This window comes from Leptospira venezuelensis, from assembly GCF_002150035.1.
In the GTDB taxonomy this organism is placed as follows: domain Bacteria; phylum Spirochaetota; class Leptospiria; order Leptospirales; family Leptospiraceae; genus Leptospira_B; species Leptospira_B venezuelensis.
In genome coordinates this window covers 461372-519042 of sequence record NZ_NETS01000010.1, presented here as the reverse complement: position 1 = coordinate 519042, position 57671 = coordinate 461372, and the positions used below count along the sequence as shown (strand labels likewise).

Sequence of the window (57671 nt, the reverse complement as noted above, 5' to 3'; positions counted from 1 at the left end):
TTCTTCCGGAAACCAATAGTATCTACTCTCATACCTGCGCTGGAAACCACAGTCTTTGTATCTGATCTTTTGTTTTAATTGGGAAAGTGCCATACATTCTCCTGGTTCCTTTTTTTCCCTAAGAGATAGACCTGAAAGAATTTTACCGTGTTTTGATTTGCTTTTTTACCATTCTTACCTATTCTTCTACCTACTTTTACGGATTTTAGGATGGGGTCATTTTTTCAAGATAAGGTTTTTTTAGTAACAGGGGCAAGTTCCGGGATAGGTAGAGCTCTAGCATCCGAGTTGGAAAAAGAAGGTGCTTTTGTCGGGGTAATCGCGAGAAGAAAAGAACCCCTTAAGGAGCTAAAACTTGCGGCTTCTCATCCGGATCGAATTTTCGTTTTTCAAGCGGATGTAATGTCCGAATCAGAATTGAAAAAAGTAGTAGAGGAATTTCGCAAAAAGTTCAAGAGAATCGATGGCTTCATTCATAACGCAGGAATTTCGATGAGAGGAACTGCTGCGGAGACGGATGTAAAAATTTTCAGGTCCATAATGGACACGAATTATTTTCCTTTAGTATTATTGTATCGTCTTTTGGAATCTGATCTTCGCCAAAGTGAAGGACATGTGGTGGCGATCTCTTCTATCCAGGGCAAGTTTGCGACACAATTGAGATCTGGATATGCAGCAAGCAAACATGCAATGCAAGGATTTATGGATAGTATCCGACTGGAAAATGTCAAAACGGGTATCCACGTTATGACTGTATGTCCTGGCTTTGTGAAAACTGAGATTTCAGTAAAGGCGTTAGAAGGAGATGGAACTCCTCATGGAATTATGGACGAGGGGCAGAAGAACGGATTAGAGCCGGAAGCCGTTGCTAAAAAGATCTTAAAAGGGATAGAGAAAAGAAAACGGGAAATCATTCCTTCTAAATTGAAGGAAAAATTCGGTTATTTCTTAAGCAGAGTTTCGCCCAAAACTTTGGATAAAATTCTTGTTAAAGTCAGGATTTCTTAGATAAATCTCAGTTCTTCACTTCTGTGATGAGTCTGAGACCTGCTTTTCTATCATTTAATAGATTCGGAATTCCTCCGAAATCTCTTGAATAAGCTTTAGCTTCTTCTTTGGTTCCAGAATAAGAGCCGCCTCGGATTACTTTCAAATGTTTTCCGAATCTTCCAGTGTTTGGTCTATGTCCAGGATAAGGGAGATAAGGAGAGCTAGTCCATTCCGCCACGTTACCGCACATTCCGATTGCACCGTAAGGGCTTTGACCTTTGGAAGGGAGTTCAAACACAGAGATTGTTCCTCTGCCTCCACTTTCTCTAGTATTACATAGTGCAGAATCGAATTCGTTTCCGAAAGGATAGTCTTGTGGTTGAGAGATAAATTCATAACTCTCGTCTTTCAATAATCTCCAAACAAGTCCTGTTCCCCTGGCTGCCTTCTCCCATTGCCATTCACTTGGGATCTTTTTTCCTGCCCATTTAGAATAAGCTTCTGCTTCTCTATAAGTTAAGTTGGTTACGGGGTGATATTCTTTTCCTCTGGGAAAAGTTCCATTTTCCCAATGAGGCGGAGGAGGGGTTCCAGTTTCTTTTAAGAATTTATTATATTCTTTATTTGTGACTTCGTATTTATCAATATAAAAAGAAGGAATTTCTTCCAAGCTGCTTCTGTCGGGAATTCCGAATTTAGGATTATAACTATCATCTCCAGGATCGGAGCCTTGTCCATATAGGAAATATCCCATATGCTCGTATAAGATCTTTCCATTGGATTCGTAACCGGTATGAACAAGTACCATTTCTTTTCCATCTTTAGGATGAAGAATGTTTTTAGCTAAATGATTTCGGACCACGTCTGTGGCATCAAATTTAGAAGGATCCTGATAGAATGTTTCTTCTCCATAGGCTCCGATTAAAAGTCCAGCGCTGATCAATCTTGCAGGTTTTCCTTCCGCTACTGAAAAACTTCCTCTCAGTTCGATGGAAACTGGTTTTGTGAGTTTTCCTACTTTTCCAAATTCTACTTCTATATTCTCAACTTGGAAGGAACCTATTTCTTCCATTTTAGGTTTTCTGAATAAAGGTAAGTTTGTTTTTTCGCTCAGAATTCCTCTAATCTCTTCTTCGGAACGTTCTGCAAAGTAGGAGTTCCTTCCAATTTTAATTTTTGCTTTTCCTTTGTTTCTATAAACGGAAAGAACTTCCCCAGTCCAAAGCACTGTTTTTCTAGTATCAGAAGAGGAAGAAGTAGTTTCTTTTTCTTCTTGGCTTGTCCCTGTTTCTGAAAATAGAAAAAGTAAACCGAATAAGATGAATATAATAGTTCTGGTTCTGGACATAGAAGAGTGAGGTCCTCTAGACTTATAGATCGGCAAAAATCGTATTTTTTGGATGGTTTTTTATAGTTTCAAACAGGCAGAAATCGGTGATAGAACTTAGGCTTTAGACTTAGGAAATAGAGTATTTCCCGCCTTTCTCATAACATGGACCAGCTCTTCGAATACAATTGGCTTGGAGATATAATCGTTCATCCCGGCTCTTAAGCATAGATCCCTGTCTCCTTGCATTGCGGCTGCGGTCATTGCAATGATATAAGGTTGAGATTCCAGAGGCCAAGTATTTCGGATGACTTGAGTCGCTTGTAGCCCATCCATCTCAGGCATGTGAACGTCCATAAAGATCAGATTGATCTTTCTTTCTCTTAGGGCGATCAAAGCTTCTTTTCCATTTGGAACAATAAGTGGCTCGAATCCTAATTTTTGGATTATCCTTTTTGCCAAAGTTTGGTTGATTTCATTATCTTCTGCCACCATGATTTTGAACGGAAATTGAGAGCTTAAAATTTCTTTTTGGCTGGCCAAATACGAAGATCTTGTATTTGCCTTTGCTTTAGTTCCACTTTCTCCTTCGGCTAAAATTTCAGTTACGATCCTTTCTATATCTTTTTTCTTAACTGGTTTACTTAATTCTCCGGAGAATAATTCTCCGGCGATCTCTCTGTCTTTTGGATCTAGGAAAGAAGAAGATAATAGTACCAATGGAAAATGAAAATTTCTTTTACGAATTTCCTGAGCAATTTCGATTCCCGTATTTCCTGGAAGATTATAATCTAAGATCCCTAAGTCCGGCATAATATCTAGATCAAGTAGATTTAATGCTTCTTCCTTTGATTTAGCGGAGAAAGTTATGAGGCCTAAAATTTGCAGCTGGTAGGCGAGGATACGTAAATTGGTAGAATTATCATCCAGTATAAGAACTTTCTTATTTTCTAATTCTGAGTTTGCTGCTTTTTCTTTGATCTTTGCCTGATTGTTTCCTTCTACCTGGATATAAAAGGAGAAGGTTGTACCGATATTTAATTCACTCTCTACCCAGATAACTCCACCCATCATTTCTATCAAACGAGAAGAGATAGAAAGCCCAAGTCCTGTTCCTCCATATCTTCTGGTGGAAGATGTGTCAACTTGGTAGAAGGGTTGGAATAGTTCCTTTTGTTTTTCGGCAGGAATTCCAATCCCTGTGTCCCTAATTGCAAATAGGATCGTATATAGATTACCTTCTAATTTAGAAACTTCTGCAGATAAAAAGATCTCGCCTTGTTCTGTGAATTTTAATGCGTTACCGATCAGATTAATAAAGATCTGTTTTAAACGTAGACTATCACATAAGATCCGATCAGGCACATTGGGATCAAGATAGTAGACCAGATCGATTTGTTTTTGGGCCGCACGAGATCTGAATAGGTCCAAAACTTCTTCGATGGTTTCGATGACCGAAAATTCTCTGATTTCGAGAGATAAAGTTCCGGATTCAATTTTAGAATAATCCAAAATATCATTGATGATATTGAGTAGACTTTCGCCACTTTTTTGAATGATCTCAGCGTATTCTTTTTGTTCCTTATTTAGATTGGAATCGATCAGTAGTTCAGTCATCCCAATTACTCCGTTCATCGGAGTCCTGATCTCATGGCTCATCATTGCCAAAAATTCCGACTTAGCGCGGTTTGCTTTTTCAGCTTCTTCTTTTGCTTTTTTGAGATCGTGTTCGTAGTTTTTACGAACAGAAATGTCTGTGAATAATCCACAGACAGAGTAAACTTCTCCTTCTAAATCCACCAAAGGCACGATTACACAATAGAATGTCTTTTCTTCGTCCGAAACTACTAAGTCCAATTCGAAATCTAAGGGACCTTGTTTTTCCAAAGATTTAGCGATAACGGTAGAAATGAACTGCGCCTTCTCTTCTCCGAAAAGATTTTCTAAGGCCATGTCTTGTCTTTTGTCTTTGCTTCCCAGAAATCGATTTGCAAATACTTGGTTATGGAATAGAGCTCTTCCTTCCAAGTCCATCATACAAAATGCAGATGGTAGATTGTCCAAAATGGAAAGTAGCCTGGATTCACTTTCGATCAATCTATCAGTGATCCTTCTCTTCTCTTTGATATCCTTTTTGACTGCGAAGGACCCATAACCTACTACAAGAAAAGAAACTATGACTAAAGTAAGCAGAGAATAAGCAACCCTGGTTCCTCTTAAAGAATTGGTAGCGTTTCTGCTATTCAGCAGCCTCAATTCTTCTTCCTGCATATTATTTAGAAGCTCTGCGATCTCTATCAGAATGATTCCTTTTTTAGATTTGAAAGAGATGGGTTGTTTTTCCGCTGTTGCGATTAGATTGTAAATTCCCAGTATCCGAACTTGCTGGATCTGGTTATCCTTGGTGAGATTTTGTAGGATCTTAATTTCACTCTTTAAATTGGAGAATAAGGATCTTGTATTATCAGATGCTACGTCTTCCGTATATGCGTGCGCGATCCCGATCTCTCTAGTGATACTTTTACATTGGTCTATCTCTTCGATGACTGTAAATGTATGTTCTATCAAAACTCCAGCGTCCTTTAGCTCTATCATTCCGTACAAACTGATCAAACTTGCGATGATCAATAGTAAGGTAAGAGAGAAAAAACCGATCAGCACTTTCCATTGCAAGAATTGAGATTTTTCTTTGATTTTTTCTAAAAAGGAAAATTTCATGAAGGACGTTCTAACACTTTTGAAACATTAAATTGATTTCAAAAAGGCTTCCAAATTTATTACACGTACATAGGTCTTTCAACAAGCTTTTTTCGGGATTTTGATAGCCCCATCTTGACTGGATCGGGCCAAAAATCATTCTGGTATTCTAATAAACGGTTTTTTCTGGATTATACTAGGGAAAGCCGGTAAAAATCTTGTACCTTGGAGAGCGATTCATTAGTATGAAATCCGTCGTTCATGAAATTTATCTCTCTGTTTCTGGAGAAGGAATTTCAACAGGTTTGCCTACGATTTTTGTCCGGTTCGCGGGATGTTCTCTCAGATGCGGAATGGATGGAAATCGCAAACTTTGGTGCGACACTCCGTACGCTCTTTCTCCGAATGCGGGGAAACAAATGGAGTTAGAAGATGTGATCTCAGAGATAGGATCCATTTCTTCTTCTCCAACACAAATACTTCTGACGGGCGGAGAACCATTAGAAAATTCGAATAGGATTTTCAGCCAAACATTGGCGGAAAAATTGAAACAGTCCAGACAAGTTTCGGGGATGTATACTAGGGTGAGGGTGGAAACAAATGGGGCGGAGCCGATCTCCAATTTGGAAAATATGGTTTTTACCCTGGATTACAAACTCCCCGGTTCCGGAATGGAAGACAAAATGATCACGGAGAATTTAGAATTTGTCCGGGACAGAAACGATAATTTGGATGAGATCAAATTCGTAATTAGAGATAGAAAGGATTTTGATAGAACTTTGGAAGTGATAGACGGTTTTAAATTAAAGGGAAATCTTCTGGCTTCTCCTGTATTCGGAGAGCTTGCTCCCGAAATCCTTGTAGATTGGATTAAAGAAAATAATAGAACGGATCTGCGTCTTTCTTTGCAGACCCATAAATATATTTGGGGAGAAAAAAGGGGAGTTTGATCTTGGACTCTACTTTGCAGCTCAGTCTAGATTTCGAATCCGATTCCTCCAGCGGGTTCAGAGGGGATTCCTGTTATCTCAAGGATGAACCTGAATTAGGAATTGGAAGGATAGAAAGTTCCGACTCTGGAAAATTCCAGATCTATTTTCCATCTTCCGATACCAGAAAGACCGTTTCTGAAAATTCGAACAGACTGAAAATTATAGGATCTTATCCAACCGCATTCACCGAATCTTTTGCTGATCCAGAATTGCTCGATCTAAGCTTACAAGCATTCGAGTTAAAACTTACTCATGCCTACGACAAACTTTCTGCATTATCCAATTCAAGGACTAGACTTCTTCCTCACCAGATAGAATCCACCTTCGTGGTTGTGAATTCTCTTCGACCTAGATTCATTTTGGCCGATGAGGTGGGATTAGGTAAAACGATAGAAGCTGCCTTGGTCATGAAAGAACTTATCTTTCGAAGAGGCTATAAAAAGGTTTTGGTCGTGGCTCCTTCTCCGCTACTTGTGCAATGGAAACAGGAATTAAAGAATAAATTTAACGAAGACTTTGAGATTGTTAAACGTAGGAACTTCTTAGCGAGCGGTGAGAAAAACTGGAAAAATTTCAAACATGTAATCACTTCTGTAGACTTTATCAAAAACCCTAAATATGCAGAAGAGATCCTAAAAACAAAATGGGATATTGTAGTTTTTGACGAGGCACATCGTTTAAGAAGGGATTATCATAAAGTCACTCGAGCCTATTTATTTGCAGAGAAGATCGCTAAAAAATGTGAATGTTTGCTTCTTCTTACCGCAACACCTTTTAGAGGAAAATTAGAAGAGCTGTATTATTTGGTTCACCTAGTAGATCCGAATTTGCTCGGGCCTTATCATACTTTTATAAACGATTATGTACTTGGAAATAAGAGTGGCTTAAAAGAGAAAATCTCCAAAGTACTTTTACGGCGTAGAAAAGTAGAAGTAGGTGGATTCACCAAAAGATTTGCCAAAACAGTTAAAATAGAATTATCCGATGTAGAAAGACAATTCTACAACGAGACAACGGAATATGTTCGTAGAGAATATAATCTCGCGATGAGAACCCAAAACAGGGCGATCGGATTTGTGATGATCGTATTCCAGAAATTATTAGATTCTTCTGTATTTGCACTTCTTTCTGCATTATCCAAACGTAAGTTTATGTTGGAAAATAGACTCCATCGTTTACAGGCAGTCGGCAATAAATTAGAAGAATGGGATTTGGACGAAACGGAAGGAGTCGAAGACTTCGTTTCCGATCTGGATGAATCTGCTCCTTCTGATCTTGCAAATCTTAGAAGAGAATTATTATCTTTAAACAGGCTGATCCTTTTAGGAAAGAAGATCAAAGAAGACCGCAAAAGTCAGAAATTAAAAGAGACGATTGCAAAGCTCAAGAAAGAAGGGCATCCAAAATTTATAATATTCACTCAGTTCAGAAGTACTCAGGACTTCTTGGCTTCTACTTTGTCAGAATATAAGGTCACATTATTTCACGGATCTTTAAGCGCGGATGCAAAGGAAGAAGCAATTTCCGAATTTAGAAAAACCTCTGAGATCTTGATCTGCACGGAAGCAGGCGGAGAAGGGCGTAACCTTCAATTTGCAAACGTACTATTCAATTATGATTTACCTTGGAGTCCTTTGAAGATTGAACAAAGGATTGGAAGGATCCATAGATTCGGCCAAAAGGATAATGTATTTATTTTTAACTTTGCTTCCAAGGACACAGTTGCAGAGAGAATTTTAGAAGTCCTATCCAATAAGATCAAACTTTTTGAAGAGTCTATCGGAGGCTCAGACGAGTTACTTGGGGCGATCGAAGACGAGTTGGATTTTCATTCCAGCTTCATGAGATTCGTTACTGGAAATAAAAAGTTAAAAGAAGTAGAAGAGGAAATCGATCAAAGGATCAAGATTGCCAAAAAAGGTTTCGAAAAACTGGGCTCATTGGTCACCCCTAAATTATTGGATTTCAATCTGGAAGATTATTATAAGACCACTCTACAAGAAAGATCTTTTACGAACCAACACTTAGAAACTTTCTTTGTTCGATATGCAAAGAAGTATTCTGATAGACTGAACTTCAAACTTAAGACCTTAAAACCTCAAGTCTATGAATTGGATGGAGTAAATTACAAAGGTAAGAAGGCAACATTCAATTCGGAACTCGCACTAGCAGATGATGGATTGGAATTTTTGGCATTCGGTCATCCTTTGATAGAGGAAGCAGTCCAATCCTTTTTGAAAGATAGGTCCGGTTGGAAAGTAGGATTTTATAGAGCTTCTGGTAACTTCATATATTTCGTATTTATCGTAGAGTTCAAATTTTCCTTAGATAGAAAAGAATTGTTCGTAGTGGAAGTGAACCGACGAAGTGGAAGCTCCAAGGTGTTAGAAAATCTTCCTGATACAGTTAGAGAGAATAGATTCAGATCTACTGAAACTGACCTACCTGATGATACCGAAAAATATTTTGTAATCGCATGTGAGACCTTGGAACTTGCATTAGAAGATCGAAAAAAAGAATTATACGAACAAACCAAAGATCTATTCCAAAAAGAAGAGTATAAGATCCGAAACAGCAACCAAAATACACTCCGTCAGTTAGAAGAAAAACTAATGAGACAAGAGGCTGCTTTCAAATGGGAAGGAAGACCCGAAAAAAAATCCGCAATGAATCGAACTAAAAACGAGATCCATAAAGTAAAAGAGGATTTCGAAGTAGAATTGAGAAAGGTAAAAGTGGGAAAAGAGATCCACCATCGTTTCGAACTTTTCCAAGCCTATCTTCCCAGTTCAGTCTGATCTAAATAAAGGGCCTACTCAAACCTTTTAGATCTCTGTTTTTACTGCTGGACACTAGCCCCCTCTATCCGCTTTTGTTAAACTACTCCGCCAGATATTCGGCCTTAGGAGACAGTTTACGTGAAATTATCCCTGGATTGGATTAACGATTTTACCCCTATCAAGGATGTGTCCCTCGAGGATGTCCTAAAAAAAATTGCAGCTTCCATATGTGAAGTGGATGGGGTAGAGGATTATTTTTCTCACTTAGAGAAGGTCGTTTTAGTTAAGATTGAATCCTTAGAAAAACATCCTCAGGCAGACAAACTCCAAGTCGCTCAGGTTTCTGACGGAAAAAATAAGATCCAGATCGTATCGGGTGCTCCTAATTTAAAAGTAGGAGACTTGGTCCCATTAGCTGTTCCAGGGGCAGAGTTAGGAGATAAAAAAATCCTAGAGTCAGAACTTCGTGGAGTAAAAAGTTCCGGTATGCTTTGTTCTGAAAAAGAGTTAGGTCTTTCAGAAGAGGATGTAGGTGTTATGATTCTGGATGATCCGGAAGCAAAACCTGGTCAGAACTTAAGAGAGTATTTCGGATTCAGAGATACTATTTTAGATATTGATAATAAATCAATTACACATCGCCCGGATCTATGGAGCCATTTCGGATTCGCAAGAGAACTTGCCGCCCAACTAAATCTACCGATCAAGTTGAATCCTTTCGAAACGAACTGGGAATTTTCCAAAGATGTAATATCTCCAAAGGTAAAAGAAACAGAATACGCGCATTCTTATTATTCTTCTTCGATTGAAGGAGTTCAGATCAAACCTTCTAACAAAACTGTTCGTTCTCGTTTAAAAAAATGCGGAGTGAGAGTGATCAATAATGTTGTCGATGTTTCCAATTACTTATTATTAGAAGCGGGGCAGCCTACTCACTTCTTTGATTCTGATAAATTATCCGCTCAAGGTGGGATTGAATTAGAGGTAGATTATGCGAAGAAGGACGAAAGTTTTCCTCTTTTAGACGAGACTGCTCCTAAACTCGATCCTGAAATATTGATCATTCGTAACTCTAAAAAAGGTGTGGCGATTGCAGGTGTGATGGGCGGAGCGGATACTGCAGTGGATTCAAATTCCAAAAAAGTAATTTTAGAATCTGCAGTTTTTCCAAGAGAATTTGTTCGTAAATCTATTCGTAAAACGGGAATTCGTTCCGAATCTTCTGTTCGATACGAAAAAGGTCTCGAAGCGACAACTACTCTTCCTATTATCAAAAGAGCATTAAATCTTTTAAAAGAAAATGGATGTCCTGATTTAAAGGCGAGCTTGCCTGCAGGATACATTCATACCGCTGATAAAAAAGTAGAGATAGAGGTCAGCCTTGGTTTCTTGAACAGAAAATTAGGCACAGAGATCGATCAAACTATATCTGATAAAATCCTTAAGCAACTTTCTTTTTCCACAGAATGGAAAGGAGATACTGTAAAGGTTCTGGTTCCTAAATACAGGCATAATTACGATATCACCATTCCAGAAGATATAGTAGAAGAGATAGGCCGTACTTTAGGATATGCATCTATTCCCGTTCGTCCTTTGGCCTCAGATGTAAAACCTCCTAATCGTAATTTCTCTCGTGAGCTGGAAAAACATCTAAAAAGGACCTTCTCGCAGAACCTAGGATATAACGAAGTATTCAATTATTCTTATGCTTCCTTTAAGGATAATTCTTTCGAAGAAGAAGTGAAAGATTCTATTAAGATCTTAAATGCAATGCCGGATGAGCAGGCATATCTAAGGACTTCCTTATATCCTTCTCTTTTGAAAAATATCAGACTCAATGGAGATCGATTCGAGAAATTGAAAATTTTCGAATTTGGTCGAACATATAAAAAAGCAGAAGAACCTTTTAATGAATCCAAATGGTTTGTTTGGGCAGTATCTTTCGGCAGGAAATCTAATGAGAAGGATCTAAATGTTTTAGAATCCGATTTCCTGGAAGTCAGGACGGGTGTCGAAAAAGTATTAAGGCATTTAAACCTAAGAGAGATCGAATGGAAGATAGAAGAAAAAGGATATTTCCACCCCAAGGCTTCTCTTTCCTTATTCGTTTCCGGCAAAAAAGTTGGAGAGTTGGGATACGCTCATCCTGCTGCTTTGGATTCTGCGGATATTAAAAAGAGAGTCATCTTAGGTAGATTCGAATTTGCTTCTTTGTTAGAAGTTTGGACCCAAGAACGTAATAAGAATTATTTTGTTCCTCCTTCTCATTTTCCTCAGACAGAGATCGATCTTTCTTTAGTGATGGATTTGAATGAATCTTCTTCAAAGTTCAGCGATGCTGCATTAAAAGAAAAATTCCCTGAATTGCAGGATGTAAAAGTTACCGTTGTGTTTACCGGCGGTAATCTTCCGGAAAACAAAAAGTCTGTTTCTTATAGATTCAAACTTTTAAGCCAGGATAAGAACTTAACTCAAGATAGGATCAAAGAGATCACGGATCGTTTGATACAGATCGCAAATTCTTCAGGTTATCCTCTTCGTTAGATTATGAAGATCCACGAAACTGCATTTATCCATCCAGCTGCGACTGCGTTTGGTATGCTGGAGATGGGACCTCTCTCTTCTCTCTGGCCTGGTGCTGTTGTTCGTGCAGATCTAAATGAGATCAAATTGGGAGAAGGGGTTAATATCCAGGATAATAGCACACTTCATACTGATTCTACCGGTAGCTTATTTATAGATGATTATACATTAGTAGGTCATAATACAATGCTTCACGGTTGTAAGATCGGTAAGGGATGTTTGATCGGAATAGGGGCCATCATTTTGGATGAAGCAGTGATTGGAGACGGTGCGATGATACTCGCCGGTTGTATGATCAGAGGTGGTAAAAAAATTCCTCCTAGAGCTATGGTCCTCCCTAAGAATGGTGACATTGTGATCTACGAAAAAAAAGCAAAACCTGAGATGAGTATCGCGGGTTGTTTGGAATACATACAATTAGCGAAAAGATTCAAAGAGAATGTATTCAAACCTTTTACAAAGGAAGAAGAAAGTTCTTTTGTAGAAGAAGCAAAATCTATCATTAAAAGATACGGTTTCTGATTTACTTTTTTACTACCTCTCCTCTTTGCATTTGATATAAATCAATTCCTTTAGTTCGATTTCTGATTCGTCCCGAACCTCACTCACGAATCCTTGTAACAGTTTTTCGTAAAACAGTTATAAGGATGATCTCATGTATGACGAAAGGGTTATAGAAAAAATCAGAGGCATTTGGAAGACATTCGATCTTTCTTTAGGAATTCCTGAAATAGATAAACAACATCTTTGGTTGATCGGAATTCTTGCTGATTTAGAAGATAAACTCGAGTCGGGAACCAGATCTGAATTAGAAACCACGTTTACAAATGCACTTTCTAAAACATTAGATTATGCAGCCGAACATTTTGCTTTGGAAGAAAAACTTTTGGAGAGTATCGGTTATACGAAACTAGGGCAGCATAGATTACAACATATGCGGTTTCTAACCGCTTTGAAGAACCGCGTTAGAAAGAATTTTGAAGGAAATTTCGAACATGCGGTTCTGGAATTATTAAAAAATCTGAAAAAGTGGTTATTCAGGCATATTCTTAGCGAAGACCGGCAATACGTTGATCTCGCAGATATTAATATCACTCAGGAAATTTCCTCCTTACTGAATGAAAGATTGAGATCTTCTCCTCATGCAAAGGAAATCGAAGATCTCTATGCTGCAGTAGTGTATTCCTCTAAACAAACTGTATCTAAAGAATTTAATGTTATAGGTGAAGATAACTTAAAACTGATCTCAGATCTTTGGTATCGTTATAGGCTTAAAACTGGGATTGCTATTGTGGATATCCAACATTTATGGCTTTTACAACTTTTGGTTAAGACGGATAAATTGTATAAACAGAAGTTAAAGCAGGAAATTGGTAGCAAGGATTTGAGTTTAGAACTTAAGAAAGCTATCCAAGAAACAATAGAATATATTAGAGAACATTTTAGTACGGAAGAAGCGATCATGCATAATTTTCGCTATATCGGAGAAAGGAATCATCAAAAGCAACATGAGAACTTTAATATACTCATTAGCGAAATGATAGAAAGAAGTGAAAAAGAGGAATTAGAGTCCTTGGCTATATTGATCCAAGATCTAAAAGATTGGTTAGTAAGTCATATTGCGATTGAGGATAAAAAATTATTCTATTTTTTCAGATCCAGGCTTCCGGAAGTCAATGAATATGTCAGAAATTTGAATCGAGAAGGAAAGATCCATATTTGGAAGGAAGCAGTGATGATCTATAAGCTCCTTGTTGAATACGAGGATATAACGAAGGAAAGAACTACTGTATAAATACTAAAACTGTTTCAAATTTTAATTCGAGTTCTCTTTCTTTTCAGTAAGAGTCTGGATTGTGTTTAGGATCTTTTTATACTTCTCAGAATATTCCGACTCGGGAATTGTTCCTGTAAAAATATAAACATTTCCTTCTTTGAAAAAGATCCATTGTAAGGTCCGGATTTGTTTTTTTTCTGCAGTATTTGGAAGAGCGAACTTGGATTCAAAAAAGATACATTTTTCTTTTCCGAAGCCGCATTTTTGAGGAACGGACAGTATTTCATATTCTTTATATATATTCGAATACAATCCACTGATGGACGCTACGTAATCCTCTAAGGTCGCTTTGGAATATTTTGCAGGAATAGGTTCAGATACAAAATTGATATTAGTCCTAATCTCCGAACCCTTGTTTTGCTCGGGTTCAAAAAGATAGAACATTACCTTTACTTGTTTATCGTTTTGGGGTTCTTTTTTGTTCTTAGAACGATTGGGGTCGGAGCTATCTCGATTTGGATTATATTCTTCATAGATCCAACCTTCGTAATTTAACACTAAACCTAGTTCAGGGATCTCGATTGTCTTTTTGATTTCAGGAACTTTTTCGATACAGGCAAAACATAAAATGATCCCTGGCAATAAGAAACCTAAGCTGTAACGTTTTAATAGGATCATGTTCAAGTTTCCAAATATTTAATACGGATTAACTTTTTCTTCTTCTGAAAAGTAAACCGGACCAAACCGAATCGATTGCGCAGACTTTAACGTCTACCAATCCTGTCTTCAAGCCTATTTCTCGGATTGTATCTTCTTTTAAGTCGGTTTTCACACCTGAACTTATCTTAGGCCAAGAAATCCAAACCATTCCTTTGTCCGCTAGAAAGTCCGGGAACTTAGAAAAGTTTTTCGAAAGTTCGTCTTTGCTCTTACAGAAAAAATGAATATAATCGAAACTTCCCACTAACTTCTTTTTAAATGTAATATTATGAGGAAGTTCTTCTAATAAGCCTTTGAATTCTTTCGGCTCATTGATGATGATTGCAAACTGGCCTTCTTTAAATCCTAACTTTTTGGCCAAGGGTGTGCCTGAGTATCCTGCTGCCATACTTCCTCTATTCGATTCGGATACGAAAGCTGAAAGGAAAACCTCAGGCTACAAAAAAACCGGCATTAAAGCCGGTTCTTTTGAAATACTCGAAAGTATTGTTATATTCTTAGTAAGGGAAGCCTGCGAAAATTTTCGCTCTTGTGTAGATGTCCGCTACAGAGAATCCAAAAAGAAGAAGTAAGAACAAGAAGCCAGATCCGAAGATCACTCTGTTCATTACATTATCATACTTAAGGTGCATGAAATAAGCTAATACTAAGGAAGCTTTGATGGTCGCTACAAGCATAGCGATCACAGTGTTCATAGCTCCGAAGTCTACTTGAGCTACTAATACAGTGATTACAGTTCCAACTATCAGTGCAGCAAATACAAGAGAGTAAGTTTGAACGGAGATCAGATGATGTCCGTCATGACCATGCTCTTCTGCATGAGAAACAACTGAACCGGGTGCTAATTTAGTCTTACCTGCCTCGACAGCTTTTAATAAAGCCTGACCGATCATAGTGGACTTATTCTTTTCGAGATAAGCCTTGAGTCTGTCCTCTTCTACGATTTGAGCCAACAAGTTAACGGCAAATCCAGCAACGGTAGCATTTACGATTGCTCCCGCTCCGACAACAAATCCAGTGAAGGGAATCAAGAATCCGATACTTACGATAATATACAGCGAGTAATTGAGAAACAGTTCCATCTCTTTTCCTGAAACCTGAGTAATATCTGCAGGCTATAGTTCCCCAAAGGGATTGGAACCAGTCTCGGAGGCAGGTAAAGAATCACAAGTACATTTCAGGGGCCTATAGCTCGGATACTGCTTTCCGAAACGATTTTAGCCTCTTCCCAGGGGGATTGGTTTTTTGAGGCAGGAAGACGGACCCAAATTAAGTTTTTCTGGTTAGGTCTTCTGTAAGGGGAGAAGAATGTAGAGAGCGGAAGAATTTCCCAGCCTGTTTCCTTCTCCCAAATCTTTAATCTGGAATATGGATCTGAGTTTTGGACTTTAGGCAAGAAAAGCAGAAGGTCGTTTCCCTTCTTAGGAAATCTACGTCGGAGTTCCAACAATAAATAGCCCATTGTCCATCTGAAATTTACTTCCGAAATTTCACGTAAAACCTGGGTTCCTTTAGATCTGTAAAAGAAAGAATCAACAGAACCGTATCCTTCGTAGTTTGGATGGAATTTGGAGACTTTAGAAAAACTTTCCGACATTCCAGAAAGGTAATTTTCGATTTCTGAAAATTCTCCCATCCAGGTTCCGGAGTATTTTCCCTTGTGATCGTTGAGTAGAATGGTGCCTTCTTCTATTCTATATTGTCCATTTTTTGCGGAAAATAATAAGCTAAAATCTTTGGTTCTATCTACCCAAGTCTCGATCAGAAAAGGTTCTCTCTTTACCTTTAAGAATAAATAGGCAAGTTCTTTGAGGCCCGCAACATCTCTAAATTTCTGAGCGCCTGCAAATCCGAACTCAGTTTTAAAAACGAATTTTTGATCCGGAGAAAAGTGATCTTCTTCCTTCTTTAGAAAATTCTCCCAGTCCTCATTACTACGGATCGAATAAGAAAAAAAATCAGGATTGGATTCATGGTTCCAATCATTTTGATTCAGCTTAGATCCATACGTTTTTGCGGAATCAGCAGACGTTTGATCTATCTCCAGATTTCCGATATGGGAATTCCAACGGGAAATCTTTCCCCATTCTTCCAGTTGGATCTCTTTTTCTTTTTGCAGAGATTGTTTTATATTTCTTAGAAGGATAGGTTTTGGGATCTGTATTTCCTTCTCATTCCAATATTTGATCCAATTTTCTTCAGGAGGAGAATGAGCTAAAACCTTTGCAGAGCCAGGAAATGAATTCAGGACTAGAAATGAGGATTCTAAAATAGAATTTCTTGCCTCTAATTCCCTCGGAAATAATTTTCCTAGTCGGAGTTCTTCTTCGAAATAGGCGTTCGGGCGGAAGATTCGAGGCATAATCAGGAAAGAACCCTTGAAAAAATCCTTTTTAGGATCAAGAATGGGGTATAGTCTTTTCGATATTTAGAAGGAAGGCATCTAATGAAAACCCTTATCTTTCTCATAATTTCTCTTTTGGCCGTATTCATACAAATAGATGCGGCACCTAAAATCCTCACTATGGAAGAAAGAGAAATAGAACGTCAGATCGAAGCCATCCGCAAGGCAGGGTTTTCTGATATCGAGATAGATAATTTGCATGCTTCTATCTCTCAGAATATCCATCAGATCAATAAGATCCTTCAGATGGACACAACCAAAAAAGCATTAAGATATATCGGTGACGAACCTCAGGAATTGCCTCAGTTCTTAAAAACGGATAGGGATAATAAACCGTATCTTGAGTTGGATATGGGTTCCGGAGAATCCTTCTGGGACTTTCCTAAAACTTATCTTTATAATGCACGTATTTTTATCTATCCAGGAAATAATCCTGAAAAACTAGAAAAGATCATTATGCAATTCAAACGTACGAACTCTAATGGAGAAATTTTCGTAAGAGAGATGCGTAGAGTGATCAATATAGATCCTAAGGGACCTCAGATCGGAACTGAAGGAAAAAGAACTCCGAATAATAATAAAGAGATTAAATTAGAATACTATTCTAGCCATGACACTGAATTGATCTGGCCAGATACTCCTGTTCAATCCATACCACCTAGTGTGGAGACCAAACTACATGAGGAAACTAATCCTTTACCTTATAATAAACAAAAACAGATTATTGTAACATATAAAAAATATTTGCGCAGGGTCGACAAGAATGTTCGCCATAAGCTACGCGACCTGGAACTCAATCAAAAGAGATTAGTCTCTAAAATGTTGGAATTCCAATAATAGAATTTTATAACTTTAGAATAAGGGAAAAGGCGGACCAAACGGTTCGCCTTTTTGTTATTGAGATATATCATAGTATACTATGCTTTCGAGTACAACCAGAAAAAGGAAAATCTGTGGCAAAACTAGCAGTATCTCTTGTCGTTTAAACTTCCAATACGTTTATCCTCTTACGCATGACGTTAGTTCCTACTCATTGGATAACAATTGTTATCTACCTAGCTAAAACAATAGATCCCATGAATAGGGAGAAGGTCGGTATTTTAAGAATATCCAATAGATAAGCAATCGAGCCAAATAATGTTTTCGGTTTCTCGCTTGCCTTTTCTTGGCGAAAAGGATTCTATTTACCGATGGCTATCCATTCCGTGTTCGGTAAATTACAATTCAAACCTGGCGAAGGGGAGATTTGTGTTTTATCTTCTCCTTATGAATTCGAACCTGCACTTTCCAGTTTAGGGGCTCCGGTTGATAGAGCGCTAAGGTCCGGAAAAAGATATAGACTCATACTTGCATTTGTTCAAACCGAAGTTGAGATCCGGAATATTGCTTCTATGGTGCCAACCACCTTGATAGATGACGGACTCTTATGGTTAGCCTATCCAAAAAAGACATCCCGTAAATACAATGTATCCATTCATAGAGATGCAGGTTGGGACCCTCTTGGAAAGATCAGTTTCGAAGGGGTAAGATTGATCTCCATAGACGATGATTGGTCTGCACTTAGATTCAGACATTCTTCTCATGTTAAAAATATGGAAAGAGACCCAAGCCTTACCAGTAGCGAAGAAGGTAAGAAAAAGACAGTAGCTAAGAAAAAACCTGCCAAGAAGAAGTCTGTTCCTAAAAAATCTTCTCCTAAGAAAAAAGCAGCCTCTAAGACTCCAAAGAAAAAGACCAAAAAGAAATAAGAAGGATTTGATTTTTTCAGATCCAGGAATTTTTCTTAGGTTCTCTTCCTTCTTTTTACAAAAAGAAGTCTTTCCTCATGTTTAATAGGATAGATTTTTAAAGATATTCCTTTGGAAAAAAAGCGGTATATTCGCATGTCAGAGAAGTTTTTAGGCTTAATATCCAAATATAGTTTTTATAATATAATATGCATATTACTGCTCTTTGCGTGTAGTCCTTCCATAGATAAGACGCCTTACAAAGAATTAAGGGAACTCGCATTCGAAACAGAATACGATGATATTGGCATTCAAAATCCGAATGGTAAAACAGTTGTTTATGGGATCATTATGGACTGGCCTACCCAAAGAGAGATAGTCACTTTAGTCACTTTTCTTTCTGGAGACGCAAGTATCTTCTTAACCTCTGGAGCTTCTTTTATAGGTGGTGGCGGAAGAGAAAGTATTAAAAAAAGTTCCGTCCGTTTAATCCACAAATACGCCTATCTCTGGAAACAAGGAAAGAAGGTTCGCTGGACCCCGAATCCGGACTTGGATCAGGTGAGATTTTTTTTCTTAACTACACAAGGCATTTATTATCTGGAAGATACTGTTAGCGAGATAGATTCGGATACTTCTACCCTAACTCCGATTTTTGATGAGGCCCAAGCTGTGATTTCTGAAATACGAATAGAAGCTGAAAAAGAAAAGGATGATGACGACGAATAATTAATTCGCGGAGTCTCTTCTTACGATCAGATCGCTAATCACTTTTTCTTCTGTTAGATATTTACGGTTCAAGTAAGAGATGGCATAGTTTAGAAATTTAGGAATTTCTTTACCAGCATCTAAAAGATCCAATTTTGTTTGAGTCAACTCGTCCATAGTCGCCAAAGCCAATTTTCTTTGGCTTTGGTGGGATTCGAACTCATCTTCTGTATTGAACTCAGTGCCGGCCACGATGTAAGTATAATCCAGAACTTTGGATTTTCAAGCAAAAGCTTAGTAGAAGGAGGACTAATGTCCTCCATTCCTTTCCCAATCCTTCGCTTTTTCAATCCCTCTCTTTTCGTTTACAAATGTATTAATGATCAAAGAGATAAAGAAGAATACAGCAACGACTAAGAATGCATTTCTTAGATCGAAAATTTTCTGTAATATACCGATTGCAAACACTCCAATTGCAGCTGCCAGTTTTCCCGAGAGGCCCCAAAGACCAAAAAATTCTCCGGACTTGGATTCAGGGGAAAAAATCCCAACAATCGCTCTACTTGCCGATTGTGTAGAACCAACTCCCGAACCTGCAAGGGTTCCAAAGATCACGAATACCCATTGTACAGAGATATCCACTCCTAGTCCGTTCACAAAGCCGGTGATCTCCCTTACAAAATAGATCCCGATCAGACAGAAGATCCAAAAGATTAATGTGATATTGAAAGTTTTTTTAGCTCCGATCCTATCTTGAACGAACCCGAAGAATATCGCACCGATCATGGCGAAAAATTGGAGCAAGATAAATAACGCAGTTTCTTGTCCTGATGTGATCTTGATCTCTTGGTTTCCATACAAGAAAGCAAATGCTATCACGATAGCAAGAGCAGCCATGGAGAAGAAAAGTGAGATCAAATATATAACTAAGTCTCTGAAGTAACCTATCGACTTTAAGGTTTCTATCAATTGTCCGAATCCGATCGAAATGTAACTTTTTCCTTCCGGTCTTTCCGCATGGGGTTGGTATTCTTTCAAGAGTAAGAATGTAGGAATTCCAGCCAGTAAAAAGAAAAGTGCAGTAAGAGGTCCTACAAATCGAAGTGAGCTGTAGATCGCAGGGTCAATTGACGGTGCCACAAAAGTCTGGACTAAGAATACGGAAAGAAGTCCTCCCATATATCCGACTCCCCAAGCATACCCAGAAATTTTTCCTAATTCCTCCTTAGGACCTAAATGAGGCAGGAAAGAAGACGCAAAGTTTTCTCCGGAAGCAAAGAAGAAGTTGGAGAGTATGATTAAAGCAAAACCTAACTCCCAAGAACCGGGAGTAGCAACTAACCAAAAAGCAGCGGTGCTGATTACGCAGCTAATATAACTCCAGAAAAGGAATGTTTTCTTTTTGGCTGAAAAGTCGGAGATAGCTCCGAATAACGGCCCAGTTACTACGACTAATAGATAGGAGAAAAATAAAGCTAGTCCAAATAAAAAATTCCCGTCCTCGTAAGGATTTGCCGGATTGGAGGAGATTGGAACGATTACTTCGGCGAAAACTCTGCAGTAGATGACTGTTATAATTACAGTGGTATAACTAGAATTGGCGAAATCGAACATGCACCATCCGAATATTTCCCTTAAGGGAGCGCGTTTGGTCACTTGCATTCTTTAAGTTTCCTTTATGGAATTTTCCGAATGAGGATGAGCTTGAAAGTCCGGCTGTCAACGAGAAATATCCTTTCTGGAATCTGTTATAAAAGCCTTTAGCTTCCCTGAAGCCCGCATGGCGACTTAGCGGAATTGGAAAAAAATTCTCTTGATCCTGACCTTCTTATGTTTAGCTTGAGTGATGGTTTTGCTTTCGGCGTCCAATAATTAGAAGGCCTAATGAATTCTTCCGACTTTAGTCAAATAGATCTGAACGCCCTGATGCGACCTAGAAAGGTTTGCGTATGCAACCAAGTATCCGAAGAGGATATTACAAATTCTATCCGCAGAGGGAATGATACTTTGGGTAAATTGATGAGAGACACAAGTTGTTGTACCGGATGTGGTACCTGCAGAGGAAGAGTTCTCAAATTGCTTTCCGAAACCCTTGCATCTAAACCTCAATGAACCGTCCTTTTTTGGCCGTGAATATGGCTATGACCTTGGATGGAAAGGTATGCCGTCCCGACGGAAAATGGTATGGTCTTTCTTCTCGAAATGATAAGAGAAGAATGGATCAGATCCGCTCCGAAGCAGATGCTCTCATCCTAGGGAAAAACAGTCTTCTTAACGACGATCCAGTCACTCATTTAAGATATGTCGAATCTAAGAAGGAGCCGAGGGCAATTCTACTTGTTAGAACTGGGACACTCCCTTCTGATAGAAAAGTATTCCATTTTTCTAAAATAAAACCTTTACTGTTCTGTACTTCTAAAAATGAATCCCAGGTAAAATCCGAATTATTAGAGTTTGCAGAGATAGTTCCATTAAAGGGAGAGGATCTGGATCCCGAGATCATACTGAAAGAATTGGAAAAAAGAGGGTATTCCAAAATACTTTTAGAAGGTGGACCAAGGCTGAATGATTCTTTTTTCAGAAAAGGACTCGTTGATAGACTCTATCTTACAATAGTTCCATTCTTTATAGGGCAATCCGGATTGCCTTCGATCACTGGAGGAGAATCCGCATATCATAATTTTGACCAAGCAGATTGGAAACTGATATCTTCCGAACAGTTAGAGCAGGAAGTATTTTTAATATACGATAAGCAGATCAAACCTGAAGTCCAATGAGAGAAGGAAATCATTTCTTCCATAAATGGTTTTTCTTTGGGATCAGAAGTATTCTGGTATTAGTATTCCTTCTTCTTATTTATTACCAAACCTTCCCTGAAAAAAGGATCTTGTTCAGAGAGAACAAATTAGTTTATCTACCAGAAAACTTAGAGTCTGTCCCACTCGAAAACGACTGGGTAAGATTAGAAGAATTACCACCTGGCAGTTTGGAATATTTGGTCGAGGTAGAAGACTATAGATTTTACAGGCATAGAGGATACTCATTAGCGGATATACAATCTTCTATCATACAAGCAGTCTTTTTCTTCAGAAGATTAAGAGGGGCAAGCACAATAGACCAACAGCTTGCCAGGACATTATTCTTATCCAGAGACAAAACATTAACACGCAAACTAAGAGAGATCCGAATTGCCCAAGCTCTTGATGAAGAATTGGGTAAGAGGGGAGTTTTAGAATATTATTTGAATTTAGTGTATTGGGGTCGTGGCTTAAACGGAATCTACAGATCTTCCAAATATTATTTTAATAAACATCCAGGAAAACTTCTCCCACGAGAATTTAAAGCATTGGTCCAAATATTAAAAAAACCGGATGCATATTCCAAAGAAGAAGTGAGAGCACTTTCTTTGGAATATTGAACCTTGGATCTGATTTGGAGGAGCTGGGAAATTTGGAAAAATCGGCTCCTTCTACTTCCAAAAACTTCTTCTTTTTCTTTGAAAAAAAGTAGACTTCCGAGGTCGGCCGGGAATACTGGTTATAGATTCTCGGTGATTATAGAGAGAGGGTCACACCCGTTCCCATCCCGAACACGGAAGTTAAGCCTCTCATCGCTAATGGTACTGCATGGTTCGCTGTGTGGGAGAGTAGGACGTTGCCGGGTTTCTACTGTAATCATATAAGGCCGGATTAACCTCCGGCCTTTTTTATTTCTTCCCGCATTTTCTCCTAAAACTTAAACTCAAATTCCTAACTTGGCCTTTTGATAGATTTCAGATCTGAGATAGGGGCTTATTGGTCCTGATTATTCTGCATCGACCAAAATCTGAACAATCAGTATAAAGTTTGGAATACGGCCGATCTATTTAAAGATCATTACAAATAGTGAATATGATCCTATAATACGATTCATGGAATATCGAGTGTTCGAAAAAAGATATTTCCAAATGAAATTTTTTTCCAAAATTTGCATCTTATTCATTTTGTGAGCTTGACGATTTGCAGACTCGATAGTAGAATGCGGACCGCTCTTAAGGTATGGACCCGGGGAGTTAATGTTAGATTAGATGGGCATTTTAAATCCTATATGCGGGTTCCAGTTGATGTACTATGGCGGTTGATTCCTGACTGTGTTTGGTCGGGAGGAATTCCCCTCCCGACCCACCTTTTTAAAACGATTCTAATATAATTTTTTTGAAATATAGGAATATTTCAGATCGCAAATTCTTTTTCGATATAGATCCTTGTCGAACCATTCGATTTAGGAGTCGATAGAATGTATCGTAAGCCGATATATCTTTTAAAATTCATAACTAGTATTCTATTTGCAGGTCTGCTTATTTTAAGTGGGACTTCTCTTTCTGCAGAATCCCAATGCCAGGGCTTATCTAAAGGTCAATGTGAATCTGATTCAGATTGTACTTGGGTTTCCGGTTATAGCAAACAAGACGGAACAAATGTAAACGCTTATTGCAGGGCTAAACCTGGAAAGGCTTCCGATTCTGAAGATTCTTCTAAAAAATCTAAGACTAAGAAATCTAAAGATAAAGACGAAGACGATGATAAAGACGAGCCTAAGAAAAAGAAAAAGGCTAAGAAAGATAAGGATGAGGATGACGATAAGGAATCCAAGAAATCCAAAAAAGATAAAGATGACGACGACTCTGATTCTAAGAAGTCCAAAAAATCCAAGAAGGATAAGGACGAAGACGATGATGGAGATTCCAAAAAATCTAAAAAGTCAAAGAAATCTAAAAAAGACAAAGATGATGACGACGACTCCAAGAAGTCTAAAAAATCTAAAAAGAAAAAGAAAGATGATTAATTTCTAATTTCGTTCTTTTTAAAATAAAAAGACCGGAGCGTTTGCCCCGGTCTTTTTTATTATCTTCTGATATTTAGAAAAAATTAGAGATACGAATCTAAAGGTAGGCAGGAACAAACTAGGTTCCTATCTCCATAAACGTTATCTATTCTTCCCACATAAGGCCAGAATTTATGTTCTTTGGTCCAAGGTGCAGGATAAGCGGCCTTCTCTCTGGAATAAGCATGGTCCCAATTGTCTGAGATTACCATCGCAGAAGTATGAGGTGCATTTTTCAGAGGATTGTCTTTAGGATCCGCTTTACCTTGCTCAATTTCTTGGATCTCTGTATGGATAGAGATCATTGCTTCACAGAAACGATCCAATTCTTCTTGGGACTCCGATTCAGTAGGTTCTATCATCAGAGTTCCAGGAACAGGAAAAGACATTGTAGGTGCGTGGAATCCGTAGTCCATCAGACGTTTTGCTATATCTTCTACTTCTACACCGCTTGTCTTTTTGAAAGGTCTTACATCCAAGATACATTCGTGAGCAACGAATCCGTTTTTACCTTTGTAAAGTACTGGGAAATAGTTTTCTAAACGTTTTGCGATATAATTAGCGTTTAGAATCGCAGCTTTGGTAGCTTGTTCCAAACCTTCTGTTCCTAAAAGTGCAATGTATACCCAAGAGATCAGAACAATACTCGCACTTCCCCAAGGAGCAGCTGAAACAGCACCGTGTTCGTTGCCTGTTCCGTTATCTACTAAAGGGTGACCAGGTAAGAATGGTTTCAGATGTTCAGCAACTCCGATTGGTCCCACTCCAGGTCCGCCACCACCATGAGGAATACAGAAGGTTTTGTGTAAGTTCAGATGGCAAACATCAGCGCCGATATTTGCAGGTCTTGTAATTCCTACCTGAGCGTTCATATTCGCTCCGTCCATATAAACCTGTCCCCCATTCTCATGAATGATGGAACAGATTTCTTTAATAGGCTCTTCATACACTCCATGTGTAGAAGGATATGTAATCATCAGTGCAGCCAGATCTTTAGAATGTTCTTTTGCTTTCGCTTTCAGATCTTCTAAGTCTACGTTTCCTTCTGAATCGCAAGCAACAACAACAACCTTGAATCCAACCATTGCGGCCGAAGCAGGGTTAGTTCCATGTGCAGATATTGGGATCAAACAAATATCTCTATCCTTATCCCCTCTGCTAATATGATAGTTTCGGATTGCGAGAAGTCCTGCATATTCTCCTTGAGAACCAGCGTTTGGTTGGAGAGAAATTCCAGGGAATCCAGTTACCTGAGAGAGCCAAGACTCCAATTGAGAGAATACAGTTCTGTATCCTTCTGTTTGGGAGGCAGGTGCAAATGGATGAATATCAGAGAACTCAGGCCAGGTGACCGGGAACATTTCCACAGTGGCGTTGAGTTTCATCGTACAAGAACCAAGAGGGATCATGGATGTTGTAAGAGAAAGATCTCTAGATTCCAATTTTCTAATGTATCTCAACATCTTCGTTTCAGTATGATGAGAGTTAAACACTGGATGCGTGAGATATTCGGAAGTCCTGATAAATTCGTTCGGGATAGAAATTCCTTCTAAAGAAAGATCAATCTTAGAGATTCCAAATACGGAAAGAATGTCTTCTAGATCGGAAACTTCTACAGTCTCGTCTAAAGCGATTGAAATTTTTCCGTTTCCTAAACTTCTGAAATTGATCTCTTTTTTAGAGGCTGCATCTATGTAAGTTTGAGCCTTAGATCCTAAATCTAAAACGATGGTATCGAAGAAGGTTTTGTTTTGGATAGCAAAGCCTCCCTTCTCCAAATTTTTAGACAATGTTTCAGTAAGTCTGTGAACTCTAAGGGCGATATCTTTTAAACCTTTAGGACCATGATACACAGCATACATAGAAGATAGAACCGCTAATAGAACTTGCGCTGTGCAGATATTAGAAGTAGCCTTATCTCTTCTGATATGTTGCTCTCTTGTTTGTAGAGAAAGTCTGAGTCCTGGATTTCCTTGGCTATCCTTGGAAACTCCTACGAGTCTTCCTGGCATATTTCTTTTGAATTCGTCCTTGGTTGCAAAGTAGCCTGCATGAGGTCCACCGAATCCATAAGGTAATCCGAATCTTTGAGAGCTTCCTACTGCGATATCCGCTCCGAATTCTCCGGGAGCTTTTAAAACGGTGAGTGAAAGTAGATCAGCTGCACAAATTGTTAGAGCTCCAACATTATGAGCTAATTGGAAGAAACTTTCGTAATTATAAACAGTTCCTTCTGTTCCAGGATACTGAACTAAAACTGCAAAATAATCTTCGTTTAGTTCTGCGTTTAAATGATTTCCAACTTTTACTTCGATCCCGAGTGGAAGTGCTCTTGTGCGAACCACATCAATTGTTTGAGGATGGCATAACTCGGAGATAAAAAGTAATTTGGATGTTTCGTTTTTACGAATTCCATACGCTAGGAATACGGCTTCTGCTGCAGCTGTAGCCTCATCCAAAAGCGAAGCATTTGAGATTTCCAAACCAGTTAGATCCATGATCATAGTTTGGAAGTTTAGAAGAGCCTCTAATCTTCCTTGGGAAATTTCCGCCTGGTATGGAGTATAAGCAGTATACCAACCCGGATTTTCCAAAATATTTCTTTGGATCACTCCAGGCATTACGCTCGCTTGGTAACCGGAACCGATATAAGAGCGATACAACTTGTTTTTAGAAGCGATCTTTTTCAGATCGTTTAAGATCTTTCTTTCGGTAGAGGCCTTAGGAAGATCCAAGGCTTTTTCCAAACGAATTCCTTCTGGAACTGCTTTTGCCACCAACTCTTCCAACCCGGATAATCCGAGTGTGGATAACATTTCTTTGATCTGATCATCATCAGGACCTATATGTCTTCTGGAAAAAGTATCCAAAGGATCGAGTGGATTCTTCATTTCAGTTTGTTTGCCTGATCCATTCCAAGTTGCCGTACTCATTCTATTTTCCTAATCCAGTTTGCTTACTAATTCTCTGTAAGATTCGGGATCTAATAATTTCTCCAATTCTGAAGAATTGATCCCTTTAACTCTGATCATCCAAGATCCGAAAGGATCTGAATTCACTGCAGCTGGGTTTTTGGAAAGGTTTCCATTAACTTCGACTACTTCTCCGCTGATTGGAGCGTATAAATCTTCTGCTGCTTTTACAGATTCTATCGTTCCGAATGTATCTAGTTGTTTGATAGATTTTCCTACTTTAGGAAGGTCCACAAAAACGATGTCTCCGAGTGCCGCTTGAGCATAGTCAGAGATCCCGATCAATGCGGTATCGCCTTCTACCTTTACCCATTCATGTTTTTCTGTGAACTTATAGCCCGGAGGTGCGTTAGTTACTGCCATTTGAAAATCCTTAGTTTAATTTTTCCGAATGCTTCCCGGAATGAAAGATTGGGTGAATATAATTGCGGACTTTGCCTGTCCTCTGATCTCGATTTGGATCGATTCTCCATGTTGGATCTTTTCTGAATCCACGAGAGCCAGCCCTATTCCTTTTTTTAAGGAAGGGGAGAAGGTACCAGAAGTTGTGATCCCGATATTTTTGCCGTTCGAATCTAATACAGGCATATTTTCTCTAGGAACTCCTGCTTCTTGCAGTTCGAAGGCCACGATCTTTCTTTTAGGCCCTTCTTTTTTTTCGGAGATAATTTGTTCGTATTTTGGATAAGGAGTTTTCTTTTCTTTTACGATCCAGCCTATCCCGGATTGATTTGGACTTCTGTTTTCGTCCAACTCATGACCATAAAGAGGATATTTTGCTTCGATCCTGAGTGTGTCTCTTGCACCTAAGCCTACAGGAAGAAGTCCTTGGTTTTTTCCAAACTCTAGTAGTTCCTTCCAAATTTTTACACCTGTGGTATTAGAGCTGTAAATTTCGAATCCGTCTTCTCCAGTATAACCAGTCCTGGAAAGAATGATCTCCTCTCCTGAAAAAGGGAATAACACGAATTTATAATATCCGATATGGCTTAGATCCGATTTAAAATAAGAAGAAAGAATAGAATCCGCTTTTGGACCTTGGATAGCAATTTGATGCCAAGAGGCACTTTGATTCTCTAATTTTACAGAACTTGGAACATATTTTTTAAGATACTCGTAAACTGAATCCACATTGGAAGCGTTCGCACAGATCATATATTTCTGATCGTTGAACTTATAGAGAGTGATATCGTCTACCAGTCCGCCATTCTCATTGATGATTGCGTTATACTGCACTTGTCCATTTGTTAAGGAAGAAACAGAATTGCAGGTAACTGATTCGAGGAAACCGAGTATGATATCTGCTTGGCCTTCGACAAAAATTTCTCCCATATGAGAAACATCGAATAGGCCGGCAGCCTCTCTGGTCGCAGTGTGCTCTGCGATGATTCCTGAATATTGAACAGGCATGTCCCAACCGCCGAAAGGGATCATCTTAGCACCTAAAAGTTTATGCTCCTCATGCAGAGGTGTGGTTTTCCATTGGGACATAAGCGTTTGGGGCCATCATTTCATCGTAGTCCCTAGGGAAAAACAATTTTAGGCCCCCTGAAAAAAGATTTAAAGGACTTTCTTTAGAATGATTCGAGACGAAGGTTCCAGGGGATGTAGGAACTCCAACAAAGTCCTTCTGACGAAATTTGGGCGGTAAACTTTCGGATCTTACTCTTTCAATTTTTTTCTGACATAGATTACTTTGTCTACTTCTGCCACAACCTTACCTGTTTTTACATCAACAACTTGAGCTGTGAAGGTAACGTCCATTTTTCTTTTGCGATCTGTTTCTTCTTTGATCTCTTGGATTTTTTCCTTAGGGATATGGAACTCTGCTCTTACGGTACCTTCTCCTGGTTTGATAAATCTTATCGTAGCTGCTTTGTCCCAAACCAAATATCCGGACCCTAGATGTTCCATTAGGATCAGCATATAAAATGGATCGCACATGGAGTAGAGAGATCCTCCGAATTGTGTTCCCACATAATTCTTATTAAAAGATGTGAGTTTCATTGTGGTGGAGAATAAGGTCCTGTCTTTGTTTAAAGCCCTCACCTTGATACCCGCTCCGAAGTAGGGTGGATAGAAATTGAAAAAATGAAATTTAAGTCTTTGTAAAAAGCCCGGTCGGGACATAGAAGATTTCCTATCTGCATTTCTTATTTTGTCTCAAACTAATAAGAGGGTCAAAAATCCGAGCTATTTTTGGGGAATATAATTGGTTTGTAAGACGGATTGATATCATAACTGTTATCCGAAAATTCTTGCTAAGAACTTACACTTCTGATAGCAAGTAGAGGCTAAAAAACCATAGAATTCCCGGAGGGGGAATGAACCCGAATCAAATTGTGAAGAAAATACAACCGTATCTAGTTTCGATCCTTCTGATCTTTTCCGCTTTATCTTGCGGAACCGTCGCTGAGTATAAGATCGCGTATAAAAAACCGGAAGTCGCTTCCAAAACCAGAGGTCTGGTTGCTGGAATTTCGAAAGTGGATTTAACTCCTCCTCCTGGTTTACCTCTAGCAGGTTATTCTAAAATGGCTGAAACCGAAAAAGGTTTCCGTACTCGTCTTTACGCTAGAATTTTCTATATTAAAAAAGATGCAAATGAACCTGTAGTTCTTATCCAAAGTGATCTTTTGTCCGGATCTCTTTTGATCCATCACTTGCTTGCAGAACGTTTGGCATCCAAGACGGATATTTCCTTTGGTGGGATCGTATTCGCTGGAACTCACACTCACTCGGCTCCTGCTAACTTCTACGATAATAATTTTTACAACGAGTTTGCTTCTAACAAACCTGGATTCGATAAGGGCTGGACTGATTTCGTATTGGATCGTTTGACTAGCGGAGTAGAAGAAGCTTACAAGTCCGCAAAACCTGCTAAGATCGCTTCAGGAAAAACTGCTATTTGGGGACTTACCAGAAACAGGTCCTTAGATGCATATCGTGCTAATAAAAACTCCGGATTCGAAGAATTAAAACCGGAAATCCAATACCAAGCAATCAATCCTGATCTAGTAATGATACGTATTGATGCACAAGACAAAGACGGAAGATACAAGCCTCTTGGAGCATTCTCTACATTCTCAGTTCACGGAACTACCGTACCTGATTCAAATGATGTAGCGAATGCAGACGTGTTTGCTTATCCAACTAGAATTTTAGAGAAGAAGATCCGTAAAGATTTTAAACCAAGCTGGGATCCGATCCATGCACTAAACAATTCCACTCACGGAGATAACTCTCCTGATTATCGTGAAGACATGCAAGGATTCATCGAATCCAGAAGGATTGGAGAAGCAATTGGAGCAGAAGCTGCAAGACTTTTCGATTCCCTGCAAAATTCTTTAAGCACGGATGCAAACCTTTCTTTTAATACAAGAGAAGTGGATCTCTATGAAAACCAAAAGATAGGTGATGCAGAAGTTTGCGATCGTCCTTATGTAGGAACTGCATTAACAGGTGGAGCAGAAGACGGACTTACTCCAGTTCTGAACTGGCTTCCATTCTTTGCAGAAGGTTGGCCTCGTTGGTTTTTGACAGGCGGTTGCCAAGGTCATAAAAGAATAGTAGGTTTTAAATATCTGCAACCTATCGTTCTTCCTAAATCCAAATTTCCTCATAAACTTCTTTTGCAATCTGTGAAAATCGCAGATACACTTCTTCTTCCGGTTCCTTTCGAAGTTACTAAAGAGTCCGGAAAAAGATTCGTGGACGAAGCATTAAAATCCAGTTCTCAACCGATCAAAAATGCATCCGTGATCAGTTGTGCAAATGGATACTTCGGTTATGTAACTACGCCTGAAGAATATACGCGCCAACATTATGAAGGTGGCCATACTCTTTATGGACCAGGTACCCAACCGTTCTTGCAGGCGCATCTTGCTGACCTGACCAAAAATCTTCCTGCTTCTGGAGGAAAAGAATCTTTCCCTGCATCTTGGAATTACGAATTGGATCGCTCCGATCGTTTTCCCGAAACTGAAAAATCAGAAGGTGTAAGAGAATTGGTAGATTCTCCCGAGCTAATCTTAGCAGAAGAAAACCTGGAAAAACATTGGGTCTTCCGTTATAAAGATGTAGGTCGTTCTGAAATTTCCCTACATGAATCTTTGGTTTCAATTGAATACAAAGAAGGCACTTCTGATTGGAAAGAATTAACACATGAAGGAGAGCCAGTAGACGATAAGGGAGTTGATATAGAAGTCAGAAAAACTTCTAACTCCGGAAAAGGAATGGCAGTTTACCAAGTTCGTTGGTATAACCCGGAACAAATCGCGAAACGCAAATATAGATTTGTGATCCGTCCTCGTGCCGGCCAAGCCAAGTTCGTTTCTCCAGAATTCTAAATTTAGAAATGTGGAAAGATCTGCTTTTTAATTGACAGATAGATTTTTTCGCTCCAAACTTTAAGGAGTTACCGAAGTCTTTCGGTAGCTCCTTTTTACAAAAAACAGTTTTGTTTTTTGTCCTACCTTCGCTTCAGTCTTGCATTCACCGGATCGGCCCAAGACAAAAATCCAAAATCTAATTCCTATATCCCTTTTTGAGAAATCAGAAAGTGCGTTTTTGCGTTTAAGGAGAATTCTTTTGAAAAGAAAACATTCAATATTTGTAAATCTATTCCCTAAGTTTTTGGCATTCTGCTTTTTATTCTTCGGGATTATTTTACCTTCCCAAGGCCAACCTTTAAGTTATGGACCTAATATTAATTTGGAACAGGCCAAAAAGGTCATCGCCGCTGCGGAAACTGAAGCAAAGAAAAACCAATGGAATATGGCGATCGCAGTCGTTGATACAGGAGGAAATTTGGTATTACTCCAAAGGATGGATAATACCCAAATAGGTTCCATTGATATCGCTAAGGGCAAAGCTGCAACGGCCAACAATTTTAAAAGACCAAGCCGCGCATTAGAAGAAGCGATTGAAAAAGGAGGAATTGGTCTCAGGCTTTTAGCTGTTCCAGGAGTCTTTCCATTAGAAGGAGGAGAGTTGATCCTTCTGGACGGAAAAATTATCGGAGCGATCGGAGTTTCAGGTGCTCAGTCCACTCAGGATGGACAAGTGGCTAGAGCAGGAGTCTCCGCTTTAAGTTCTAAGTGAAAAGGATCCGGGACTTTTTCCTTTCCTGGAGAATCGATTTTAAAAGAATATCTCTATGGATTGGAAAATCTCCAAGTTTAAATCTGGCAAACCTCTTAGATGGGAATTTTTAGTTCCTCCAGGTTCTGCCAGAGAAACGGAAACTTTACTTTCTCAAATCGTTTCCGATCCATTTCTTCCTAGAAACCATACTCCTGAGTTTAAGGTTTTTCCGGAGAAGTTTGTATTAGAAAAAACGAATTTTCGCCAAGCATTAGAAGTTTTGATCAGAATTCCTTGGATTAGAGATTTTCGTTTAAATCTGGGTAAGTTTCCTTTGGATGAAAAATTTCACTTCTCCGGTCTGATAGAATCTTTAAGACAGAACGAAATTTTACCGGAAGGTTGGGGGATAAACTTCCATCCTCAAGTGAGGGGAAGAAAAGAAATTTCCAGAGAAGAATTATATTCCTTTTGGGAAGAATCTTATTCTTCATCTGGCGATTCTGATTCTAAAAATACAGAACTGAACGCACTTGCTCTTGGAGATAATATCATTCTTTCTTTGAGTTTAGCAGGCGCTCCCATTTTTCAAAGGGGAAATTTTAAACCCCTATCTAAATCCGCTCCAGTCAGGGAAGATACTGCTGCTTTTCTTTTACATTTACTAAAGAAGAATATGCCGGAACCTGATGCGGTTTTTGTGCCTTTTGCTGGTTCAGGAACTTTCATTTGGGAGTCTGCTTCTTCACTTTTTAAATTGGGATTTCCTCATCTGGATCGGAACTATATGTTCCAAGAGATGAAAGAATTTCCAGCACCTAGTTGGGAATTTTTAAAGCGTAAGATCGGCCCGGAAGAAGAAGTTAGAAAATTCACATTCTGGTACAACGATTCAGAACCGGAAGTCTTCTCCTATCTAAACGAAAGAAGAGAGGAATATCAGAAATTCATAAAGCAATTTCCTCTGAGTCCCGAAAATCGGTTTATCGGGAAAGAAGGGGACTTCTTCTCTTTATCTCCTAAAGAAATCTGGGAATCCGCAGGCAAACCGAAAAAGATCTGGATGCCTCTCAATCCTCCTTATGGTTTACGGATCCAAAAAGGTTCAGACCTTGGATTATACAAACGTATCGCAGAAACTTTAAAGGTTTGGTGGGAACTTCCAGGAGAAGTATCCGGATTTGTTCTTTGTCCTGATGAGGAGACCTGGTCGTCTTTTTTGAAAGCAATTCATTCTAAATTACAAACTGTTCACATTACTCATGGTGGGCTAGATCTCAGAGTAGTTTATTTTTGATTCTAAGTTTTTTCGCTTTAAATTTCAGATCAGTCTAATATCAAATTTATTTTTCAAACGGGAATTCCCGAGGAATATAGAAGAATGAAAAAAATCATTTGGTTCAGTATAACGTTTCTTTTAGCGACGAATGTTTTATCTGCAAAGGTTAAATCAGAAATCGTAGAATACAAACAAGGTGACACAGTCTTAGAAGGTTTTGTTGCTTATCCGGAAGGAGCTAAAAAAGCTCCAGGTATCGTACTTGTCCATGACTGGATGGGCTTAGGAGAGAATACAAAAGCAAGAGCAGAACAACTCGCTGAGTTAGGTTACGTAGCCTTTGCAGCAGACATTTATGGTAAGGGAGTGCGCCCTAAATCTATGGAAGAAGCGTCCAAATTGGCTGCTTCCTTTAGAGAAGGAGATCGCAAACTTTTAAGAGCCCGAGGACTGGCAGCGTTAGACACATTGAAATCTCGATCCAGCGTAGACCAAAAAAGTCTCGCTATTTTGGGATATTGTTTTGGTGGGACCGCTGCTTTAGAATTAGCAAGAAGCGGAGCCCCTTTAAGAGGTACTATTAGCTTTCATGGAGGATTATCTACGCCTAAGGCCGACGATGCTAAAAATATTAAGGGCAAAGTGCTCGCGCTTCATGGAGCAGATGATCCTTTCGTAAAACCAGATGAAGTGGCAGCTTTCCAAGAAGAAATGAGAAGTGCTGGAGTAGATTGGCAGTTTGTTTCTTACGGCGGAGCTGTTCATTCTTTTACGATCAAAGAAGCAGGGAATGATAACTCTAAAGGCGCGGCTTATAATGAAAAAGCAGACAAACGTTCCTGGTTGGAGTTGAAAAACTTTTTGAAAGAAATTTTCCCTTCTAAGTAAAAGTGATACGATTGCGGGAGTAAAATTCTCCCGCTTATTCTCTGGCTAATCTTGAAATTTCAATTTTATGAACGAAGTCCTTTGATCCTAAAGATTCCCTAATATAAATCTCTCTAGGCATCGAAACACCATTTACTTCGGTTTCTCCTCTATATTCCAAAAATCCAATATAACTTTTAGAAACTTCTCTATATGTGAATTGGATGAATTTAATCCGTTTATCTTGCTTATCCAAATAAACTACGTATTGGTCGCTATTTTTTGAGGGCTGGTTTTCGCTTTCGGAAACGAATATTAAATCGTATTCTTGCTGATCTATTTTTTGAGTCCCTAAGTAGGAAAGAATAGGAAACTTAGAAATAATAAAAGGCAATCGAATATAAAGAGAGAATGATTCTAAATAAATAGACGTTAGCCCGGATGCCTGGATCTCTTTCCCATCATCAGTTATTTCGAAACTTATATTGTTCCTTTTTTTGAAAGTTTTGCTTTCTTTGCCCATGAGTTCTAGATCTAAGTCTCCCGTACTTAAATCCAACCAAGCTCGATACTTCTGATCATTTTCGGAGACTGGAGTAAATAAGCGAATGAAACTCGAGTCCCAAATATCTTTTCCCCTGATCGAGACTTTCGAATCCTTCGGGTTTTGAATTTCAGAGATAATGTCTTTTGCCTTCTTTTGGTTGGATTCTTGGATGGGGAAAGCAGGGTTCCTAAGATCCGACAAGTTACAATTCCAAACAAATAAACAAATAGAGATCATTAGTAGTTTTGTTTTTTGTAAGAGAAAAATCAGTTTCATACATTCTTTCAGACCTTAGACGATTTCTTTTCTTTCAGGAAAGAAATCTCAAAAAAAAACGTTTTTTCCTTTTAGGATGGGAATTAAAGGAGCAGAATGCCCACATGATTCGCTCCGTTTATAGAGTCGATACCAAGGGTTCTTTAGATTCTCTGGAAAGAAGAGAAGAGGAACTTCCCCCTCCACAAGACAATGAAGTCACAGTTGAGATTCGCGCAATTGGCCTGAATTTTGCGGATATTTTCGCTATCCAAGGCTTGTACAGTGCAACACCGAAGGGATCTTTTATTCCAGGTTTGGAATATTCCGGTAGGGTTATTGCAGTTGGGAAGAAGGTCAAAAACTTCAAAAAAAATGATAAGGTCATGGGAGTGACCCGCTTTGGAGCATACGCGGATTATATAAACATAGATTCTAGATATATTTTTCCACTCCCATCAAAATGGAGTTTTGAACAAGGAGCAGGATTTTTGGTCCAAGGACTTACTGCTTATTACGCTCTTCTTCCTTTAGGAGATTTACGAAAAGGCCAGAACGTTTTGATACATAGCGCTGCTGGGGGAGTAGGAATTTATGCCAATCGTATCGCTAAAAAATTCGGAGCCTGGACTCTAGGTTCTGTAGGAAATCATTCAAAAATTTCTCTATTGGAGAAAGAAGGTTACGATGCTTGGATCATTCGATCTTCTCGCTTTCCTGAAGAATTAAAAACTGCACTTGGCGGAAGAGAGTTACATTTGGTTTTAGAATGTATCGGTGGTAAAATTTTCAAAGCAAGCTACGATGCGCTTTCGCCGATGGGCCGGATGGTTGTTTATGGTTCCGCTTCTTTTATGAGCCAAGGTGATAAAGTTAATTGGCTGACTTTGGCTTGGAGATATTTGACCAGACCTAAAGTGGATACATTAGAAATAGTTTCTGAGAATAAAGCGGTCATGGGATTCAATCTGATCTGGTTATACGAAAAGATTGATGAACTAACTGTTCATCTAAAGGCATTATTAAAATTAAATTTGGAACCACCGCATATCGGTTCCGTATATCCTTTTGTGGATCTTCCAGAAGCAGTCCGGCATTTCCAAACTGGAAATACAACCGGTAAAGTGGTGATTACTGTCGAATCCGGAAAATGACAAATCGAACGGAAACAAACGAACTTTCTCAATTATTAAAACGTTCCAAAGATCGTTTCGAAAATTATTTAGAAAACGAAGCATACCCATTTTTTAAAAAAGAATCTGCTCCTGAACTTGCAGAAGCTATGGAATATAGCTTAAGAGCTGGCGGAAAAAGATTAAGGCCTATTCTAAGCTTTGCTTCTTTTGGAAAGATCAACAATGATTCCCTTTCAATAGGAGCAGCTTTAGAATTTATTCATACATACAGTTTAATCCATGATGATCTTCCTAGTATGGATGATGATGATTTCAGAAGAGGGAAACCTTCTCTTCATAAACAATTTTCAGAAGCAACAGCCATACTTGCGGGAGATGCTTTACAAGCTTACGCATTTGATTGGCTGACCCAGATCGATTCTTCCGATAAAAATTTGCATAAGGATTTGGTCAGGACTTTAGCAAAAGGTGCTGGTGCCGCGGGAATGGTCTCCGGACAAATGTTTGATTTATTATTGGAGAGAAATCCTTCTTCTTTAACTGGAACGAAAGAAGAATTACTTTCTAAAACTCATAAATTGAAAACCGGAGCATTGATCCAGGCTTCCTTTCTAATGGGAAATCGTTTGCGAGAAGATTTCCAAGAAAGAGAAGAAACGATTTCTATGTATGGTGCCAAACTTGGCTTATTATTTCAGATCACGGATGATATTTTAGATGTCGAAGGAACAAAGGAAGATCTTGGGAAAACTCCGGGTAAAGATGGAAAATCCGGAAAGATCACTTATCCTTCTTTATATGGAATGGAAACTTGCAAACAGATGGTTTCAGATCTAGTTTTCGAGTTGGAAGAATTAGGATCCGATCTGGATACTTCTTCTTCTAAAATAGAAGTTTCTGAATTTCCAGAATTTTTTAAGTCTCTTCCTTCTAACATTGGCAAAAGAAAAAATTAGACTAGATGACTTACTCTTGAAAAAGGGTTTGGCTGAAGATATTTCCAAGGCTCGAAGTCTGATCTTATCAGGTTCAGTTCTCGTGAACGACAGAATGTCCGACAAGGTTGGCACATTATTCGAAGAGTCAGCAGAGATCCGAATTAGAGAGATTATTCCCAAATACGTAAGTAGGGGAGCCTACAAACTTAAGGCTGCATTCGAAAAATGGAATATATCTGTTAAAGATAAACTCTGCATAGATTGGGGAGCTTCTACCGGAGGATTCACTCAGGTTCTTTTAGAAGAAGGAGCAGGTTTAGTTTTTGCCTTCGATGTTGGTTACGGACAGATGGCTTCCAAAGTTGCGATGAACCCAAAGGTGACCGTTAGAGATCGATTCCATATCAGAGATACTAGTTGGAAATTATTGTCTACTTTATGGGCTGAAAAAACAGAGAAGAAGTTTCCAGATGAGATCTTCCTAGTAATGGATTTGAGTTTTATTTCTCTTCGTATAGTTTTGCCTGTTCTTTCTGAACTCAAAATTAAAAATCCTCACGTTCGATGGAATGTAGTCAGTCTATTCAAACCTCAGTTTGAAACAGAATCTAGAAATTTAGATAAAGGAGTTTTGAGAGATCCTTGGATCCGATGGAAAACGATCCGCTCTTTTTTGAAGTTTCTGAAAAATGAGATTAAGGGGAGACGGATTGGTTTGGAAGATTCCCCGATCACCGGGAGAGATGGTAACCGGGAAATCTTGGTGTATTGGACTCTTTAGTTTAGTCGAATCGTTTAACCAAAGGTTGCATCTAAAACCATAGAAACTCTAGATCCTATCCCAGGTTTTTTTGCCTTTCCATCCGCACGAACAAATTCGTAATCTTTAGGACGAAGGAAGAATGTCCTGGCTTTAAATTCGAAAGTGAATCCTGGCCAAAGAGTTGTATTTCGACCAGAACTCGTATTATACCAGCTTACACATCCCCCAGTCAACCAGACTGATTTGCCTAGACGCTTTTGGATCTCTTCGTTATAACGATCCTGAACATCTTTGCGAACATCTATGAATTTTATGTTTTTATTAAGTAGATAGCGAATTCCTTGGAGGGCATATTGTACTTGGGATTCAATCATCAGGATCATAGAGCTATGGCCTAATCCTGTATTTGGGCCAACGATCATGAACATATTCGGAAAACCGGAAACTGTGGTTCCTAAATATGCCTCTGCTCCATCCTCCCAAACATCTGCTAAAAGTTTTCCACCTCTTCCTCTGATCTCAAAAGGAGACACTGCTTCTGCAGCTTGGAAACCTGTGGCAAAGATGATCGCATCTACCTTATGTTCTACTCCGTCTTTTGTTTTAACTCCGGAAGGAGTGATTTCCTCAATACTGTCAGTAATCAATTCGACATTTTCTCTGTTCAATGCTGGATAGTAGTCATTGGAAAGAAGGATTCGTTTACATCCGATCGTATAATTTGGAGTTAATTTTTTTCTAAGTTCTTCGTTATGGATGCTTTTATTGATAAAACTTTTAGCGAACTTTTCGAAAATTTTCATTAGCTTAGGATTGATCGCGAAAGCTAATACACCGATTTCATTAAGCCAATAGATCGCTTTTCTGAACAGCCATCTCAATGGAGGAATGAATTTAAAGATCCCTTTTACAGGACCAGAGATATTACTATCAGGTTTTGGGATGATCCAAGCAGGAGTTCTTTGGAAAAGTTTTAATGTTCCTACAATTGGAGCAATAGTCGGAACAATCTGGATCGCACTTGCCCCTGTTCCGATTACTGCTACCTTCTTCCCTTGGAGATTATAGGTATGATCCCATTTCGCAGAGTGAAATTTTGCACCCTTAAATGTATCTATCCCTTTGATATTTGGAAGAACTGGTCTGCTTAAACCGCCAGTGCCGCTAACTACAGATTTCGTTTTGTAGGACTTCCCACCAACTGTATTGATTTCCCATAGACCTGTTTTTTCATCAAAGATGGCACCACTCACTTCTGAGTTTGTGCGAATAAAAGAACGGATCCCAAAATTGTCTGTACATTGGTTCATATAATTTAGGATTTCTTCTTGAGGTCCGAAAAGTCTGGACCAGTCCGATTTAGGAGCAAAAGAGAAGGAGTATAAATGTGACTGAACATCGCAAGCAGCTCCAGGATAAGTATTGTCTCTCCAAGTTCCTCCAACCCCATTACCTTTTTCTAAAATAACAAAAGATTCTATTCCAGCTTGTTTCAATCGGATCCCCATACATAACCCAGCAAATCCAGTTCCTATGATGACTACATCATATACTTTTTCCGCTTGGGAGTTCTGGTTGAGGCTCGTTCTTTCTAACGTCTGAGCTACCATTCTTCTTCTCTCCTCTAAACATGATCCCGGATTTTCCCCGGTGTTTCGTGAGAATATAGAATACAATCTTTTTCAGAAAGGATCGTCCGAACTTAGGATTTGATACCGAGAAATGCTAATAAATTCCGGAATCAGTAAGGAATTTCATTCTGTTGTGTTTCTATTTTTCTTTTGGAATCAATATTCCGACACTGTTCACCTAAATCTTCTAAAAAATGTGAACCACTTTTCCTCTTTCAGACCCGTTCATCCAAAGCAAGACGCTTGAAAATCGAATATAGGATGAATTAAGTATGATAGAACCAATAGTATTAGTTCCCAAGGCACTTAGGAACAGTTTAGGCGAAGAAGGTGCTGAGGCTCTTGTCAGTCTTATAAATCAAGCCAATTGGGGAGGGAAAAAGTTTATGGAAGAATTCGTTTCGGAAAGATTTGAAAAAAGACTTATGGAAGAGACCGGCAAGCTTCGTTTAGAATTTAAAGAAGAAACCGCAAAGTTATGGATTGCAATTGCTGAACTAAGAGCAGAAATGCATGCAGGTTTTGCGGGCATCCAAGAACAATTCAAAGAAGTATATAAGGAAATCGCAAGTATTCACAAGACGATTGCTTCCCAAACAAGATGGATGGTTGGAGTGATTATTGCTTCCGTTCTCCCTATTTACTTGGGTCTTGCAAAACTGATCTTTCAATAATCTCATACATCATTCAGATATAAAAAAACCCCGGTTTTGAATGCCGGGGTTTTTTCCTACATTGAAATGAAAAGAGAGGATTATGGGCGAACCGAAATCACTTCGTCTTTGTTTATCAAAGCAACGATGTGTTTGTATTCCGGAGAATCCTTTCCATATTTCAGCTCGGTAGCGCGTAGAAGGTGGATGTTTTTCTTGTGACGGAATTTGAACATCTGGTCTTCGCTTGCTCCACCGTATTTCTTGATCATGTTTTCCTCGAAAGCGTAGCAGCTTGCAAGATACTTGTGAGCTGGGTATTCTTTCTCGTTTTCATTAACCTCGATGTAGAGTTCCAATATAGGAATACACTGAGGTAAGTTTTGTAGATCGTATTCAGTAACAATCCAAGATCTGTATACATCGGAAAGAAGTCTTTTGAACTCGGCACGTTCACGTAGATCCGGGTTCTTGATCTCATCCAAATGGTTGATTGCCTTGGTGAAATAATTCAATGCTTGTTGTTTTGCTTCCAACTTTTGGCGGGAAACGACACGATCCTCGCGAGCTTTACGGTCGACCTTTTGCCAGTACCATTTCTCGTCTAGACGTTTCTTCTCCGCTTCCTCTTTACGGTACTGCTCAACAGCTTCCCTCATCTTGAGGACGGTATTAACTCCGGATTGATAGCTAGTCAGGGCCAGGCGGAACTTGTTGTTCGCGAAAGCCTTAGAAAGCTGATGGAGTTCTTGGAAGTTCTTGTCGTAACCTTTGAAGTCAGGGTTCTTCCAGATCGCTTCCTGCTCCTGGATTTCTTTTTTACGTTTCTTAGCTTCTTCCGTTAGATTCTTGTCGTCGTCTTCCGGAACGAGCTCACCTTTCAGCAGTTCGTCGATCTTGTCAGCTGCCGCCTTGGCATCTGTCGTATCCTGCCCCCCTTGGTTCTGTGCGAACAAGGAGAGGTTGAGTCCGACCACGGCCAGAAGAACGAATATAGTCTTCATCACCTTCATAGTGCTCACACCTGTGCCTTCTCTTTCAAAGATAGGATTTAGAAAAAGGACGGCAAAGTCCTTTTCTTCTGTTTATCTATCGGTCAGGGACCTTTAGATATAAACCTGGATTAAAAAAAATTTCCCATTTTTCCTATACAAGGGACATAAACGAGGATCTTTTTACACTATCCATTAGCGAAATTCTATCATTTTTTGCTAATTTTGTTCTCCGAATCCGTTCAGAGACTCCTCCAGGATCTCGCTTAAAGCAGAACTTGTCAGCAGATTTTTAGGAATTCCTAGGAAATGATTGGTCCTTAGATTTCTTTCTTTCTATTACTTTCCTTTTTTTCAGTCTGGATCTAGACCATGAATTTAAACAATTTAACCCCGATTAGAGAAGGTTCTCCAAGCTGTAAATTCTGCGCTGGAGTCGGATTTCTTTTGGAGGAGAATGTAAAGAATTCTAGCTCCGGAGTTTTGTTACTCTGTTCCTGTGTGGGTGAGTCCTGCCCTTGCGGTGGTAAAGCTCCGTACATGGTCTACGATGAAAGCCAAAACAGAATGTTACCTTGTGTCTGTCATAACGCTAGAATGGAATTGGGCAAGGTAGAATACTTGGTGAAGAAGGCTGGGATTCCCGCAAGATACAAGTATAGGACCTTGGATCGAATGGATACAACGGAACTTTCTTTCTTAGCGGCTCATGACTGGGCAAATGATATTGTAGTAAAATGGAAAGAACGGGAAAGAATACAACAAGGTCTGTATCTTTGGGGCGGAACTGGTTCCGGAAAGACACTACTTGCTTGTGCTATTCTGAATGAACTGATTCTTCGCTACGGTTTGACATGCAAATATGCAAAGATCAATCGTGACTTTCTTTCTACCATTCGAGACAGTTATCAGAAAGAAAGTGAACTCCATGGAATGGAGCAAACTATTAAGAAACAATTTGCTGACGTCGAAGTTTTAGTCCTGGATGATTTCGGAGCGAATAAAGAATCCGATTGGGCTAACTCTCAATTATATGATCTGATTGATACGAGATATGAAGAAGAGAAAGTAACCATCCTCACTTCCAATATTCCTCCTTCTGATTGGAAAGACAAGGCAGAAGGTAGGATCTTTTCTAGACTAATGGAGATGGCAAAACAAATCCATTTAGATTGCCCCGATTATCGTCTAAGTCATAGTGCATTTGGAAATCATTGATGGATAAAAATAATCACATCGCGTTTCTTTGCTTGGGTACCAATATCGGAGATCGTGAATTGTATCTTTCAGATGCGATACAGAAGATCAGTGCTCATCCTGAGATACAGATCCTAAAAAAAGGAACTGCCTTAAACACTGAAGCTCTAGAAGTTACAGATCAACCTGACTTCTTAAATCAACTTCTACAAATATCTACTCATCTATCTCCTAAAGAACTTTTAGATTTTTTACTCGGAATTGAAAATGAAATGGGAAGGGTCCGAACAAGAGACAAAGGCCCTCGTGTTATCGATATAGATATTTTATCCATCGATGATATGAAGGTCCATGAGAAGGGTTTACATCTTCCGCATCATAGTCTGTTTACACGTCCTTTTATATTAGAACTTTTAAATGAACTCGGAGAAGGCTCCCTGATCCAAGCTTTTGGGAATCCTTCGGAGGGATGACATGAGAGATGTTAGTAAAATATTTCCCAGAGGGCCAAAGCCTGTAGATAAAAAGATAACAGTATTGACCTGTTATGATTTTATGTTCGCAAGGATTTTAGAAGAATCCGGTGTGGATTGTATTCTTGTAGGGGACACTCTCGGAGTTGTCTACCAAGGCCAGCCAACCACCTTGCCTGTGACATTGGATGAGATGATCTATCATGCAAAAGCAGTCAGGAGAGGAGCCCCTAATACATTCGTAGTTGTGGACCTTCCATTTCTAAGCTATCAGGTTTCCTTAGAAGAAGGCATTCGTTCTGCTGGCAAGGTAATGAAAGAAAGCGGATGTGACGCAGTAAAATTTGAGGGCGGCGGTCCCGAAATTCTGGAACTTATTTATAAACTAGAAAGGATAGGCATCCCAGTTATGGGACATATAGGCCTTACTCCTCAATCCGTAAACGTTTTCGGAGGACATAAAATCCAAGGAAAGGCAGAGCAAGATAAGGCTAGATTGATAAGCGAAGCAAAAGGAATCTCTGATGCAGGAGCATTTTCTATTGTTTTCGAGCTGATCCCTTCTGCTCTTGCTAAAGAAATTTCAGAATCTGTCCCAATTCCTACGATCGGGATAGGGGCGGGAGCAGCGACCGACGGACAGGTCCTAGTAATTTACGATTTTCTTGGATTGAATAAGGGCTTTAAGCCTAAGTTCTTAAAAACTTTCCTGAATGGATACGACGATGTCTCTGGTGCAGTCAAAAATTATATTCAGGAAGTGAGAAATGGAAGTTTTCCTGGGCCGGAACATTCTCATTAATTTCTTTTCTCTGCGGATTTCTTGACGTTCCGTGTGTGAAGTAAAGGCTGGAGAGAGAATCAATCCCGATTGCAAAATCGAACAAAGATAGGACGGAAGATACGTGGACATAGTCGAACTGGAGAAGGGATATCCGGAAACTGAAGCAAAAATAAAGGCTTTGGCATCCGAATGTGGGAACGCCACCGAGATTATTCGCGGAGCGGTTGTATCCGATACCATTCATTTTATCGGGGATACCCGTAAGATCTCCGACAAGGAAGGTTATGTAAAAGAACTTCCTGGTGTGACTAGAATTTGGAACGTATCATTGCCTTATAAAAATATTGCTCGTACGGCTGCCGGTAAAAATGGCGAAGTAGTTCATCGTGAGAATCGAATTGTGGAAGTTCATGGAAAAGATGGACTCGTTCGTAAGTTTGGAACTGGAAAACATATCTTCCTAGTTGGTCCGGATTCTCCTCAAACGTATGAGCAAACAGTTACTATCGCAAAACAAGCGGTGGAGATCGGAAAAAAATTCGGAATCTTAGATCGTATCATCTTCAGAGGTGGAGCTTTCAAACCTAGGACTCGTCCAACTGATTGGAGAGGAATGGGCTGGGACGGTATTAAATTACTTGATCAAGTAAAAGAAGAAACCGGACTTCCGTACGTAACTGAAGTTATGGATCATACCATGGCTGAAGAAGTTTCCAAACATGCGGACATGATCCAGATTGGAACTCGCAACGCTCAAGACTTTGAACTTTTAGAAGCAGTGGGTCGCACCGGCAAACCTGTGATCTTAAAAAGAGGTTTCGGTAACGAAGCTATAGAGTGGTTTTCAGCTGCAGAATATATTGCTAATCAAGGAAATTTGAATATAGTTCTTTGTGAAAGAGGGGTGAAAACTCTTTTTATTAAGGAAGGATATTGCCGTAACACTCCGGATTTGAACGTGATCACTCACGCTAAGAATCAAACAATTCTTCCTGTGATCTTCGACCCAAGCCATGTTGCCGGGGATGACAAGATCGTGGTTTCCAATTTATTGGCTTCTCTTCCGTTTAATCCGGATGGATCCATTACTGAAACTTTACATGTAGAAGAGTTCCGGAAAGAACAGATGTGTGATGCTGCTCAGGCGCTTCTCATGTCCCTATACGAAAAAACTGTAGAAGCTATTTTAACCTATGAGGAAAAAATCAAACCTCTAACAGACAAGGTAGATTCTTATTTTTTGGAACGTAAGGGGAAAAAATAAGTCTTAGTTCTCAGACTTATTCCGGAAATTTGGGAGCTAATTCTTTTTTGGTTTGCTCCCAAAGACTCGGAAGTTCCTGACAAAGAGCTAAACAAGCTTCTAAGTCTCCTTCCTTCAATTTTTGTTCAGCCTCAGTAACATTCTTCTGAACACCTGCGAGTCCGAAATTTGCTGCAACACCTTTTGTCTGGTGTAATTCTGCTTGGAGTTCTACGCTTTTCTTTTCACCAGTGAAAGTTTTGATATTCTCTAAACGGCTGTTCATATTCTTGCGTAAAGAACGTACCATTTCTTCCAGCCAAATAATATCATCTTCATCATCGCCTTGTTTTAGGGAATCTAGACGAGACCAATCCACTAGCATAGAATTCTCCTTCCCGAACCGCGTTTGGTAAATGTATGCGGCTTCCCAAATTTGACGAAGCGCTTAACCCTTTACCGACCCCAATTATTTATAGCTTGAATAAAAAATCCACGTCGATTTTCGTATTATGGAAGATTTAAGAGGCGAAACTTAATGAAAATTCACCCAACAGCCATCGTCGATTCGAAAGCGGAACTGCATGAGTCCGTCGAAGTCGGTGCATATACAATTATAGAAAAAGATGTGGTAATCGGCGAAGGAACCATAATCGAAACCGGAGCTCGAATTTTCGCAGGTACTAAATTAGGCAAATTCAACAAAGTCCATCATGGAGCAATAATCGGAGTCGGTCCTCAGGATTTAGGCTTTGATCCGAGCACTCCGAGCAAAACAATCATCGGAGATAATAATACTTTTAAGGAATATTCCAATATTCACAAGGGGACTAAGGTTGATTCTCCCACTATTATCGGAAATAGGAACTATGTGATGGGAAATGCACACGTAGGTCATGACTGTATTTTAGGAGATGATAATATTCTAACTCATGGTCTTGTTTTGGCAGGACACGTTACGGTCGGTAATAAGGCATTTATTTCCGGTTTAGTTGCAGTTCACCAATTTTGTTTTGTGGGTGATTATGCGATGATAGCAGGTTGTTCTAAAGTAGTCCAAGACGTTCCTCCTTTTGCTACTGCAGATGGAAACCCTTGCACCATTATAGGTTTGAACACTGTAGGTTTAAAAAGGGGAGGATTTTCTCCTGAAACCAGATCAGCAATTAAGAACGCATACAAGACAATCTATCATTCTGGCATGAATTATAGAACCGCTTTGGATCAATTGGAGAAGGAATCAGGTCATCCACCTGAGGTTCTACAGATCATCAAGTTCTTCAGGGACAGTGATCGTGGAGTAATGAACCACAGATAATCAAAAGTTTTGCGTGTTGGAACTCCAACACGCGACTAATGCTTAATCTATTCTGGCGCAGTCCGGATTAATAGCCGTTACATATTCCAGGGGTAAGTCCCCTAAAAAGTCGGATCCCTGGAATTTTCCTTTGAAGTTTAATTTCCCTTTTTTATAAGAATCTACCCAAGCTTTTTGGAATCGATTTGAGAGAGGAGCATAAGACCAATGCCATTTCTCTTCATTATAACCTTTCCCAGCTCTTTCAGATTTCGATGAATAAGGCTGGCAGAATCCAAATCTGTGAGCGTTCTTCTTCATCCAATTATAGAAGATTTCACCTCTTCCACCTTTTTCAAAATAGGAATTTTCCAGAGCATTTATATCAATATCGGTTCCCCAATGATGACGGGAGGTGCCTGGTGCACTAGAAAATTCTAAGATTAAGGAGATGATCTGAGAAGGAGTTTTGCCTTTTATAGATTCTCTCATCTTCTTCTTTCCGGAATACTTGTCTTCCCAGATAGATTTTTGATCCGAAAAAGATCTATGAGCGGAAATTATGAATGGCTCCTGTCTTTCTTTGGGATGGTCTTTTTTATATTCTTCTTTTAATTTTATAAATGCAGCCTTGGTCTCTTTTCTTAGAAAGAATTGTCTTGGATCACCAGGATTCGTAAAAGACACGAGCGCTTTCTCCTTTGGGAAATCTCCGATCAGGTACGAAGTTTCTGAAATACCTTGGTAGGTTTCGTCTGTCGTTTGGGAAAATAAGTAGAAGTTGCAGAAAATCAGAACAAGTACTAAACATCGGAATAGCAGCGGCATAATTCCATATTCTCCTTTGGTAACTTGGGGAAAAAGGATTTTCTAGATAGTCTCAATTTGTTTAAGACACAAATGCTACTACAGAAATTTCCGGGTCTTTATGACAAACTTAGGTCCTGAAATCTGGAAATTTGTATTGCATTACTTTGGAAATTCGGTTGAAGTTAAGCTCTAATTGGAAATTTTTTGTAAAAAACAAATTGGGAGAACCCTGGATGAAAAAAATCATCACTCTTCTTCTGCCACTGTTCCTAACTTTTAATTGTGTTCTATTTGATGCAATTGGTCTGTCCTATCCGGACACAGTAGATGGAACTGAAGCAAAAAGTATTATCCTGACAAGCGCAGTTATTGGATCCGCAGTAAGCGGTTTCGAAGTTCTTTCTATTCTTGCTCCTCAATTAGCAAAAGTAGAAGAAGATAAATACTATAACAAAGCGGATGTTGACGATTGTGCAAACGAAGCATTGATCATTAACTTGCTCACTGTAGATTTAGGTGGTTTTACTTGCGATCTAAACCCTAGACCAACGATTATTCCGTTTATCTACTGATCCGTTCTTTAGATCATCGATTTTCGGCCGGCTGAATTATAGGTCGGCCGAAAATTCTTCCTCTTAATTCGAAAACAATAAAGCGCCTTCCGAAAATCTAGAAACGATTTCCGATTTTTCCAGATCTCCTAAATTCCCGAATTCATTCGCATCTTCTCTAGAAATTTCAATCCATTGACTGTCTTCTCTTAAGTCAGCGATCTTAAAGTCCGGCAATCCACTTTGTCTAACACCTAAAAGTTCTCCAGGACCTCTTAATTTTAGATCAGCTTCGGATAAGAAAAATCCATCGTCAGAGTCTACCAACGCTTGGATGCGATATCTTGCTTCTTCCGTAATTTTGGAGTCTGAAATTAAGATACAAAAGCTCTCATGTTTTCCCCGACCTACTCGGCCTCTTAACTGGTGAAGCTGAGAGATCCCGAATCTATCAGAATGTTCTATTACCATCACAGAAGCATTTGGAACGTCTACACCAACTTCGATTACCGTTGTACTGACTAAGATTTGGATCTCATTTTGTTGGAACAATTTCATAACCCTATCTTTTTCAGAGGTTTCCATTTTCCCGTGAAGAAGTCCTACTTTGAATTCAGGAAAAACATCTTTTCTTAATGTTTCGTATGCTTCTATGCATGATTTAAGATCTGATTTTTCAGATTCTTCTACCAGCGGATAAACTATATAACATTGTCTTCCTTGAGAGACGTACTTTTGGATTGATTTATAAACTCCGGCTCTTTTGCTTTCAGTAAACCATAACGTTTTGATTGGGATCCTGCCAGCGGGACGATTTTTTAAGGTTACTAATTCCAAGTCTCCATACAGAGTAAGACAAAGTGTTCTTGGAATTGGAGTGGCAGTCATTGCGAGAATATCCGGGTTTTTTCCTTTGGCTCTTAATGTTTCTCTTTGTTCCACTCCGAACTTATGTTGTTCGTCTATGATCGCAAGTCCTAGGTCTTTGAAGATCACATCTTCTTGGAAAACACTATGAGTTCCTATGATAAATAGTGATTCTCCTGTTTTGATCCTGAATATTTTTTCGGCTCTCGTTTTTTTAGGTTCCTTTCCTACTAAAAGCTCTATTCGTAAGAAAGGCATATTCCCTAAAAAGTTCATTACGGTTTGATAATGTTGTCTGGCTAATATTTCAGTAGGGGCCACCATGCATACTTGAATCTGGTTGTCTGTGTATTTAAGCGCAGTGAGCAGTGCTACCAAGGTTTTTCCGGAACCTACATCTCCTTGCAGTAGAATCGCAGCTGGAGTATCCGACTTGGTCCATTCTGAAATTTTTGCGAGACTTGCTTTCTGATCAGGTGTTAACTCGAAAGGTAAATTTTTAATTAGATCTTTTGCTGTTTTGGACTCAGGAAGGGGCCACAAAACTCTATGAATTTTTGCTCTCTGAGAACGTTTGTATTCTATCAGAAGATTGAAATAATATAATTCTTCGTATTTAAATCTGGTCCTTGCTCTCCCTAGTTGTTCGTCTTCAGTAGGAAAATGGATCTCATTATAAGCCTGAGCTCGATCCATCAGATTTCTTTTTTTGACAACTTGTGCAGGAAGAATTTCCTGAATTCTACCTTCTAAAAGTTTTAATGCAAAATGGATTAGTTTACGAAGTTCTCTGGAATTGAGATGTTCATCTCTCATTGCTTCTGTTGTAGGATAAAGAGGAATGATGCGGCCTGTATGAATACTCTCAGGAAGATCGTCTTCTGAGATTTCCGAATTTCCACCATAAGATAGAACTTCGTAATCCGGATGCATAAGTTGGAAACCTCTAAAATATTCCAGCTTTCCAGTTACGGCTACGAGAATTCCTGGTTGGAAAACTCGGCGAAAAAATTGGATACCCCTGAAGAAAACTAAACTGATTGGCTCATTGTTTTTCGTTTTCGCAGAAACAACTAGTCTGGATTTTTTTCCATGAGCCAAATAGGAATCGATTACTTCTAAAATTAATGTAACTGATTCTCCCTGTTTGAGTAGAATGTTTTCCGTTAAGTTCCGATCTAAGTACCTGCGTGGAAACCATCCTAAAAGATCTTGGATAGTTTTGATCCCTACGGATTCTAAAACTTCCCGCTTTTTAGGTCCGACACCTTTAACAACTCCGATGGAGCTGGATAGGGAAATGGTAGAATTTTTTTTATCAGAGACCGAGTTCTTCATCCTGGACTGGTTTCGGTTGAGGAGAATTTTGAATCATCTCCTCTGGAGCCGAACTTGAATCATCCAATCCTAGGTAACAGTAACGGCAACCATAAATCCGCGCTTGTCGTTTTGCTCCGGGAATTGCAGGTTCAAAAAGAACTGCGTATAAGTATTCGTTCTTATCCAAGAATCGACCACATACAGGGCAAAGTCTGGGGCGGGGAACGTTCGGGTCCCAATTTCCACCGTATACTTTTCGAGGATTTCCGTAATCATTGTCTTTCGGTCGTTTGGAATCTTTTTTATCCAGACGTTTCGTATCTACAGTATATAAAACATGGAAGAAGATCGCAGCGGCCGCCAAACAAGCAACTAAGGTGAGAAAGGTGATCATTGTTTTAAATAGTCCTTTATTTTCTCTGCCATAGAGCCAGGCAAATTAATTCCCTTGTCCGCCAATCTTCCTGCATATTTATGAAATGAGTAAGTATGTTGGGAAGACTTTATAATTCCTTCGAAACATTCTTCCAATGATTCAGAAATTTTTTCCCAAAGAGGAAGATTCTCAGCGATCATATTTTCGTATTTGTGAAGAAGTCTACGGTTCACTCCTCTGCAAATGGATCTATAAAAACAAAAACGAATGAGTAATGCGGAGTCAGCATTTTTATCTTTTATATCTTTTTCCAATTGGTTTAAATTGATACAATCTACTATTTCTAGTTTATAGGCCTGAGAATTATGTTCGAAGGTAACCAGGTTCAGAAACATATGCTTGAAAAGCGCAATTTTATAACAATTTTCTAATCCACATTCTCCCATTCTGCCTTCTTCACATCTAGTATACATCACTATGTCTGTGTCTGAATCAGAAGTTGCCTGGCCGAAATTTAAGGAGCCTAAGATATCGAATGCTACCTCGTCTCCTCCGTAGTTGATGAGTTTATTAAATTTTTTGAAATCTTCTATTCTTTCTCTGGATACTCCAGTCTCATGAGATCTAAAAAACTTTTTTAGACCTACAAATTTTACGATATTGGAGTTTGAGCTAAGTTTTGGGAGAGTCATAACTATCGGATAAAATCTTCCGCCGGAACTTCTGAGTCGCTGCTTGCCTGGACAAGGGCTAACTTGTCTCCAGAGCAATCGACTTCTAAAAGGTGGCGAATTGAGTGATCCGATAGTCTATTCAGTTTTACATTTTTTACAAGATTGTTTTCTATTTCTATTTCAGAGAAGAAGCCCCCAGGTTGAAACCCGAAAACAGAATCAACTGGTCCAAAATTAGAAGGATTCAAAAACACTGTTTTCCCTTTTTTTATGATCCCTTGGTCTTCATGAACGTGACCCGAGACAACTAAGGCAGGAGAATAATCGTCTAAATATCTTCTGATCCCTTGAGAACCTACATTTCCGAAACTGGGGATTTTATCTAAAAATCCATATGCAGGATTATGGATCACAACTACGTCTGGATTTTCTTCTTTAAAGAAGTCTTCTGGTTCACTGTAATTTTTTCCGTTACGATTATACTCGTGGAATTTTACCGCTAACTTTTCAGGAATACCTGAAGTGATCACTGGAGCTCCACCATAACCTGCAAATTTTAATCCTCCCATATCGAAAGTTTTTCTATGCAGGTCTCTTTCGTATAACGCGGAATATTGAAGATCTATATCATAATTTCCTGGTAATAGCCAGACAGGTGCTTTTGCATATTTTTGGATAATGATTTCGATGAGTTCGTACTTTTCCTTCATCGTTTTTGCAGCTTGGTGGAATAACCTTCTGTAATCGTGGGACTTTTCAACAACGTTAGGCAGGTACTTTTCCGGAAAACGTACCGCTCTAGTTGCATAATCGTAAGGATTGATCTCTTCTTTGACATCATCCATGATACGATACATATCTTCTTGGAGAGTTACAAATTCTATGATTCGTTCTGGATTGAAAAAGGCTTTGTAGATAATATCGCCGGAGAAAAGGTACAAGTCACATTCGGTTCCTATAAGGACTTCTTTCAATCCTCTTAGTCCGTCGTGGATATCGGTGAGGTAAATGATCCTCATTTGGACTTATCCTAATTTTATGTTAAACGACTTAAAGCCGTTCGACCCTTTCTATACTGATTCTTAATAAACCCATGATAATGTCCAATCTTTCTAATCCCTCCACAGCATGAGCATGCTGTCTTCGTTCTCCGAAATCGGTTCTATTCTGAGATAGTCCGGACCAAAAAAATCCAATAATGGTTTTAAGATCGTATTTGATCGCACGAATAAAAATACATTTCCTTTTTCGGGGATTACTTTTTGGACAGTCACTGCTCCTGCAACTTCCGGAATTTCTGCTAAAAAATAATTTAAGTCGACTCTGATCTCATTTCCAATATCCGTAAGGGATAATATTTCCGGAATTTCCTCAACTATCTCTTCTAATATTAGCTTTCGATGAAATTTGAAAACTTTGGAAAAAATCCGTATCGGATCTATGGACCTTGGGTTATGATCATAAAGTCTAAAAGCTTCTATCCTAAACACCACTCTGTTTCCATCTACCTTCACAGGTCTTAAGGAAAGTTTGTATCTGATATGATTCGTTCTTAAAATTTTAGACCAGGCTAATCCTCGGATGGAATAATGTCCGGAAAGGTATAAAACACCCCGACCTGAATCCATCACCAAGGACTCTAGATCTTCCGTGCCCTCTACCACTTTTTTTTGCAGAACCTTATTCAAAGAATGAAGTAAAACGGCGATCCTGTAATTGCTCTTTAAGGCTTTTTCTTCGAAGGAATTTTTTCCCGTCAAAAAATCTAAAAGATTGAATCCCGAAAGTTTCCGCAAATCGAGCATGGAAGAACAAAATTAATCCTTCGGATTCGGTCGGTAAACTTCATTTCTATTTTATACCAAAATAAGAATGGAACGGGTATCATTTTTCCCCGCTTTTTTTTCTTGCCGTTTAGGCTTTCCTGGTCAGGATCATCACTCCTTAGGGTTAGTCGGGGAAAGGGTATCTCATGCAAATCGGCGTTATCGGTTCTGGAAGTTTCGGTTCTTCTTTAGGTGTGCTCTTGGCGGACAAAGGTTATGATGTTACCATTTGGGGAAGGAACTCCAACCTAATTGGAGAGATTAATGAGAACCATCGGAATGAAAAATATCTACCGGGTATTGATCTTCCCAAAAATTTAAAAGGAACCACAAGTTTAGAAGAAGCTGTCCGAGACAAGGACATGATCGTTTCCGCTCCTCCTTCTCACGCGATCACAGATATTTTAAAAGAGATTAAATCTTTCCTCCCAGAAAAGGCTCCTATCGTTTCTGCAAGTAAAGGAATAGAAAATGGAAGTCTCAGATTAGTTTCCGAAATTTTTGAAGCAGAACTTCCGGGTAAATTTCACAGCAGATTATCTTATCTTTCTGGACCTAGTTTTGCAAAAGAGTTGGTCAAACGTGTACCGACAATCGTGAGTATCGCATCTAAAAATGAAGCAACTGCAAGAAAGGTACAAGAAATATTTAGTTTCACTTATTTTAGGACTTATTGGACTCCGGATGTGGTCGGAGTAGAAGTTGGCGGTTCTTTAAAGAATGTGATCGCAATCGCTGCGGGAGTTTCCGACGGATTAGGATTCGGGCAAAATACTAGGGCTGCTTTGATCACCAGAGGGTTAACCGAAATTTCTAGACTTGGAGTCAAATTGGGAGCAGATCCTCTTACATTCTTAGGCCCTTCCGGAATGGGAGATTTGATCTTAACTTGTTGCGGAGATGCTTCCAGAAACAGGACTGTTGGATTTAGATTAGGAAAAGGAGAAAGTCTGGATTCTATTTTAGGCGGGATGGTGGAAGTTGCGGAAGGGGTAAAAACCGCCAAAAGTGGATTTGAACTGTCTCAGAAATTAGGTATCGAAATGGCCATTACCACCGAGGTGTATAAAATGCTTTACGAGCATAAGAATCCGAAGGAGGTTGTTAGAGATTTAATGGGCCGGGACTTAAAAAGAGAAGGTCTATAAACCGCTCTTAAATCGCGATCGATTCCCTTGCAAAAATCAATTTTAAATATTCGTAATATAGGCTCCATTAGCCTAATTTTCAAATATATTCCTTTTTTATTAATTTCATTCTGTTCTTTTTGCACATCCCTCTCTGCGCAGGCCCGTAACGATTACGGTTGGACAGGTTCTCCTGGTAATTTTTATCTTTTGATGGATGGTAAAAATGTCCTGACTAAAGAAACTGATTTTAATTCCTTTCCCGAGGGTCTGAATGGCGTCCAAAAATCGGAGTTTGCACTTTTAGCAGGAGAATATTTACTTCTTAATAAAGATTCCGGTAAATTCTCCAACTTAATCACCACCATCCGAAAAGAAAAAGATCTGGGCTTCGCCGAAGTTCTTCTACTTTATTTCCAAGATATCTACTTTTCTAAAAAATCCAATGGGGAAAATTTCCTAAAAGCTTGGAATCCTCCTGCTGGAGACACATACCAAAAGGAATTGGTAGAATCTACGCGTAATGTTCTTCTTCATAAGAAGCCTGCAGATAAGATCAAATGTTCTCCGAAAAAACAATATTATTCACTTTGTAGAATGCTTCGTCTCGGAAGTTATATGGCGGATTTTAAACTTTCGGATCCGAACCATGATAGGGAATACACAAATCTACAAAGAATACTTTCTCCTTTCCCGGGAATTACTGATCCGGAGGAGAAAGAACTAAAACATATTCCTTTCTTATCTAATTTTCTTCCTAATATCGCTGATTATCTTTCGGAGTTAGGATTTGCAAGAGATGCGATCCAATTTTCTAAAATTGGGATCGTATCGGAAAATCTTGGTGGAAGAATGCTCTCTCATTCTTACGAAAAATTGGCGTATTACTATTTAGTAGATGGAGATCCGAGTTCTGCCGAAAAAGTTTTAAAGTATATTATAGAAAGACAAGGGGAGATGGCTCCAGCGTATAAGAATTCGTTATATCTGAAGTTAGGAACTCTTGCTTATTTACAAGGTGATCCTGCAAGGGCTTTAGAATATTATTTAAATTTAGATTTTTTACATTGGTCCACTAAGATACTTCATCCATTTTTAGGCGAACCTATTCCGATCAATAGTGCTCGTGACCTTGTGTCAGTTGCAGTTTGGAAATCTAAAAACTCCCACAAAGCAGTGGATGCCTTACAATCAGTTAGCACTCCTAAAAATCTGACGGAAGATGATCTATTTACTAAATTAAGAATTATTCAAATACTTTCGGAAGACGAGCCTGAAGTGGCTTCCAAACTTGCAATGGATCTGAGCTTTCTCGCACAAAGTAAGGGATGGAGAAGAGTGGAATATTCCGCCACATTGCTCCATGGATTTTTGCAGTTAAAAACAAATAATCTTAGAAAAGCGATCATTGAATTTACTAAAGCGGGCGGTATCTTAAAAGAAGATCCTTCTTATAAAGAAGAATGGATCAGATTAAATGGATTATTTCTTTCTCATAAGGAATCCTCGAATTTAAGAGGAGTAAAAAGTTTCTTAGACCAGGCTCTTAAAATTTCAGCGTCAGGCCATGTTGATGATAAAACTTTTGAGATTAAAAATTATCTTCCGCCTTCATATGGAAGTAAAAGTTTAGAGAATTCTGCTATTGATTTTTATACTAGACATGGTTATACAAACGATCTGCTTTCTTTTATGATCCATAATGAGGAAAATTCCGAACTTCAGGAAGATGATTCTCCGCCCGATCTTGCGATCCTTAAAACTCATAATAGAATTTCTAGATATAAAGGTTTTTATCCTCCGGGAAGAGAACCTTGGAAGTCTGCTTGGTCTGAAATGAGAACCAAGGAATCCGCTCGCATTAAAGAAGAGTCTGATCCACTTAAGAATGCAAATTTCAGAAAATTAACTCATCCACTTATCGCAGTTTTCGTGAAAGATAAGCGGGTATTTCTATTTCATAAGGACGGAGATTCTTCTGAGCTGGAAGCAAGGGAATTGAATACGGATAATCCTACTAGCTACACTGCTCAATCCGCTTTTAGAAGTACGATGGAATCCTTTTCTAAAAAAGACAAAGTCCAGATCTTTCTGAATTCACCTGGGGTAGAAGCTGCGGAATATCTTAGAAAGGAATTCCCTGATTCTGAAATTAAGTTATTTTTGCGTTTTGATAAAAGAGACGAGTCTGATACTGCTAAAAAAGTATTCGGTCCAGCATGTGAGAATCTTTTCCCTAAAAATCTTCCGGAAGGGGAAGGGCATTTAGGATGGCAGTCCTTTCCACTACAGTATTATGATGGATCCAAATTACTCCAAGGAAAGTCCGCTCTGCTTGTTTGGAATATGAAGGTGACTTCTAAATCTCCTAACGGTCTTAGAGATTACGAATGGTCCTGTGGATCCGATTCCATTTCCTTTAGAAAGGCGAAGCGTAGATTAGATTTTAGGAATTTGCCGGATAGAATTGCATTTACAAAGGATTCGCTCAGCGGTTCCGGCTGGGGAGATAAATCTGAAGACTTTTTGGACTGGGCCAGGTTCTGGTTATCGGTTGGAACTTCTCGCCTTTACTTTGTTAAATACTGGAATCCAGAGTCAGAATCCGACATAAATTTATTAGAGAGACTTGCGAATGAAAATGGGGACCCAAACCTGAATTCCAGAGTTCTCAAAATGGTTCGAAACGCAGAATGACCAGCTTAAACTTAGCTCCGTAAAAGGGTAAATTTTCATTTTTTCACCTTCAAAACACTCGACAATGCACCGTTTTTCAGGGATGGTATCACAGATAGATGGACCCCGACAGTAGAAGCCGGATTTTTCCGGACCAAATCGATAATTTTCCCACCTTGTTTTATTCTTTCGATCTAGCAATCTGCCTAAATCTTACATTCGGAAGATCTTGCCGTTAATGGACGTGATTGGATTTTTCGTAATACTTATTCTTATATTCGCCAATGGGTTTTTCGTGTCTGCGGAATTTGCCTTGGTGTCGATTAGACCCTCTCGTTTAGAAGAATTGATCAGAGACGGTAGGCCTATGGCTGCCCTTACCAAAAAAGCAGCAACCATGTTGAACGATATGCTTTCCGTCTGTCAGGTGGGGATCACAATTGCAAGTCTCCTTCTTGGTTGGGTGGGAGAAGGTTATTTATCCAGTTGGATAGAACCTATCTTTCATTACGCTGGCTATCCTGATTCCGATCTCACGGTTCATGGAATTGCTGTGGCGATCTCTTTTGCACTAATCACATTTTTGCATATTCTTTTAGGAGAACTTCTTCCTAAAACAGTTGCGATCCAGAAGACAGAGACCTTAGCATTGGTGACAAGTGCTCCTATATTCTTCTTTTATTATTTATTTTTTCCTATTACGTTTTTCTTAAATGGAATTACTTCCTTCATCTTGAAAAGGATCGGATTTAAGGAGGATTCTCATCGTATCATACATTCTCCTGAAGAATTGATGATCCTGATCCAAGAACAGAATAAACAAGGGAATATTGACCAAGAAGAATTCCAGATCATCCAAAAAACTTTCGAGTTCTCTGAACATTTAGCAAAGGATGTGATGACTCACCGTTTGAGCATTGTCGGAATTCCTGCTGATAGCCAGATGGATGGAGTTCTTTCTATCATCGCAGAGCATCATTTTTCCAGATATCCAGTATATGATGGAACCACTGATAATATAGTAGGTATCATTCACGTTCAGGCCTATCTAGCTTGGCTTTCCGAATCCAAAAGGAATAAGAAAGCAAAGGTCACTACAATTATGCAGTCCCCTATTGTGGTTCCAGAAGGTATGTCCATAGAGAAAGTTCTTCAGAAGTTGCGAGTTGCAAAACAACATATGGCGATCGTGATCGACGAGTATGGCGGAGTTTCCGGACTACTAACTATGGAAGACATAGTGGAAGAAGTTTTTGGCGAGATCCGTGACGAGACTGACGATCATGAAACGGATGCAGTTCCATCTCATTCTCCCGATGCATTTGATATCGACGGAGAAACCGAGCTCGACGAATTAAAAGAAATCCTATCAGGAATCGAAGATGAGGAGCTAAACGATATCCGCACTATTGCAGGTTTTATTTTAGAGAAGTTAGAAGATATGCCTAAGGAAGGGACCGTAGTCGCGATCCCTGAAGGCAAGCTGACCGTAGAAAAAATGGATGGAAATAAGATCATGACTGTTCGTTTTACTCGGCTTTCTGCTCCTTCTTCCTTTGCGATTTAAGTTGTAAAACTAATCGATCGGTTTTGGATCTGTACTATGGACAAAAAGGATATTCTGATCGCAGTCAGCGGAAGTATCGCAGCTTTTAGGGCTTGCGAACTGGTGCGTAATCTTACCAAGGAAGGTTATCCTGTTTCCGTCATCATGACTCAGAATGCGACCAAGTTTATTGGTCCTATCACATTCGAGGCTCTTAC

The 57671-nt window shown here is 39.1% G+C and carries 54 protein-coding genes and 1 rRNA gene (2 of these 55 running past the window's edge); 32 read left to right on the top strand and 23 right to left on the bottom strand.

What is annotated here, in order from left to right:
* A protein-coding gene (locus tag B1C82_RS09580) for a DUF2889 domain-containing protein (RefSeq protein WP_086447368.1) crosses the window boundary here: on the bottom strand, nucleotides 1-93 show its 5' portion. Its footprint begins 537 nt before the window's first position; 93 of the gene's 630 nt are visible here — the first part of the coding sequence; it begins with the start codon at nucleotides 91-93; the stop codon falls past the left edge of the window.
* Between the two features lie 117 nt (nucleotides 94-210).
* Between B1C82_RS09580 and B1C82_RS09575 the strand changes: the two genes are divergently transcribed.
* Nucleotides 211-1008, top strand: a complete 798-nt coding sequence (locus B1C82_RS09575; protein WP_086447367.1) for an SDR family oxidoreductase — start codon at nucleotides 211-213, stop codon at nucleotides 1006-1008.
* Nucleotides 1009-1015: 7 nt separating this feature from the next.
* Here B1C82_RS09575 and B1C82_RS09570 read toward each other — a convergent pair whose 3' ends face one another.
* On the bottom strand, nucleotides 1016-2338 hold the full coding sequence (locus tag B1C82_RS09570; protein ID WP_086447366.1) for a formylglycine-generating enzyme family protein: 1323 nt from the start codon (nucleotides 2336-2338) through the stop codon (nucleotides 1016-1018).
* A gap of 96 nt (nucleotides 2339-2434) precedes the next feature.
* On the bottom strand, nucleotides 2435-5035 hold the full coding sequence (locus B1C82_RS09565; protein WP_086447365.1) for a response regulator: 2601 nt from the start codon (nucleotides 5033-5035) through the stop codon (nucleotides 2435-2437).
* Nucleotides 5036-5259: 224 nt separating this feature from the next.
* Between B1C82_RS09565 and B1C82_RS09560 the strand changes: the two genes are divergently transcribed.
* The 5 genes from B1C82_RS09560 to B1C82_RS09540 all read left to right on the top strand — a co-directional run bounded on the left by B1C82_RS09560 (nucleotide 5260) and on the right by B1C82_RS09540 (nucleotide 13164).
* A complete protein-coding gene (locus B1C82_RS09560; protein WP_086447364.1) occupies nucleotides 5260-5964 on the top strand; it encodes a 7-carboxy-7-deazaguanine synthase QueE in 705 nt (234 codons plus the stop codon).
* A 2-nt stretch (nucleotides 5965-5966) separates the two neighbouring features.
* Nucleotides 5967-8804, top strand: a complete 2838-nt coding sequence (locus B1C82_RS09555; protein WP_086448544.1) for a DEAD/DEAH box helicase — start codon at nucleotides 5967-5969, stop codon at nucleotides 8802-8804.
* Between the two features lie 120 nt (nucleotides 8805-8924).
* Nucleotides 8925-11330, top strand: coding sequence for a phenylalanine--tRNA ligase subunit beta (pheT, locus tag B1C82_RS09550; RefSeq protein ID WP_086447363.1), 2406 nt, complete (start codon nucleotides 8925-8927; stop codon nucleotides 11328-11330).
* 3 nt (nucleotides 11331-11333) lie between these two features.
* Nucleotides 11334-11891, top strand: a complete 558-nt coding sequence (locus tag B1C82_RS09545; protein ID WP_086447362.1) for a gamma carbonic anhydrase family protein — start codon at nucleotides 11334-11336, stop codon at nucleotides 11889-11891.
* 133 nt (nucleotides 11892-12024) lie between these two features.
* Nucleotides 12025-13164: a bacteriohemerythrin gene (locus B1C82_RS09540; RefSeq protein ID WP_086447361.1), complete on the top strand. Its 1140-nt coding sequence runs from the start codon at nucleotides 12025-12027 to the stop codon at nucleotides 13162-13164.
* Nucleotides 13165-13185: 21 nt separating this feature from the next.
* Here the strand turns inward: B1C82_RS09540 and B1C82_RS09535 are convergent, their stop codons facing one another.
* The 4 genes from B1C82_RS09535 to B1C82_RS09520 form a co-directional block, all read right to left on the bottom strand.
* Nucleotides 13186-13824, bottom strand: coding sequence for an LIC_13215 family putative lipoprotein (locus tag B1C82_RS09535; RefSeq protein ID WP_086447360.1), 639 nt, complete (start codon nucleotides 13822-13824; stop codon nucleotides 13186-13188).
* Between the two features lie 28 nt (nucleotides 13825-13852).
* Nucleotides 13853-14254 carry a DUF3052 family protein gene (locus B1C82_RS09530; protein WP_086447359.1) on the bottom strand — a complete coding sequence of 134 codons (402 nt, stop codon included), beginning with the start codon at nucleotides 14252-14254 and terminating at the stop codon, nucleotides 13853-13855.
* Nucleotides 14255-14363: 109 nt separating this feature from the next.
* Entirely contained in the window at nucleotides 14364-14948 is a 585-nt protein-coding gene (locus tag B1C82_RS09525; RefSeq protein ID WP_086447358.1) for a cytochrome C oxidase subunit IV family protein, read from the bottom strand.
* A 95-nt stretch (nucleotides 14949-15043) separates the two neighbouring features.
* On the bottom strand, nucleotides 15044-16228 hold the full coding sequence (locus tag B1C82_RS09520) for a hypothetical protein (protein ID WP_086447357.1): 1185 nt from the start codon (nucleotides 16226-16228) through the stop codon (nucleotides 15044-15046).
* An 84-nt stretch (nucleotides 16229-16312) separates the two neighbouring features.
* Here B1C82_RS09520 and B1C82_RS09515 point away from each other — a divergent pair, with 84 nt between their 5' ends.
* From B1C82_RS09515 to B1C82_RS09505, 3 genes are all read left to right on the top strand, one after another.
* Entirely contained in the window at nucleotides 16313-17107 is a 795-nt protein-coding gene (locus B1C82_RS09515; protein WP_086447356.1) for an LIC13212 family protein, read from the top strand.
* Nucleotides 17108-17460: 353 nt separating this feature from the next.
* A complete protein-coding gene (locus B1C82_RS09510) occupies nucleotides 17461-18018 on the top strand; it encodes a hypothetical protein (protein WP_086447355.1) in 558 nt (185 codons plus the stop codon).
* A gap of 135 nt (nucleotides 18019-18153) precedes the next feature.
* A complete protein-coding gene (locus B1C82_RS09505) occupies nucleotides 18154-18726 on the top strand; it encodes a hypothetical protein (RefSeq protein WP_086447354.1) in 573 nt (190 codons plus the stop codon).
* Here B1C82_RS09505 and B1C82_RS09500 read toward each other — a convergent pair whose 3' ends face one another.
* Nucleotides 18727-18957: a hypothetical protein gene (locus tag B1C82_RS09500; protein WP_086447353.1), complete on the bottom strand. Its 231-nt coding sequence runs from the start codon at nucleotides 18955-18957 to the stop codon at nucleotides 18727-18729.
* Between the two features lie 57 nt (nucleotides 18958-19014).
* Nucleotides 19015-20367 (bottom strand): MFS transporter, encoded by a 1353-nt coding sequence (locus tag B1C82_RS09495; RefSeq protein ID WP_086447352.1) that lies wholly within the window; start codon nucleotides 20365-20367, stop codon nucleotides 19015-19017.
* A gap of 222 nt (nucleotides 20368-20589) precedes the next feature.
* Between B1C82_RS09495 and B1C82_RS09490 the strand changes: the two genes are divergently transcribed.
* From B1C82_RS09490 to B1C82_RS09470, 5 genes are all read left to right on the top strand, one after another.
* Nucleotides 20590-20817, top strand: coding sequence for a (2Fe-2S)-binding protein (locus B1C82_RS09490; protein ID WP_008589782.1), 228 nt, complete (start codon nucleotides 20590-20592; stop codon nucleotides 20815-20817).
* Nucleotides 20814-21482, top strand: a complete 669-nt coding sequence (locus tag B1C82_RS09485) for a RibD family protein (protein WP_086447351.1) — start codon at nucleotides 20814-20816, stop codon at nucleotides 21480-21482. Before B1C82_RS09490 ends, B1C82_RS09485 begins: the two co-directional genes overlap by 4 nt.
* Nucleotides 21479-22123 (top strand): biosynthetic peptidoglycan transglycosylase, encoded by a 645-nt coding sequence (locus B1C82_RS09480; protein ID WP_086447350.1) that lies wholly within the window; start codon nucleotides 21479-21481, stop codon nucleotides 22121-22123. The genes B1C82_RS09485 and B1C82_RS09480 overlap by 4 nt, the downstream gene beginning before the upstream one ends.
* 128 nt (nucleotides 22124-22251) lie before the next feature.
* Nucleotides 22252-22368: ribosomal RNA gene (gene rrf, locus B1C82_RS09475) — 5S ribosomal RNA — on the top strand.
* Nucleotides 22369-22980: 612 nt separating this feature from the next.
* Complete coding sequence (locus B1C82_RS09470) at nucleotides 22981-23529, top strand: hypothetical protein (protein WP_086447349.1); 549 nt, start codon at nucleotides 22981-22983, stop codon at nucleotides 23527-23529.
* An 83-nt stretch (nucleotides 23530-23612) separates the two neighbouring features.
* Here the strand turns inward: B1C82_RS09470 and gcvP are convergent, their stop codons facing one another.
* From gcvP to B1C82_RS09450, 4 genes are all read right to left on the bottom strand, one after another.
* Nucleotides 23613-26501 (bottom strand): aminomethyl-transferring glycine dehydrogenase, encoded by a 2889-nt coding sequence (gcvP, locus tag B1C82_RS09465; RefSeq protein ID WP_086447348.1) that lies wholly within the window; start codon nucleotides 26499-26501, stop codon nucleotides 23613-23615.
* Nucleotides 26502-26510: 9 nt separating this feature from the next.
* Nucleotides 26511-26903, bottom strand: coding sequence for a glycine cleavage system protein GcvH (gene gcvH / locus B1C82_RS09460; protein ID WP_086447347.1), 393 nt, complete (start codon nucleotides 26901-26903; stop codon nucleotides 26511-26513).
* A gap of 15 nt (nucleotides 26904-26918) precedes the next feature.
* Nucleotides 26919-28031, bottom strand: a complete 1113-nt coding sequence (gene gcvT / locus B1C82_RS09455; RefSeq protein WP_086447346.1) for a glycine cleavage system aminomethyltransferase GcvT — start codon at nucleotides 28029-28031, stop codon at nucleotides 26919-26921.
* A 171-nt stretch (nucleotides 28032-28202) separates the two neighbouring features.
* Complete coding sequence (locus B1C82_RS09450) at nucleotides 28203-28670, bottom strand: YiiD C-terminal domain-containing protein (RefSeq protein WP_086447345.1); 468 nt, start codon at nucleotides 28668-28670, stop codon at nucleotides 28203-28205.
* Between the two features lie 194 nt (nucleotides 28671-28864).
* Here B1C82_RS09450 and B1C82_RS09445 point away from each other — a divergent pair, with 194 nt between their 5' ends.
* The 4 genes from B1C82_RS09445 (at nucleotide 28865) to B1C82_RS09430 (ending at nucleotide 33792) form a co-directional block, all read left to right on the top strand.
* The gene (locus tag B1C82_RS09445; protein ID WP_086447344.1) at nucleotides 28865-30889 is read left to right on the top strand and encodes a neutral/alkaline non-lysosomal ceramidase N-terminal domain-containing protein; all 2025 of its coding nucleotides are present in this window, start codon (nucleotides 28865-28867) and stop codon (nucleotides 30887-30889) included.
* Nucleotides 30890-31130: 241 nt separating this feature from the next.
* The gene (locus B1C82_RS09440; protein ID WP_086447343.1) at nucleotides 31131-31643 is read left to right on the top strand and encodes a GlcG/HbpS family heme-binding protein; all 513 of its coding nucleotides are present in this window, start codon (nucleotides 31131-31133) and stop codon (nucleotides 31641-31643) included.
* Between the two features lie 55 nt (nucleotides 31644-31698).
* Nucleotides 31699-32922, top strand: a complete 1224-nt coding sequence (locus B1C82_RS09435) for a hypothetical protein (RefSeq protein WP_086447342.1) — start codon at nucleotides 31699-31701, stop codon at nucleotides 32920-32922.
* Between the two features lie 84 nt (nucleotides 32923-33006).
* Nucleotides 33007-33792 (top strand): dienelactone hydrolase family protein, encoded by a 786-nt coding sequence (locus tag B1C82_RS09430; RefSeq protein WP_086447341.1) that lies wholly within the window; start codon nucleotides 33007-33009, stop codon nucleotides 33790-33792.
* 34 nt (nucleotides 33793-33826) lie between these two features.
* On the opposite strand, the gene B1C82_RS09425 is transcribed toward B1C82_RS09430, so the two are convergent.
* Entirely contained in the window at nucleotides 33827-34594 is a 768-nt protein-coding gene (locus B1C82_RS09425; protein WP_086447340.1) for an LBF_0142 family lipoprotein, read from the bottom strand.
* A 104-nt stretch (nucleotides 34595-34698) separates the two neighbouring features.
* Between B1C82_RS09425 and B1C82_RS09420 the strand changes: the two genes are divergently transcribed.
* From B1C82_RS09420 to B1C82_RS09410, 3 genes are read left to right on the top strand one after another with little or no spacing between them, the layout of a single operon-like run.
* Entirely contained in the window at nucleotides 34699-35727 is a 1029-nt protein-coding gene (locus tag B1C82_RS09420; RefSeq protein WP_086448543.1) for a synaptic vesicle VAT-1 family membrane protein, read from the top strand.
* Nucleotides 35724-36665, top strand: coding sequence for a polyprenyl synthetase family protein (locus tag B1C82_RS09415; RefSeq protein ID WP_086447339.1), 942 nt, complete (start codon nucleotides 35724-35726; stop codon nucleotides 36663-36665). Before B1C82_RS09420 ends, B1C82_RS09415 begins: the two co-directional genes overlap by 4 nt.
* The gene (locus B1C82_RS09410) at nucleotides 36646-37428 is read left to right on the top strand and encodes a TlyA family RNA methyltransferase (RefSeq protein WP_086447338.1); all 783 of its coding nucleotides are present in this window, start codon (nucleotides 36646-36648) and stop codon (nucleotides 37426-37428) included. The genes B1C82_RS09415 and B1C82_RS09410 overlap by 20 nt, the downstream gene beginning before the upstream one ends.
* A gap of 14 nt (nucleotides 37429-37442) precedes the next feature.
* On the opposite strand, the gene B1C82_RS09405 is transcribed toward B1C82_RS09410, so the two are convergent.
* Complete coding sequence (locus B1C82_RS09405; protein ID WP_086447337.1) at nucleotides 37443-39020, bottom strand: flavin-containing monooxygenase; 1578 nt, start codon at nucleotides 39018-39020, stop codon at nucleotides 37443-37445.
* 293 nt (nucleotides 39021-39313) lie between these two features.
* On the opposite strand from B1C82_RS09405, the gene B1C82_RS09400 reads away from it, so the two are divergent.
* Nucleotides 39314-39715 (top strand): LA_3696 family protein, encoded by a 402-nt coding sequence (locus tag B1C82_RS09400; RefSeq protein WP_086447336.1) that lies wholly within the window; start codon nucleotides 39314-39316, stop codon nucleotides 39713-39715.
* An 80-nt stretch (nucleotides 39716-39795) separates the two neighbouring features.
* On the opposite strand, the gene fcpA is transcribed toward B1C82_RS09400, so the two are convergent.
* Entirely contained in the window at nucleotides 39796-40707 is a 912-nt protein-coding gene (fcpA, locus tag B1C82_RS09395; protein ID WP_008589523.1) for a flagellar coiling protein FcpA, read from the bottom strand.
* A gap of 351 nt (nucleotides 40708-41058) precedes the next feature.
* Between fcpA and zapE the strand changes: the two genes are divergently transcribed.
* The 4 genes from zapE (at nucleotide 41059) to B1C82_RS09375 (ending at nucleotide 44404) form a co-directional block, all read left to right on the top strand.
* On the top strand, nucleotides 41059-41904 hold the full coding sequence (gene zapE / locus B1C82_RS09390; protein WP_086447335.1) for an AFG1/ZapE family ATPase: 846 nt from the start codon (nucleotides 41059-41061) through the stop codon (nucleotides 41902-41904).
* Nucleotides 41904-42356, top strand: a complete 453-nt coding sequence (gene folK, locus B1C82_RS09385) for a 2-amino-4-hydroxy-6-hydroxymethyldihydropteridine diphosphokinase (protein ID WP_086447334.1) — start codon at nucleotides 41904-41906, stop codon at nucleotides 42354-42356. Before zapE ends, folK begins: the two co-directional genes overlap by 1 nt.
* Before the next feature lies 1 nt (nucleotide 42357).
* The gene (panB, locus tag B1C82_RS09380; RefSeq protein ID WP_086447333.1) at nucleotides 42358-43158 is read left to right on the top strand and encodes a 3-methyl-2-oxobutanoate hydroxymethyltransferase; all 801 of its coding nucleotides are present in this window, start codon (nucleotides 42358-42360) and stop codon (nucleotides 43156-43158) included.
* A 103-nt stretch (nucleotides 43159-43261) separates the two neighbouring features.
* Entirely contained in the window at nucleotides 43262-44404 is a 1143-nt protein-coding gene (locus B1C82_RS09375) for an N-acetylneuraminate synthase family protein (RefSeq protein ID WP_086447332.1), read from the top strand.
* A 16-nt stretch (nucleotides 44405-44420) separates the two neighbouring features.
* Here B1C82_RS09375 and B1C82_RS09370 read toward each other — a convergent pair whose 3' ends face one another.
* Nucleotides 44421-44768 (bottom strand): Hpt domain-containing protein, encoded by a 348-nt coding sequence (locus tag B1C82_RS09370; protein ID WP_086447331.1) that lies wholly within the window; start codon nucleotides 44766-44768, stop codon nucleotides 44421-44423.
* A 153-nt stretch (nucleotides 44769-44921) separates the two neighbouring features.
* Between B1C82_RS09370 and lpxA the strand changes: the two genes are divergently transcribed.
* Nucleotides 44922-45701, top strand: coding sequence for an acyl-ACP--UDP-N-acetylglucosamine O-acyltransferase (gene lpxA, locus B1C82_RS09365; RefSeq protein WP_086447330.1), 780 nt, complete (start codon nucleotides 44922-44924; stop codon nucleotides 45699-45701).
* A 42-nt stretch (nucleotides 45702-45743) separates the two neighbouring features.
* Here the strand turns inward: lpxA and B1C82_RS09360 are convergent, their stop codons facing one another.
* Nucleotides 45744-46508, bottom strand: coding sequence for a M15 family metallopeptidase (locus B1C82_RS09360; protein WP_086447329.1), 765 nt, complete (start codon nucleotides 46506-46508; stop codon nucleotides 45744-45746).
* A gap of 215 nt (nucleotides 46509-46723) precedes the next feature.
* On the opposite strand from B1C82_RS09360, the gene B1C82_RS09355 reads away from it, so the two are divergent.
* On the top strand, nucleotides 46724-47062 hold the full coding sequence (locus tag B1C82_RS09355) for a TIGR04452 family lipoprotein (protein WP_086448542.1): 339 nt from the start codon (nucleotides 46724-46726) through the stop codon (nucleotides 47060-47062).
* Nucleotides 47063-47125: 63 nt separating this feature from the next.
* On the opposite strand, the gene recG is transcribed toward B1C82_RS09355, so the two are convergent.
* The 5 genes from recG to B1C82_RS09330 form a co-directional block, all read right to left on the bottom strand.
* On the bottom strand, nucleotides 47126-49246 hold the full coding sequence (recG, locus tag B1C82_RS09350) for an ATP-dependent DNA helicase RecG (RefSeq protein ID WP_086447328.1): 2121 nt from the start codon (nucleotides 49244-49246) through the stop codon (nucleotides 47126-47128).
* Complete coding sequence (locus B1C82_RS09345) at nucleotides 49227-49622, bottom strand: hypothetical protein (RefSeq protein WP_086447327.1); 396 nt, start codon at nucleotides 49620-49622, stop codon at nucleotides 49227-49229. The genes recG and B1C82_RS09345 overlap by 20 nt, the downstream gene beginning before the upstream one ends.
* The gene (locus B1C82_RS09340) at nucleotides 49619-50296 is read right to left on the bottom strand and encodes a hypothetical protein (RefSeq protein WP_086447326.1); all 678 of its coding nucleotides are present in this window, start codon (nucleotides 50294-50296) and stop codon (nucleotides 49619-49621) included. The genes B1C82_RS09345 and B1C82_RS09340 overlap by 4 nt, the downstream gene beginning before the upstream one ends.
* A gap of 2 nt (nucleotides 50297-50298) precedes the next feature.
* Nucleotides 50299-51297 carry a metallophosphoesterase family protein gene (locus B1C82_RS09335; RefSeq protein WP_086447325.1) on the bottom strand — a complete coding sequence of 333 codons (999 nt, stop codon included), beginning with the start codon at nucleotides 51295-51297 and terminating at the stop codon, nucleotides 50299-50301.
* Between the two features lie 93 nt (nucleotides 51298-51390).
* Nucleotides 51391-52083 (bottom strand): hypothetical protein, encoded by a 693-nt coding sequence (locus tag B1C82_RS09330; RefSeq protein ID WP_086447324.1) that lies wholly within the window; start codon nucleotides 52081-52083, stop codon nucleotides 51391-51393.
* Between the two features lie 167 nt (nucleotides 52084-52250).
* Between B1C82_RS09330 and B1C82_RS09325 the strand changes: the two genes are divergently transcribed.
* The 4 genes from B1C82_RS09325 to B1C82_RS09310 form a co-directional block, all read left to right on the top strand.
* Nucleotides 52251-53252: an NAD(P)H-dependent glycerol-3-phosphate dehydrogenase gene (locus B1C82_RS09325; RefSeq protein ID WP_086447323.1), complete on the top strand. Its 1002-nt coding sequence runs from the start codon at nucleotides 52251-52253 to the stop codon at nucleotides 53250-53252.
* A 27-nt stretch (nucleotides 53253-53279) separates the two neighbouring features.
* Complete coding sequence (locus B1C82_RS09320; protein ID WP_086447322.1) at nucleotides 53280-55928, top strand: tetratricopeptide repeat protein; 2649 nt, start codon at nucleotides 53280-53282, stop codon at nucleotides 55926-55928.
* 217 nt (nucleotides 55929-56145) lie between these two features.
* A complete protein-coding gene (locus tag B1C82_RS09315; protein ID WP_086447321.1) occupies nucleotides 56146-57474 on the top strand; it encodes a hemolysin family protein in 1329 nt (442 codons plus the stop codon).
* Between the two features lie 36 nt (nucleotides 57475-57510).
* Nucleotides 57511-57671, top strand: partial view of a phosphopantothenoylcysteine decarboxylase gene (locus tag B1C82_RS09310; RefSeq protein ID WP_086447320.1) — the 5' end (the start) only. The gene runs 379 nt beyond the window's last position; the window shows 161 of its 540 coding nt (coding positions 1-161); its start codon is at nucleotides 57511-57513; its stop codon lies beyond the right edge, outside the window.

Excerpts from the sequence above, each read along its gene's own strand:
- B1C82_RS09575 (WP_086447367.1), top strand. The coding sequence starts at position 211 with ATGGGGTCATTTTTTCAAGATAAGGTTTTTTTAGTAACAGGGGCAAGT.
- B1C82_RS09570 (WP_086447366.1), bottom strand. The coding sequence starts at position 2,338 with ATGTCCAGAACCAGAACTATTATATTCATCTTATTCGGTTTACTTTTT.
- B1C82_RS09565 (WP_086447365.1), bottom strand. The coding sequence starts at position 5,035 with ATGAAATTTTCCTTTTTAGAAAAAATCAAAGAAAAATCTCAATTCTTG.
- B1C82_RS09560 (WP_086447364.1), top strand. The coding sequence starts at position 5,260 with ATGAAATCCGTCGTTCATGAAATTTATCTCTCTGTTTCTGGAGAAGGA.
- B1C82_RS09545 (WP_086447362.1), top strand. The coding sequence starts at position 11,334 with ATGAAGATCCACGAAACTGCATTTATCCATCCAGCTGCGACTGCGTTT.
- B1C82_RS09540 (WP_086447361.1), top strand. The coding sequence starts at position 12,025 with ATGTATGACGAAAGGGTTATAGAAAAAATCAGAGGCATTTGGAAGACA.
- B1C82_RS09535 (WP_086447360.1), bottom strand. The coding sequence starts at position 13,824 with ATGATCCTATTAAAACGTTACAGCTTAGGTTTCTTATTGCCAGGGATC.
- B1C82_RS09530 (WP_086447359.1), bottom strand. The coding sequence starts at position 14,254 with ATGGCAGCAGGATACTCAGGCACACCCTTGGCCAAAAAGTTAGGATTT.
- B1C82_RS09525 (WP_086447358.1), bottom strand. The coding sequence starts at position 14,948 with ATGGAACTGTTTCTCAATTACTCGCTGTATATTATCGTAAGTATCGGA.
- B1C82_RS09520 (WP_086447357.1), bottom strand. The coding sequence starts at position 16,228 with ATGCCTCGAATCTTCCGCCCGAACGCCTATTTCGAAGAAGAACTCCGA.
- B1C82_RS09515 (WP_086447356.1), top strand. The coding sequence starts at position 16,313 with ATGAAAACCCTTATCTTTCTCATAATTTCTCTTTTGGCCGTATTCATA.
- B1C82_RS09510 (WP_086447355.1), top strand. The coding sequence starts at position 17,461 with ATGGCTATCCATTCCGTGTTCGGTAAATTACAATTCAAACCTGGCGAA.
- B1C82_RS09505 (WP_086447354.1), top strand. The coding sequence starts at position 18,154 with ATGTCAGAGAAGTTTTTAGGCTTAATATCCAAATATAGTTTTTATAAT.
- B1C82_RS09495 (WP_086447352.1), bottom strand. The coding sequence starts at position 20,367 with ATGCAAGTGACCAAACGCGCTCCCTTAAGGGAAATATTCGGATGGTGC.
- B1C82_RS09490 (WP_008589782.1), top strand. The coding sequence starts at position 20,590 with ATGAATTCTTCCGACTTTAGTCAAATAGATCTGAACGCCCTGATGCGA.
- B1C82_RS09485 (WP_086447351.1), top strand. The coding sequence starts at position 20,814 with ATGAACCGTCCTTTTTTGGCCGTGAATATGGCTATGACCTTGGATGGA.
- B1C82_RS09480 (WP_086447350.1), top strand. The coding sequence starts at position 21,479 with ATGAGAGAAGGAAATCATTTCTTCCATAAATGGTTTTTCTTTGGGATC.
- B1C82_RS09470 (WP_086447349.1), top strand. The coding sequence starts at position 22,981 with ATGTATCGTAAGCCGATATATCTTTTAAAATTCATAACTAGTATTCTA.
- gcvP (WP_086447348.1), bottom strand. The coding sequence starts at position 26,501 with ATGAGTACGGCAACTTGGAATGGATCAGGCAAACAAACTGAAATGAAG.
- gcvH (WP_086447347.1), bottom strand. The coding sequence starts at position 26,903 with ATGGCAGTAACTAACGCACCTCCGGGCTATAAGTTCACAGAAAAACAT.
- gcvT (WP_086447346.1), bottom strand. The coding sequence starts at position 28,031 with ATGTCCCAATGGAAAACCACACCTCTGCATGAGGAGCATAAACTTTTA.
- B1C82_RS09450 (WP_086447345.1), bottom strand. The coding sequence starts at position 28,670 with ATGTCCCGACCGGGCTTTTTACAAAGACTTAAATTTCATTTTTTCAAT.
- B1C82_RS09445 (WP_086447344.1), top strand. The coding sequence starts at position 28,865 with ATGAACCCGAATCAAATTGTGAAGAAAATACAACCGTATCTAGTTTCG.
- B1C82_RS09435 (WP_086447342.1), top strand. The coding sequence starts at position 31,699 with ATGGATTGGAAAATCTCCAAGTTTAAATCTGGCAAACCTCTTAGATGG.
- B1C82_RS09430 (WP_086447341.1), top strand. The coding sequence starts at position 33,007 with ATGAAAAAAATCATTTGGTTCAGTATAACGTTTCTTTTAGCGACGAAT.
- B1C82_RS09425 (WP_086447340.1), bottom strand. The coding sequence starts at position 34,594 with ATGAAACTGATTTTTCTCTTACAAAAAACAAAACTACTAATGATCTCT.
- B1C82_RS09420 (WP_086448543.1), top strand. The coding sequence starts at position 34,699 with ATGATTCGCTCCGTTTATAGAGTCGATACCAAGGGTTCTTTAGATTCT.
- B1C82_RS09415 (WP_086447339.1), top strand. The coding sequence starts at position 35,724 with ATGACAAATCGAACGGAAACAAACGAACTTTCTCAATTATTAAAACGT.
- B1C82_RS09405 (WP_086447337.1), bottom strand. The coding sequence starts at position 39,020 with ATGGTAGCTCAGACGTTAGAAAGAACGAGCCTCAACCAGAACTCCCAA.
- B1C82_RS09400 (WP_086447336.1), top strand. The coding sequence starts at position 39,314 with ATGATAGAACCAATAGTATTAGTTCCCAAGGCACTTAGGAACAGTTTA.
- fcpA (WP_008589523.1), bottom strand. The coding sequence starts at position 40,707 with ATGAAGGTGATGAAGACTATATTCGTTCTTCTGGCCGTGGTCGGACTC.
- zapE (WP_086447335.1), top strand. The coding sequence starts at position 41,059 with ATGAATTTAAACAATTTAACCCCGATTAGAGAAGGTTCTCCAAGCTGT.
- folK (WP_086447334.1), top strand. The coding sequence starts at position 41,904 with ATGGATAAAAATAATCACATCGCGTTTCTTTGCTTGGGTACCAATATC.
- panB (WP_086447333.1), top strand. The coding sequence starts at position 42,358 with ATGAGAGATGTTAGTAAAATATTTCCCAGAGGGCCAAAGCCTGTAGAT.
- B1C82_RS09370 (WP_086447331.1), bottom strand. The coding sequence starts at position 44,768 with ATGCTAGTGGATTGGTCTCGTCTAGATTCCCTAAAACAAGGCGATGAT.
- lpxA (WP_086447330.1), top strand. The coding sequence starts at position 44,922 with ATGAAAATTCACCCAACAGCCATCGTCGATTCGAAAGCGGAACTGCAT.
- B1C82_RS09360 (WP_086447329.1), bottom strand. The coding sequence starts at position 46,508 with ATGCCGCTGCTATTCCGATGTTTAGTACTTGTTCTGATTTTCTGCAAC.
- B1C82_RS09355 (WP_086448542.1), top strand. The coding sequence starts at position 46,724 with ATGAAAAAAATCATCACTCTTCTTCTGCCACTGTTCCTAACTTTTAAT.
- recG (WP_086447328.1), bottom strand. The coding sequence starts at position 49,246 with ATGAAGAACTCGGTCTCTGATAAAAAAAATTCTACCATTTCCCTATCC.
- B1C82_RS09345 (WP_086447327.1), bottom strand. The coding sequence starts at position 49,622 with ATGATCACCTTTCTCACCTTAGTTGCTTGTTTGGCGGCCGCTGCGATC.
- B1C82_RS09340 (WP_086447326.1), bottom strand. The coding sequence starts at position 50,296 with ATGACTCTCCCAAAACTTAGCTCAAACTCCAATATCGTAAAATTTGTA.
- B1C82_RS09335 (WP_086447325.1), bottom strand. The coding sequence starts at position 51,297 with ATGAGGATCATTTACCTCACCGATATCCACGACGGACTAAGAGGATTG.
- B1C82_RS09330 (WP_086447324.1), bottom strand. The coding sequence starts at position 52,083 with ATGCTCGATTTGCGGAAACTTTCGGGATTCAATCTTTTAGATTTTTTG.
- B1C82_RS09325 (WP_086447323.1), top strand. The coding sequence starts at position 52,251 with ATGCAAATCGGCGTTATCGGTTCTGGAAGTTTCGGTTCTTCTTTAGGT.
- B1C82_RS09315 (WP_086447321.1), top strand. The coding sequence starts at position 56,146 with ATGGACGTGATTGGATTTTTCGTAATACTTATTCTTATATTCGCCAAT.